At 33.6% G+C, this 57,671-nt stretch carries 50 protein-coding genes (1 of these 50 cut by a window edge); 20 read left to right on the top strand and 30 right to left on the bottom strand.

Annotated features, from left to right (window positions below; translation table 11 throughout):
- Positions 1-670 carry the 5' portion of a methyltransferase domain-containing protein gene (locus KAOT1_RS05785; protein WP_040559344.1) on the bottom strand. The gene continues 209 nt to the left of window position 1, outside the view, so only the first 670 of its 879 coding nucleotides appear in the window; its start codon is at positions 668-670; the stop codon falls past the left edge of the window.
- A gap of 148 nt (positions 671-818) precedes the next feature.
- Between KAOT1_RS05785 and KAOT1_RS05780 the strand changes: the two genes are divergently transcribed.
- Both KAOT1_RS05780 and KAOT1_RS05775 read left to right on the top strand, forming a co-directional pair.
- On the top strand, positions 819-2,096 hold the full coding sequence (locus KAOT1_RS05780) for a phenylacetate--CoA ligase family protein (RefSeq protein ID WP_007093802.1): 1,278 nt from the start codon (positions 819-821) through the stop codon (positions 2,094-2,096).
- Between the two features lie 5 nt (positions 2,097-2,101).
- Positions 2,102-3,499 carry a sugar transferase gene (locus KAOT1_RS05775; protein ID WP_007093801.1) on the top strand — a complete coding sequence of 466 codons (1,398 nt, stop codon included), beginning with the start codon at positions 2,102-2,104 and terminating at the stop codon, positions 3,497-3,499.
- Positions 3,500-4,113: 614 nt separating this feature from the next.
- Here the strand turns inward: KAOT1_RS05775 and KAOT1_RS05770 are convergent.
- Both KAOT1_RS05770 and KAOT1_RS05765 read right to left on the bottom strand, forming a co-directional pair.
- Positions 4,114-5,301, bottom strand: a complete 1,188-nt coding sequence (locus KAOT1_RS05770; protein WP_007093800.1) for an Lnb N-terminal periplasmic domain-containing protein — start codon at positions 5,299-5,301, stop codon at positions 4,114-4,116.
- Between the two features lie 95 nt (positions 5,302-5,396).
- Positions 5,397-6,455, bottom strand: coding sequence for a putative type IX sorting system protein PorV2 (locus KAOT1_RS05765; RefSeq protein WP_083777290.1), 1,059 nt, complete (start codon positions 6,453-6,455; stop codon positions 5,397-5,399).
- Between the two features lie 142 nt (positions 6,456-6,597).
- On the opposite strand from KAOT1_RS05765, the gene KAOT1_RS05760 reads away from it, so the two are divergent.
- A complete protein-coding gene (locus KAOT1_RS05760; protein ID WP_007093798.1) occupies positions 6,598-7,350 on the top strand; it encodes a CDP-alcohol phosphatidyltransferase family protein in 753 nt (250 codons plus the stop codon).
- Positions 7,351-7,368: 18 nt separating this feature from the next.
- On the opposite strand, the gene lptB is transcribed toward KAOT1_RS05760, so the two are convergent.
- The 4 genes from lptB to KAOT1_RS05740 form a co-directional block, all read right to left on the bottom strand.
- Complete coding sequence (gene lptB, locus KAOT1_RS05755; protein WP_007093797.1) at positions 7,369-8,127, bottom strand: LPS export ABC transporter ATP-binding protein; 759 nt, start codon at positions 8,125-8,127, stop codon at positions 7,369-7,371.
- 251 nt (positions 8,128-8,378) lie between these two features.
- The gene (locus KAOT1_RS05750; protein ID WP_007093796.1) at positions 8,379-8,726 is read right to left on the bottom strand and encodes a carboxymuconolactone decarboxylase family protein; all 348 of its coding nucleotides are present in this window, start codon (positions 8,724-8,726) and stop codon (positions 8,379-8,381) included.
- The gene (gene tatC, locus KAOT1_RS05745) at positions 8,719-9,537 is read right to left on the bottom strand and encodes a twin-arginine translocase subunit TatC (protein WP_007093795.1); all 819 of its coding nucleotides are present in this window, start codon (positions 9,535-9,537) and stop codon (positions 8,719-8,721) included. The genes KAOT1_RS05750 and tatC overlap by 8 nt, the downstream gene beginning before the upstream one ends.
- Positions 9,537-10,505 (bottom strand): KpsF/GutQ family sugar-phosphate isomerase, encoded by a 969-nt coding sequence (locus KAOT1_RS05740; RefSeq protein WP_007093794.1) that lies wholly within the window; start codon positions 10,503-10,505, stop codon positions 9,537-9,539. Before KAOT1_RS05740 ends, tatC begins: the two co-directional genes overlap by 1 nt.
- A gap of 85 nt (positions 10,506-10,590) precedes the next feature.
- Here KAOT1_RS05740 and recQ point away from each other — a divergent pair, with 85 nt between their 5' ends.
- A complete protein-coding gene (gene recQ / locus KAOT1_RS05735) occupies positions 10,591-12,789 on the top strand; it encodes a DNA helicase RecQ (protein ID WP_007093793.1) in 2,199 nt (732 codons plus the stop codon).
- Positions 12,790-12,898: 109 nt separating this feature from the next.
- Here recQ and KAOT1_RS05730 read toward each other — a convergent pair whose 3' ends face one another.
- The 3 genes from KAOT1_RS05730 to KAOT1_RS22765 all read right to left on the bottom strand — a co-directional run bounded on the left by KAOT1_RS05730 (position 12,899) and on the right by KAOT1_RS22765 (position 15,874).
- Entirely contained in the window at positions 12,899-13,570 is a 672-nt protein-coding gene (locus KAOT1_RS05730) for a response regulator (protein ID WP_007093792.1), read from the bottom strand.
- Between the two features lie 19 nt (positions 13,571-13,589).
- Positions 13,590-15,587 carry a tetratricopeptide repeat-containing sensor histidine kinase gene (locus KAOT1_RS05725; protein WP_007093791.1) on the bottom strand — a complete coding sequence of 666 codons (1,998 nt, stop codon included), beginning with the start codon at positions 15,585-15,587 and terminating at the stop codon, positions 13,590-13,592.
- 116 nt (positions 15,588-15,703) lie between these two features.
- Positions 15,704-15,874, bottom strand: a complete 171-nt coding sequence (locus tag KAOT1_RS22765; RefSeq protein ID WP_007093790.1) for a hypothetical protein — start codon at positions 15,872-15,874, stop codon at positions 15,704-15,706.
- Positions 15,875-16,331: 457 nt separating this feature from the next.
- On the opposite strand from KAOT1_RS22765, the gene KAOT1_RS05720 reads away from it, so the two are divergent.
- Positions 16,332-17,264, top strand: coding sequence for a peptidylprolyl isomerase (locus tag KAOT1_RS05720; RefSeq protein ID WP_007093789.1), 933 nt, complete (start codon positions 16,332-16,334; stop codon positions 17,262-17,264).
- A 52-nt stretch (positions 17,265-17,316) separates the two neighbouring features.
- Positions 17,317-17,853 carry a YfiT family bacillithiol transferase gene (locus tag KAOT1_RS05715; protein WP_007093788.1) on the top strand — a complete coding sequence of 179 codons (537 nt, stop codon included), beginning with the start codon at positions 17,317-17,319 and terminating at the stop codon, positions 17,851-17,853.
- A gap of 288 nt (positions 17,854-18,141) precedes the next feature.
- Here KAOT1_RS05715 and KAOT1_RS05710 read toward each other — a convergent pair whose 3' ends face one another.
- A complete protein-coding gene (locus KAOT1_RS05710; protein ID WP_007093786.1) occupies positions 18,142-18,699 on the bottom strand; it encodes a thioredoxin family protein in 558 nt (185 codons plus the stop codon).
- A gap of 44 nt (positions 18,700-18,743) precedes the next feature.
- On the opposite strand from KAOT1_RS05710, the gene KAOT1_RS05705 reads away from it, so the two are divergent.
- Entirely contained in the window at positions 18,744-19,079 is a 336-nt protein-coding gene (locus KAOT1_RS05705; RefSeq protein ID WP_007093785.1) for a tRNA-binding protein, read from the top strand.
- 151 nt (positions 19,080-19,230) lie between these two features.
- Here the strand turns inward: KAOT1_RS05705 and KAOT1_RS05700 are convergent, their stop codons facing one another.
- A complete protein-coding gene (locus KAOT1_RS05700) occupies positions 19,231-21,756 on the bottom strand; it encodes a M14 family metallopeptidase (protein ID WP_007093784.1) in 2,526 nt (841 codons plus the stop codon).
- 373 nt (positions 21,757-22,129) lie between these two features.
- Between KAOT1_RS05700 and ychF the strand changes: the two genes are divergently transcribed.
- From ychF to KAOT1_RS22760, 6 genes are all read left to right on the top strand, one after another.
- Positions 22,130-23,221, top strand: coding sequence for a redox-regulated ATPase YchF (gene ychF / locus KAOT1_RS05695; RefSeq protein ID WP_007093783.1), 1,092 nt, complete (start codon positions 22,130-22,132; stop codon positions 23,219-23,221).
- 698 nt (positions 23,222-23,919) lie between these two features.
- On the top strand, positions 23,920-24,720 hold the full coding sequence (locus tag KAOT1_RS05690; protein WP_007093782.1) for a hypothetical protein: 801 nt from the start codon (positions 23,920-23,922) through the stop codon (positions 24,718-24,720).
- A gap of 141 nt (positions 24,721-24,861) precedes the next feature.
- On the top strand, positions 24,862-26,718 hold the full coding sequence (locus KAOT1_RS05685; RefSeq protein WP_007093781.1) for a DNA topoisomerase IV subunit B: 1,857 nt from the start codon (positions 24,862-24,864) through the stop codon (positions 26,716-26,718).
- An 8-nt stretch (positions 26,719-26,726) separates the two neighbouring features.
- A complete protein-coding gene (locus tag KAOT1_RS05680) occupies positions 26,727-27,203 on the top strand; it encodes a hypothetical protein (RefSeq protein ID WP_007093780.1) in 477 nt (158 codons plus the stop codon).
- Positions 27,203-29,845 (top strand): DNA gyrase/topoisomerase IV subunit A, encoded by a 2,643-nt coding sequence (locus tag KAOT1_RS05675; protein WP_007093779.1) that lies wholly within the window; start codon positions 27,203-27,205, stop codon positions 29,843-29,845. Before KAOT1_RS05680 ends, KAOT1_RS05675 begins: the two co-directional genes overlap by 1 nt.
- 1,067 nt (positions 29,846-30,912) lie before the next feature.
- Positions 30,913-31,074: a hypothetical protein gene (locus KAOT1_RS22760; protein ID WP_007093778.1), complete on the top strand. Its 162-nt coding sequence runs from the start codon at positions 30,913-30,915 to the stop codon at positions 31,072-31,074.
- Positions 31,075-31,147: 73 nt separating this feature from the next.
- Here KAOT1_RS22760 and KAOT1_RS05670 read toward each other — a convergent pair whose 3' ends face one another.
- The 3 genes from KAOT1_RS05670 to KAOT1_RS05660 form a co-directional block, all read right to left on the bottom strand.
- Positions 31,148-31,444, bottom strand: a complete 297-nt coding sequence (locus KAOT1_RS05670; RefSeq protein ID WP_007093777.1) for a hypothetical protein — start codon at positions 31,442-31,444, stop codon at positions 31,148-31,150.
- Between the two features lie 39 nt (positions 31,445-31,483).
- Positions 31,484-32,257, bottom strand: coding sequence for a hypothetical protein (locus tag KAOT1_RS05665; RefSeq protein WP_007093776.1), 774 nt, complete (start codon positions 32,255-32,257; stop codon positions 31,484-31,486).
- 132 nt (positions 32,258-32,389) lie between these two features.
- The gene (locus tag KAOT1_RS05660) at positions 32,390-33,253 is read right to left on the bottom strand and encodes a GIN domain-containing protein (RefSeq protein WP_162014336.1); all 864 of its coding nucleotides are present in this window, start codon (positions 33,251-33,253) and stop codon (positions 32,390-32,392) included.
- Between the two features lie 228 nt (positions 33,254-33,481).
- Between KAOT1_RS05660 and KAOT1_RS05655 the strand changes: the two genes are divergently transcribed.
- Positions 33,482-34,804, top strand: coding sequence for a hypothetical protein (locus KAOT1_RS05655; protein WP_007093773.1), 1,323 nt, complete (start codon positions 33,482-33,484; stop codon positions 34,802-34,804).
- A gap of 1 nt (position 34,805) precedes the next feature.
- Here the strand turns inward: KAOT1_RS05655 and KAOT1_RS05650 are convergent, their stop codons facing one another.
- The 3 genes from KAOT1_RS05650 to KAOT1_RS05640 form a co-directional block, all read right to left on the bottom strand.
- On the bottom strand, positions 34,806-35,225 hold the full coding sequence (locus KAOT1_RS05650) for a thiol-disulfide oxidoreductase DCC family protein (RefSeq protein WP_007093772.1): 420 nt from the start codon (positions 35,223-35,225) through the stop codon (positions 34,806-34,808).
- A gap of 269 nt (positions 35,226-35,494) precedes the next feature.
- Positions 35,495-36,010 carry a M23 family metallopeptidase gene (locus KAOT1_RS05645; RefSeq protein ID WP_007093771.1) on the bottom strand — a complete coding sequence of 172 codons (516 nt, stop codon included), beginning with the start codon at positions 36,008-36,010 and terminating at the stop codon, positions 35,495-35,497.
- A gap of 167 nt (positions 36,011-36,177) precedes the next feature.
- Positions 36,178-38,349 (bottom strand): endonuclease MutS2, encoded by a 2,172-nt coding sequence (locus KAOT1_RS05640; protein WP_007093770.1) that lies wholly within the window; start codon positions 38,347-38,349, stop codon positions 36,178-36,180.
- 117 nt (positions 38,350-38,466) lie between these two features.
- Between KAOT1_RS05640 and KAOT1_RS05635 the strand changes: the two genes are divergently transcribed.
- Positions 38,467-39,132: a uracil-DNA glycosylase gene (locus KAOT1_RS05635; RefSeq protein WP_007093769.1), complete on the top strand. Its 666-nt coding sequence runs from the start codon at positions 38,467-38,469 to the stop codon at positions 39,130-39,132.
- A gap of 336 nt (positions 39,133-39,468) precedes the next feature.
- Here KAOT1_RS05635 and KAOT1_RS22755 read toward each other — a convergent pair whose 3' ends face one another.
- From KAOT1_RS22755 to KAOT1_RS05610, 6 genes are all read right to left on the bottom strand, one after another.
- Complete coding sequence (locus KAOT1_RS22755) at positions 39,469-39,633, bottom strand: hypothetical protein (protein WP_007093768.1); 165 nt, start codon at positions 39,631-39,633, stop codon at positions 39,469-39,471.
- Between the two features lie 341 nt (positions 39,634-39,974).
- Positions 39,975-40,829, bottom strand: coding sequence for a substrate-binding domain-containing protein (locus KAOT1_RS05630; protein WP_007093767.1), 855 nt, complete (start codon positions 40,827-40,829; stop codon positions 39,975-39,977).
- A 10-nt stretch (positions 40,830-40,839) separates the two neighbouring features.
- The gene (locus KAOT1_RS05625) at positions 40,840-41,709 is read right to left on the bottom strand and encodes a nucleoside phosphorylase (RefSeq protein WP_007093766.1); all 870 of its coding nucleotides are present in this window, start codon (positions 41,707-41,709) and stop codon (positions 40,840-40,842) included.
- Positions 41,702-42,631, bottom strand: coding sequence for a hypothetical protein (locus tag KAOT1_RS05620; RefSeq protein WP_007093765.1), 930 nt, complete (start codon positions 42,629-42,631; stop codon positions 41,702-41,704). Before KAOT1_RS05620 ends, KAOT1_RS05625 begins: the two co-directional genes overlap by 8 nt.
- A complete protein-coding gene (locus KAOT1_RS05615; protein ID WP_007093764.1) occupies positions 42,631-42,978 on the bottom strand; it encodes a translation initiation factor in 348 nt (115 codons plus the stop codon). The genes KAOT1_RS05620 and KAOT1_RS05615 overlap by 1 nt, the downstream gene beginning before the upstream one ends.
- Before the next feature lie 171 nt (positions 42,979-43,149).
- Entirely contained in the window at positions 43,150-44,100 is a 951-nt protein-coding gene (locus KAOT1_RS05610; protein ID WP_007093763.1) for an isopenicillin N synthase family dioxygenase, read from the bottom strand.
- Between the two features lie 234 nt (positions 44,101-44,334).
- Here KAOT1_RS05610 and KAOT1_RS05605 point away from each other — a divergent pair, with 234 nt between their 5' ends.
- The gene (locus KAOT1_RS05605; protein WP_157560286.1) at positions 44,335-46,332 is read left to right on the top strand and encodes an alpha-ketoacid dehydrogenase subunit alpha/beta; all 1,998 of its coding nucleotides are present in this window, start codon (positions 44,335-44,337) and stop codon (positions 46,330-46,332) included.
- A 370-nt stretch (positions 46,333-46,702) separates the two neighbouring features.
- Positions 46,703-48,016: an alpha/beta fold hydrolase gene (locus KAOT1_RS05600; RefSeq protein WP_040559343.1), complete on the top strand. Its 1,314-nt coding sequence runs from the start codon at positions 46,703-46,705 to the stop codon at positions 48,014-48,016.
- 397 nt (positions 48,017-48,413) lie between these two features.
- Here KAOT1_RS05600 and KAOT1_RS05595 read toward each other — a convergent pair whose 3' ends face one another.
- Together KAOT1_RS05595 and KAOT1_RS05590 are read right to left on the bottom strand one after the other, a co-directional pair.
- Complete coding sequence (locus tag KAOT1_RS05595; RefSeq protein ID WP_007093760.1) at positions 48,414-48,779, bottom strand: hypothetical protein; 366 nt, start codon at positions 48,777-48,779, stop codon at positions 48,414-48,416.
- A gap of 50 nt (positions 48,780-48,829) precedes the next feature.
- Entirely contained in the window at positions 48,830-51,337 is a 2,508-nt protein-coding gene (locus KAOT1_RS05590; protein WP_007093759.1) for a T9SS type A sorting domain-containing protein, read from the bottom strand.
- Between the two features lie 206 nt (positions 51,338-51,543).
- Between KAOT1_RS05590 and KAOT1_RS05585 the strand changes: the two genes are divergently transcribed.
- The gene (locus tag KAOT1_RS05585) at positions 51,544-52,179 is read left to right on the top strand and encodes a peroxiredoxin-like family protein (RefSeq protein WP_007093758.1); all 636 of its coding nucleotides are present in this window, start codon (positions 51,544-51,546) and stop codon (positions 52,177-52,179) included.
- 100 nt (positions 52,180-52,279) lie between these two features.
- Here KAOT1_RS05585 and KAOT1_RS05580 read toward each other — a convergent pair whose 3' ends face one another.
- The 3 genes from KAOT1_RS05580 to KAOT1_RS05570 form a co-directional block, all read right to left on the bottom strand.
- The gene (locus KAOT1_RS05580; protein WP_007093757.1) at positions 52,280-53,236 is read right to left on the bottom strand and encodes a M23 family metallopeptidase; all 957 of its coding nucleotides are present in this window, start codon (positions 53,234-53,236) and stop codon (positions 52,280-52,282) included.
- A gap of 94 nt (positions 53,237-53,330) precedes the next feature.
- Positions 53,331-54,653, bottom strand: a complete 1,323-nt coding sequence (locus KAOT1_RS21910) for a M23/M56 family metallopeptidase (protein WP_007093756.1) — start codon at positions 54,651-54,653, stop codon at positions 53,331-53,333.
- The gene (locus KAOT1_RS05570; protein WP_007093755.1) at positions 54,646-55,029 is read right to left on the bottom strand and encodes a BlaI/MecI/CopY family transcriptional regulator; all 384 of its coding nucleotides are present in this window, start codon (positions 55,027-55,029) and stop codon (positions 54,646-54,648) included. Before KAOT1_RS05570 ends, KAOT1_RS21910 begins: the two co-directional genes overlap by 8 nt.
- A 155-nt stretch (positions 55,030-55,184) precedes the next feature.
- Between KAOT1_RS05570 and KAOT1_RS05565 the strand changes: the two genes are divergently transcribed.
- Complete coding sequence (locus KAOT1_RS05565) at positions 55,185-55,433, top strand: hypothetical protein (RefSeq protein ID WP_007093754.1); 249 nt, start codon at positions 55,185-55,187, stop codon at positions 55,431-55,433.
- Positions 55,434-55,485: 52 nt separating this feature from the next.
- Here the strand turns inward: KAOT1_RS05565 and KAOT1_RS21905 are convergent, their stop codons facing one another.
- Entirely contained in the window at positions 55,486-56,655 is a 1,170-nt protein-coding gene (locus KAOT1_RS21905) for a M50 family metallopeptidase (protein WP_007093753.1), read from the bottom strand.
- A gap of 170 nt (positions 56,656-56,825) precedes the next feature.
- Here KAOT1_RS21905 and KAOT1_RS23180 point away from each other — a divergent pair.
- On the top strand, positions 56,826-57,671 hold an 846-nt coding region (locus KAOT1_RS23180), incomplete at its 3' end, for a hypothetical protein (RefSeq protein WP_007093752.1).

Here is a 57,671-nt window from a genome sequence, read left to right as displayed (position 1 = left end):
CGAATTTTGTATGCTGTTTTTGCCATTCTTCTTTGCTGTACTTCAAAAAGTCATAATACGAAAGCAATTTGTCATCATATGCTCTGTGATCGCTTGGCGAAATCATGTGTAGAATATAGAATGGTTTTGGAAGGTTCTTCGCAAAATTACGATGAATTTCAGCTAATTCTTTCGGAGGAATATGTTCTAAGACAAATCTCGAAAAAATCAAATCGACAGGTTCGTGAGAAATTGAACCAACTTCTGCTAAATTTTTGTTGGGATAATAGCTGATATTGCTGGGCAAATCGTATGTGTCTTTTTCCGTGGCGACATCAATCTTAAATTCTGTTTTAAAATATTGATTCAGTTTTGCAATCGTTTTTGAGTCGTAATGTTCGTTAATATCATACGTTACAACCTTTTTTACATGTTTAAAATACATGAAAAAATACGGAATAATTGGTGCCCAACCTGAACCTAATTCGAAAATGGTCTTGTCTTTTAGTTCAATATTGGCTTCCGCCAGAATTTTCAATGCATCGTTAAATGATCTGTCATTCGTTTTTATCTTATGATTGATACTGTTTCTATTGAGAAATTTCTGCAATTGATGGTACACACCATAACCCATTTTGTTGGGTAAGATGTCTAACGACTTAAAAATTAACGACTTGACTTTGTGATTCATAAATGTAGATTCGATTGCAAAATAACAAATAAAAAATGATTATTTTGATCTGTTAAATTTTATTAGGTTAATTTTATCGCACAAAATTTACAAGCAATTTACAGTAAATCGAAATTGCTCATTTTTCAATAGATTCGTTTTAAAAATCATGCTTCATAAATTTATTTTTAATCTCGGTGAACGCTTACGAAATCCTTCTCTACGGAAGTGGTTTGACTTTTTGAAAGCTTCTGAAAAATGGACGATCGACGATTTGGAAGCGTATCAATTGAAGCAACTTAAAGAACTGATTTCATTCGCGAAAACACATTCTCCTTATTATAAAGAAAAGTTTGCGAACATTGATGAAACTTCTTTTTCTTCCTTAGAAGACATTCAACAATTGCCTTTGTTGTCTAAAAAAGACGTACTAGAGCATACAACAGCTATTCATACAAGTTACGATTTTAAAAAAGTATTTACAGCGACAACTTCTGGTTCTTCGGGTGATCCGTTGGTGTACAAACGTGAAGAATCGGCAGATTCCTTTAACAGAGCTTCTATTTTTAGAGGATATTCTTGGCACAATGTGCAACCTTGGGAACGTAACGGTTATTTTTGGGGATTTGATTTTTCAACTATAAAACGCTTAAAAGTCAATATTTTAGATGCGTTACAGAATCGTTTTCGTGTGTTTGATTATAAAGAAAAAGCCTTTAAAAAATTTGTAAAAAAATTGCAACGCGCTCGCTATATTCATGGGTATTCTTCCATGATTTATCAGTCTGCGAAACTTATTAACGATCAAAAGTTACCGAAACCAACGCGTCTTAAAATGGTAAAAGGTACTTCTGAGAAGATTTACGAGAGTTATAAAGCAGCAATTGAAAAAGCGTTTGGAGTGCCAATTATTAGCGAATATGGTGCGGCAGAAACTGGAATTATTGCTTTTGAATGTACTGAAGGAAATATGCACATTAACATGGAAGGTGTTATTGTAGAAGCGATTGATAATCAGATTGTTGTGACCAATTTGCAGATGAAAACATTTCCTATTATTCGGTATCAGTTGGGCGATTATATTGAATTGGCTTCCAAAGAAACCAAGTGTGCTTGCGGAAAAGCACATTATATTTTAAATGAAGTTACAGGAAGAATAGGAGAGAACGTATACGGAAAGAAAGAAATTTACCCTAGTTTGTATTTTTATTACATTTTTAAAAACTTAGGGAAGAAATATAATGTAAAACTTACCTACCAAATTATTCAAAAAGAAAAAGGAATTCTTATATTTAACATCAAAGAACACTTAACCGACAAACAAAAAGATCAATTAAAAGGAGAGATTGAAAACTACTTTGCTGACGACATGACCTACTCAATTCACGATGCTGTGAATGAAGAAGTTAGCAGTGGAAAGACGAAAAGTTTTATCTCTTATATATAAAAAATATGGCCTCAACCTCAAATATGCATTTCGAAATATCGGAACGTAAACTCTTGCTTAGAGTTTTTGATGTATTGGCGATGCTTTTTGGGTTGTATGTTGTTTCCAATATTTTTGACTTCGATTATTTTAAGTTTACAGAACAGCGCTGGCTCTGGAGTTTGGTGCTGATTGTATATTTTGTATTATTTTCCACGATTTTAGAATTGTATAATTTACAGAAGTCAAGTCGCTATGACACTACGTTTCAAGGAATTGTACTCACAGTTTCTATTACGGTTTTGTGTTATTTATTGACGCCTTTCTTTACGCCAGAATTACCCGAAAATCGTTTGCAGATTTTATACTTTTTCTTAGCGATTTCGGTTGCAATTTTCTTATGGCGTTGCGCGTATATTTTCTTTATTTCGTCTCCGAGATTTTTTAAAAATATTTTGATTATTGGGAATACTGAGGAGATTAAAGTAATGTCGGATGCCATTAAACGCAATACAAATTATTTTGAAATTGTAGGGTATATCAATTCGAGTTCGCTTGAAAAAACAAAAGATCCTGAGTTGGACGATTTAGAAGAAATTACAAGTTCAAATTTGAAAGAAGTTGCTGAAAAAAAAGCAGTTTCTGAGATTATCATTGCGAGCAATCAACAAGAAGAATTAAGCAAACCCATTTTTGACAGTTTGATTGGTTTGCTGGAAACTGGTTTGCCGATTAAAGAATACATTCAAGTATATGAAGAATTAACGTATCGTGTTCCTGTTCAGTATATTGGAAAGGATTTTTATAAATATTTTCCGTTCAGTCGAAGCAATCAGAATAAGTTGTATTTGTTTTTTCATCGCTTTTTTGATGTCATTTTTTCCGTGATCGGATTGTTGGTAAGCTTGTTATTTTTACCATTAGTTTTGATAGGAAATTTGATAGGAAATCGCGGTCCATTATTCTACACACAAGAACGTGTTGGGAAAAACGGCGTTCCTTTTAAAATTTACAAATTGCGCAGTATGATTGTAGATGCTGAGAAAAACGGAGCGGTTTGGGCAACACAGAATGATTCACGAATTACCAAATTTGGAAGTTTTTTGCGAAAATCTCGTTTGGATGAAGTGCCACAGTTTATCAATGTTTTAAAGGGAGAAATGAGCATGATTGGTCCGCGACCAGAACGTCCTGCGTTTGTAAAACAACTTTCTGAAAGCCTGACTTTTTATGAAATTAGACATGTAATTAAACCAGGAGTAACAGGTTGGGCACAGGTAAAAACAGATTACGGAGCTTCTGAAGAAGATAGTTTGCGTAAACTTCAATACGACTTGTATTATATAAAACACCGAAGCTTCTTTTTGGATTTAAATATTATTGTAAAGACATTGAGTACGGTATTGTTTTATCGTGGAAGATAATTTTCATTATTAGACCGCTTTCGCTATAAGATGTTAGATCGCTTTGCTTTTAGACTCGGCTTTCACCTTTTGGTATGTTTCACTTAATTCAAGGATTTAAAAATTTAATGATTCAAGGTTGTTTCCGAGATCATTTATATATAAAAATAGCTCCTTTTTATCTTCAATTAAAAAGTTCGACTTTAGAAATTATGCTTTTATATTTTTTGATGACTTGCATTCAAGTTATACACGTAACTTTTTGATTTCACAGCACTTCTCGATACAAATTTGCTGCACAAATTCACTCTAAGTGACGTTTTGAGTGGTAAAAAAACTATAAAAATCTAAACCGTCAGTTCGAGTGATTTTCTTTCATATGAACAAAGTGAATTGAACGAAAATAATATCGAGAACAGGTTAGATTTCGAAATGGTTTAATAAGTATTCTTTTGTGTTTTACAGTACTTCTCGATACAAATTTGTTACACAAATTCACTCGAAGTGATGTTTGTAAAATTAAGAGTTTGAAACGTCTTTGCGAGCGTTTTGGAAAAACGCATTGCAACCTGTGTCTAAGTAAAATTAAATTTCATTTTAAGTAATTCTCAATAATCACATCTAAACTCCCAATACTACTTATCCAGTTTCCCAAAATAATACGTCAAATACAGATAACGTACTAAAAATAAAGCCATCAGCGGAATTGCAGCCAATGCAAATTGTTGGAAGTCAATTATCCATAAAAAGAAAACGACAAGCATCAACAGGATACAAAAGGCAGTATGTTTTGCCAATGATTTACATTCTTTACTTTTGAGAAAGAACTTTCTAACGAAGAAAATATTAATTGGCAGCAGCCATAAAACGTTCATATTCATTGCGGTTGCGGTATGATCGGTTGCAAACCAAAGCAATAATAGTATAATTCCTGTAAGTCCATTCACAAGTAATAAAATTGCATCTAACCAGCGTGTACGTTTGTTGTTCTTGAAATCTAGAAATGTGATGATAAGTACAATTAGTAGAAAAATTGTAAAAATCACATATGGACTGAAAATGATATTGCCTTTTTCTATAGTTGTTTCTGGCGCATCCAAAACTAAGTTTGTTTCGGTAACAAACGGCGTTACAGAATCTTGCATAGTAGCATTTTCAAACGCTTTAAAGACATATTCTGGTAAAAATTGATATTCTTCTGCATACGCAGGTTTGTCAATGACAGCACCAAGCGCAATATCGATTCCGAAACTAGACCAAGAATTGGCTTCAAGATTGTCGTGAATTAAATCGCGAAATGTTTTGTCTTTCGGAAGATGATCTTCATGGAAAATGATGTTATCACCAAAATTTTCTTTGATAACATCTCTAATTTTCGTTGCGCAATTGTTGTAAAAGAAATCATATTTATAATCTCTATTTTCTTCTTTGTAATTGTTTTCTAAGTAGGCGAGAAGTGTTTTGTTTTGCTCAGGTGTAAGATTGAGTACTTGTTCTTTTATCCACCGTTTTTCGTATTGGTAGATGCGAACGAAGTTTTTAAAACTGCTTCTTCCGAGTTGATATGGTAGTTTTCCTTGTGCAAATTTTATGTAAAAAAATGGTGTGTTAAAATCAAAAGTTCCGTAGTTGTACACCACATCATAACCATATACAGGATCTTTTAGGCGAAAAGCGCTGTGTCCAAAAGAAGAATATAATTCTGAACCTGCACCGCAAGTGACTACGGAAAAGGTAGCTTCTGACGAAAGCTTTATTTGTGGTGTTTTTTGCCCAAAGACAATTCCAACAAAAAGAAAAAGAAGAAATACGAGTTTTTTCATCTGCTAAAAATATCACTTTTTATCTTTGAGATGAAATAACAAGTTCGTTATTTTTATGTTAAAGCTAGATTTTAAATGCTAGAAAGAAATGTTTTTTATCTGAATAAACTCCAGTCAATTTTTAATGAGAATACATTAGAATATACTGCCGCGCTTTGATCGCCAATGTCCGTTAGTGCGTAATCAACTTGAATTCCTTTGTATTTAAAACCAATTCCAATATTTGGTTGAAACGTTAAAGATTCAGACCCGAAGTTGTTTTCGTTTTGAAAGTTTCCAACACCAGCACGCAAAAACACCAAATCTGTATAGGCAAATTGCAATCCGACCGCAGGTGTAATACTTGCAAACGATGTAGAAATAACATCATTTGTTTCTGCAAAACGCATGTTTAAATCCACTTCCGCTGTAAGCGAATAATCGTAATTAAAAGTAAATGTTCGCGCCACTCCAAGTTGTAGTTTTGGAATGGTAATTTCTGTAGTTTCAGGCAAATCCTGCTCTGGAATTTGATCGCTTACATCATTGAATAAATCTTCATCAATGCTCCATGTGTTGAAAGTTGTGGTGATATCACGCGCCATCAATCCGAATTTCCAGTCTTTATGTCTGAATTGCAATCCGAAGTCAAAACCAAATCCCCAAGAAGAAGCGAAATCGCCAATAACTCTACGAATTACTTTGGCATTTACTCCATAATTTAGTCCTTGTACGGGCATTCTACGCGCGTATGAAAAGGTGATTCCGTAATCGGCAGCAGAGAAAAGACTGACTCTATTGAAATCAATATTTCCTTGACTGTCAATTAATTGTGTTGTGTTTAAAATATCGTCAACACCAAAACGGATTAGTGAAATTCCCCAAGCACTTCTATCGTCAATTGGCATTGCAAACGCAGCATAGTCATACAGCGCAATATTTGCAAAATAACTAGAGTGCATTAAGGCAATTTGTTTGTCTTCTAGTTGCACCAATCCCGCAGGATTCCAGTAACCAGAGTTTACATCACCAATGTTTGCTACAACAGCATTTCCCATACCAAAAGCGCCAGCATCGACACCAATATTCATAAATTCATTGGAATATTTAGCAACAGATTGACCGTTTGCTAGGTGGGCAAATATTATAAAGAGGAATACAAATAACTTTTTCAAGAGTGTAATTTTTATACAAATATGCGATTTTCTACCCTAATAAACTCAAAAAATACGTAGATATTGTCTTGATTTGATTAACATTTGCACTTTTCTCTATAGAGTTTGCAAAGTTTAATTATTTTTACAAAAAATCGTTTTTATGAATATCAAAAAACACATTCCTAATTTTATCACGTTATTGAATTTATTTTGTGGTTGTTTGGCCGTTATATTTGCAGTGAAAAATCAGTTGGAAATTGCTGCATTTTTTGTGTTTTTAGGAATTTTCTTTGATTTTTTTGATGGCTTGGCAGCCAGATTGTTAAAGGTGCAAAGTGAATTGGGTTTACAGTTAGATTCTTTAGCGGATATGGTAACCAGTGGTGTTGTTCCTGGAATTGTCATGTATCAGTTATTCAATAAAGCTTTAGGAATACATGAGAAAGTACACGACGGGCATTCTTGGTCAGATTCGTGGCATTGGTTTCAGAATGAAGTGCATGTATTGCCTTTGTTTGGCTTATTGATTGCGTTGGCTTCTGCGTATCGTTTGGCAAAATTTAATATTGATGAAAATCAAACTTCTTCTTTTATAGGTTTGCCAACACCTGCCAACACCTTGTTAATTATGTCGTTTCCATTAATTTTAGCATATCAAGGAAGTAATTTGATTCATCCAGATGTTATCATTTTAAACAAATGGTTTTTAATTGGAATGACCCTTTTAAGTTGTTATTTATTGAATGCTAAAATTCCGTTATTCGCTTTAAAATTTAAGGATTGGAGTTTTAAAAATAACATGATAAAGTATCTTTTTATCATAACTTGTATTTTGCTGTTGATCTTTTTACACTTTTTAGCAATTCCAATCATTATTTTATTGTATGTATTGCTTTCTTTGGTAAAAAAGTAGTCTTTAGACAGTCACTTTTTACTGATCTATTTTTTTCTCGAAATCCAGTTTCTTTTCGCGCAATTCGAAGTTTTGACCTAAATACACTTTTCGAACCATTTCGTCTTCTGCCAATTCTTTTGGTTTTCCTGCTTTTAGAATGTTTCCTTCAAACATTAAGTAGGTTCTATCAGTAATCGCTAACGTTTCTTGTACGTTGTGATCTGTGATAAGGATTCCAATATTTTTGTTTTTTAAATGTGCTATGATTCGTTGAATGTCTTCTACGGCAACCGGATCGACTCCTGCAAAAGGTTCATCCAACAATACAAATTTAGGATCTGTTGCCAAAGCACGAGCAATTTCGGTACGTCTTCGTTCTCCACCAGAAAGTAAATCGCCTCGGTTTTTGCGAATGTGTCCCAAGCCAAATTCTTCAATCAAAGATTCCATTTTCATATGTTGTTCTTTCTTTGACAATTTGGTAAGTTGTAATACACTTAGAATATTTTCTTCAATGCTCAATTTGCGAAAAACAGAAGCTTCTTGCGCCAAATATCCAATTCCGTTTTGCGCACGTTTGTACATGGGAAACTTGGTGATTTCCATATCATCCAAAAAGATTTTTCCGCCATTGGGTTTAATCAATCCTACAATCATATAGAAAGAAGTTGTTTTTCCAGCTCCGTTTGGACCTAACAATCCAACGATTTCTCCTTGATTTACCTCAAGAGAAATACCTTTTACAACTTTTCGCCCTTTGTAGGACTTCATGATACTATCGGCTCTTAAAATCATATAATTTGGTCATTATGAATGGTAAAAATACTAATTTCAACAAAATGCTGATACTTTTTAATACGAAATTAACTTTGGTAGTTATTTAGTTGTTTGCAAAAATCTATAACCTGACAAAGTTTAATGTTTTAAACTATTAATCGACAGAGAATAAACAACTAAGTTCATAGCCTAAAAACGTCTCAAAATAGCAAAGTGACAAGTCTAAAAGCGCAGCGATCTAACATCAAATAGCGCAGCGGTCTAAATATCTAATTTTGTGCTTCCAACGCATCCCAATATTCATAAGCTCTACGCAAATGTGGAATTACGATTGTTCCGCCAATTAGTGTTGCAATACTTAAGGTTTCTACCACTTTTTCTTTGCTCAAACCTTCGTTGTAGCAAGATTCTAGGTGATATTTGATACAATCGTCACAACGCAATACGGTAGAAGCTACCAAACCTAGTAACTCTTTCGTTTGCACATCCAAGGCGCCAGCAGTAAATGCATTGGTATCTAAATTAAAGATACGTTTAATAATTTTGTTGTTATCTGCTAAAATTTTATCGTTCATTTTAGCTCTGTAAGCGTTAAATTCTTCTACTTGATTAGCCATTTTTTAGTTTCTTTTTTAAATTTTTCTCAACTCTTTTAGATATTACAATTCCTATTTCATATAAAATTAAGATTGGAATTGCTACTACAATTTGACTCGCAACATCTGGCGGTGTAATGATGGCAGCAAGAATCAATACAATTACCAACGCATGTTTTCTGTATTTGCGCAAGAATGTTGGCGTGATTAATCCTAATTTTGATAAGAAATAGATGATTAGTGGTAATTCGAAAACGAGCGAAACTCCCAATAATGTGTTTGTTAGTAAGCTGATGTGCGATTGTACTTTGATCGTATTTTTAATTCCTTCTGAAATTTGAAAATTATAAAAGAAGTAGGAAGACATTGGCATAATTACGTAGTAACTAAATAGCAAACCTACAAAGAATAGGAGTGAAGCAAAAAAGATGAACCACCTCGATTTTTTGCGTTCTTTTGGACTCAATCCTGGTGCGACAAAACGCCATAATTCGAATATAATATAAGGAAATGCAAAAATGAATCCTAATATTAATGCTGACCAAATTGCCATGGTAAATTGACCTGTTACGTCTGTGTTAATCAGTTCATCATCAAATGTTAATCCGCAAAAGTCACTATCAACTCCAATTAGTTGAAACGTATCACAGAAAAAATGATAGGTTACAAAATCTCCATCTAAATGAACAATGAGTAAGTTTTTGTAAATGGGTTGAATAAATACAAATACAACACACGCAATGATAAATATCGCAGCAAAGCTTCGAATTAAGTGCCATCTCAGTTCTTCTAAGTGATCTAAGAATGACATTTCGTTTTTATTTTTCCCCATTATAGTATTCCTTCTTTTACTAAATCATGCAAATGTACGATTCCTGCGTATTTTCCTTGCGCTTCTACCATTAATTGTGAAATTCCGTTGTCTTCCATCACTTCCAAAGCTTCCACAGCCATGGCGTCATTTTCTATTCGTTTTGGATTGGATGACATGATGTCTTTTGCTGTGAGGTTTCCGATGAAATCATTATTGGACAACATACGTCGAATATCTCCATCAGTAATGACTCCAATAATTTCTTCCGCATCGTTGATAACTGCCGTTGCGCCCAACATTCCTTTAGAAATTTCCACAATTACATCTTTTACAGAACTATCGGCAAAAACTTTTGGCTTCTGATTTACGGAAGACATATCATTGACACGCAAGTATAATTTTTTACCCAACGCGCCACCAGGATGATATTTTGCAAAATCTTTGCTTGAAAATCCGCGTAATTCTAACAAACAGATCGCTAGTGCATCACCTAAAACCAATTGTGCTGTTGTGCTGGTGGTTGGTGCCAATCCGTTTGGACAAGCTTCTTTTTCAACATAGGCATGCAACACATAATCGGCTTGTGTTCCCAGAAATGATTCTCTGTTGGAAGTAATGGCGATTAATTTATTTTCACTGTTCTTAATTAACGGAACTAACACTTTAATTTCTGGCGTATTACCACTTTTTGAAATACAAATTACGGTATCGTGCTCCTGAATGATTCCTAAATCACCATGAATTGCATCTGCGGCATGCATAAAAATGGCTGGTGTTCCTGTAGAATTTAGCGTTGCTACAATTTTTGTGGCAATATTTGCGCTTTTTCCAATTCCAGTTACAACGACTCTACCGTTTGAGTTGTAGATATAAGACACTGCTTCGGCAAACTCATCATCAATTAAAGAGATTAAATTTTTTATTGCATTATATTCTGTTTCAATGGTTTGCTTGGCAGCACTAATAATACTATCTTTATATTTCAAAATGAATAAATTTAAAAATTGTTGTTACTAAAGAAAATAGTATCTTTAGTGTATGCAAATGTATGTAAAATAGTAAAAAGATAGAATGAGTTTAGTAGAAATTGACTTATACAAGGAACTAAAGAAGCACTTCGGGTTCGGTCAATTCAAAGGACTACAGGAAGAAGTTATTAAAAGCATTATCAGCAATAAGAACACCTTTGTTATTATGCCAACTGGTGGAGGTAAATCATTATGTTACCAATTGCCAGCCTTAATGAAAGAAGGTACTGCTATTGTTGTTTCTCCCCTAATCGCCTTAATGAAGAACCAAGTAGACGCTTTACGTGGAATTTCATCACAAGATGGAATTGCCCATGTATTAAATTCTTCGCTTACAAAAGCGGAAACAAGACAAGTAAAGGAAGATATTACTAATGGAATTACAAAATTATTGTATGTAGCACCAGAATCACTAACGAAAGAAGAAAATGTAGCGTTTTTACGAACGGTACAGATTTCCTTTATGGCAGTTGATGAAGCCCATTGTATTTCAGAATGGGGACACGATTTTCGTCCTGAATACAGAAATTTAAAAAATATCATCGGTAAAATAGGAGATAATATTCCTATAATTGGCTTGACTGCAACTGCAACGCCAAAAGTGCAAGAAGACATTCTTAAAAATTTAGGAATGACAGATGCTAACACTTTCAAGGCTTCGTTTAACAGACCTAATTTATACTACGAGGTACGACCAAAAACGAAAGATGTTGATGCCGATATTATTCGCTTCATCAAACAAAATCAAGGAAAAAGTGGTATTGTATATTGTTTGAGTAGGAAACGTGTAGAAGAATTGGCGCAAGTACTTCAGGTAAACGGAATTAACGCAGTTCCGTATCATGCAGGTTTAGATCCAAAAAAACGGGCAAAACATCAAGATATGTTTTTAATGGAAGATTGCGATGTTGTGGTGGCTACGATTGCTTTTGGGATGGGAATTGACAAACCAGACGTTCGTTTTGTGATTCATCATGATATTCCAAAAAGTATTGAAAGTTACTATCAAGAAACAGGTAGAGCAGGGCGTGATGGTGGTGAAGGTCATTGTTTGGCTTTTTATGCTTATAAAGATATTGAGAAGCTAGAAAAATTTATGTCTGGAAAACCTGTGGCAGAACAGGAAATTGGGCATGCGTTATTGCAAGAAGTTGTCGCTTACGCGGAAACGTCTATTTCTAGAAGAAAATTTATATTACATTATTTCGGAGAAGAATTCCCTGAAAATGGAGAAGGAGCAGATATGGATGATAATGTCCGTAATCCGAAAAAGAAAGTAGAAGCACAAGACCAAGTTGTGGAGCTTTTACAAACGATTAAAAACACGAAACAAACGTACAAATCTCGTAATGTGGTTAATGTGTTAGTCGGAACAGAAAATGCTTTGATAAAATCGCACAAAACACATTTACAGCCATTTTTTGGTAGTGGGAAATCACATGATGATAAATATTGGATGGCATTAATTCGTCAAGTATTAGTCGCTGGTTTGTTGCGAAAAGATATTGAAACTTATGGTGTCATTAAATTGACAGATGCTGGTTTGGCATTTTTAGAAAATCCTGAATCTTTTATGATGACGGAAGATCATGATTTTGCGCAAGCAGCAGATAGTAGTATTATTACTGCCTCTAAAGGAAATGGTGCTGTAGCCGATCAGAAATTGATGGGCATGTTGAAGGATTTACGTAAAAAAGTTGCCAAACGTTTAGGTGTGCCGCCATTTGTTGTTTTTCAAGATCCTTCTTTGGAAGATATGGCGTTAAAGTACCCAATTTCGCTTGAGGAAATGAAGAATATTCATGGTGTTGGTGATGGAAAAGCGAAAAAGTATGGTAAAGATTTTATCGAATTTATCAAGAAATACGTTGATGAAAATGATATTGTTCGTCCTGATGATTTAGTAGTGAAAAGTACTGGAATGAATTCTGGACTTAAATTATATATCATTCAGAGTGTTGATAGAAAACTTCCTTTGGATGATATTGCCGCAGCAAAAGGGCTTGCAATGCCTGATTTCATTAAGGAAATGGAACAAATTGTTTACAGCGGAACGAAATTAAACATTAGTTATTGGATTGATGAAGTATTGGATGAAGATCAACAAGAGGAAATTCATGAATATTTTTTAGAATCTGAAAATGATAAGATTTCTGCCGCTTTGGAAGAATTTGATGGAGATTACGACGATGAAGAATTGCGTTTGTATCGCATCAAGTTTATTAGTGAAGTAGCGAATTAAGTTACAACATTATATAGTTAATAAAAGCTGTCTGAAAATTAAGAAACGTTAGTCTGAACTTGATTCGGTTTGACGAAATTCAAAATTTTCAGGCAGCTTTTATTATATGCTATAAAAATCCGGTGTTTCTTGCTTGTTCAAGTAGCGATTCGTCACCTTTCTTTTCAACATCAAATACTTCTTTTAAGTGTCTTTTACGCTTTTCTATGGCTGCCAACGACAATGGAATGTATTCGGTTAAATTTTTGGTTTTAATTCCTTTAGAAAGATGGAAAAGAATATTTCTGTCAATATCGTCTAAAACTACTTCGTTAATAATTCGCGTACGCAACAACTTTGTTACTGTGTGACTATAATATGGCGGATCTGTTAAGACAACTTGAAAAGCACGCATTAATTCATCGGAAGTGACGTCACTTTTCACTAGAAATCCATCGGGATTGATGTTTTTTAGAATATTGTGAATTCTGAAGTTGTTATTAAACATTGTAAGAATGACAACTTTAGTATCAGGAAGTAATTCTTTTACTTTAATTCCTAAATCTTCTCCTGAAATAATCTTTCCATCGCTTGATGGTGGAAGTTTTATATCTAAAAAAACAACATCATACGGAGTTCCTGTAGATGCGTTTTTAATTTTTGTATAAGCACCGTCGCAACTATCGGAAGTATCAATTCGCAATGTCATTTCATCAGAATTAATACCCAATAAGGCATTCTTATAGCCTTCGATAATCATTGGATGATCGTCTACAATTAATACTTTAATATCTTTATTCATATGATAAGGTTAAGTTCTTTTACGTCATTGGAACGTCAACACTAATTGAAGTTCCTTTACCAGGGATTGAATTGATTGTAAATTGCCCGTGAAGCAGTGTAACTCTCGATTTCATATTTTTAAGTCCAATACCACTACTTCTTTTCTCTTGGTCAAAACCAACGCCATCATCTTTAATGGTAAGTATAATATGATTGTCATTCTTTTTAAAATCAAGAACTACATTTTCTGCTTGCGCATACTTATTTATATTTTGGATAGACTCTTGAATAATACGGTAAATATTAATTTTTATATGCCCAGGAATGTCTGTCCAAATAATTTGATCGTCATCATCAATCTGATATTTAAAATTAGTTATTTTTGATTGTTCTTCCAAAAGATTTGCAATCATTGTACTGTAACTCGTTGTTTTATCGAAATTATCAAGACCTAATTCGTGAGAAATATTTCTTACTTCTTCCTCAATACTCTGCAACTCATTAATGTATTGTTCTCTTACTTTTTTAGAATTAGCATCATCTTTTGCGTTCAAACTACCTAAGCTGAGTCGTGTTCCAAACAATCTTCCCAAAACTCCATCGTGCAGTTCGAGAGAAATCCGTTCTTTTTCACGTTTTCTACCTTCTTCAATCTTGTCTTGTTGATCGATCATCAAGTTATAAATTTCTTCATTAGCAATCTGTTGTTGCTGTTCCATTTCTAGCTCTTTATTACGCGTACGCTGTTGAGTAATCACATAAATAAGGAATCCGAAAAAGATGAGCGCTGTTGAAATAGCTACAATCCATGTGTTTTGAAGGCTTAGTTTTTCATTTTGAGTTTTAACAGCGTCGGTTTCATAACGGATTCTTGTAAACTTATTTCTTATTGATCGTTCTTGTTTAACTAAACTATCATATAAAGAAATATGTCTTTCTAAATAAAAAGTATCTTTTTCAGGTTCGATTTTTGATAGCAGTTTATAAATATCTAAGAGATGATCGTATGATTTAATTTTTTTTGCTAATTCTTTTGCTTCATTAGCATATTTAGAACTCTGTACAGTGTCGTTTTTATGTAAATAAAACTCTGAAAGATGAAGTTTATTGATAACAATACCTGGAGATATATTTAGGCTGTCTCTAATTCTTAACGATTTGAGAAAAAGATTAGGTAACTCTGAAAAATCATTTAGTTTAAATTTTGAATAGGCAAGATTATCGGTCAATGTTGCATACAATCTTGGGTTTTTATGATACAGACTATCAAAACCTAAAGCATTAATATATTTTTCTATTGCTCTTTTATATTTTTTTTGATTCTCAAAAACGACTCCTATATTATTTAATGTAGTAGCTTCAAGAATATTTTTCCCTTTATCCTTTCTTAAATATTCCAAAGCAATATTGTGGTAGTTTATTGCCTGATCATATTCTTCAAGATTATTAAAAATGATCCCCAAATTATTATAACATAAGTATAGTTTATCATATTTCTTTAGAGGTTTAAATATTTCAATTGCTTTAATTGTTGTAACATCACTACCAACATAATCTTTTATGTTTCTTTGAATAATTCCCATGTTATACAACATTCTTCCTGAATAGTAGAAATTATCAATTTCTTCATAAATTTTTTGAGCATCATAATAATAATGATATGCACTATCATATATATTATTAGTCATGTACATGTATGCTAATCTGTTATAGGATTTAGCTATATTAGAAGAATCATTTAGTTTCCTAGATAAGTTTAGAGCTTCCTCATTAAAGAACCTAAAATTTATAGAATCATTAATTTGTCTGTATTCTAGGGAAATTTTTAAGAGGTATTTGTTTCTAATCGAATCTTCTTCAATCAGGTCAATAAAATTAGAAACCTTTAAGAGTAATTGTTTTTTTGTATGAATAGGAGTGAGTTTATCATCGACTTTGTCAAACAAAATGTCAATACTATCATTTATACCATTTTGTCCTATAGTTTTGTTTAAAGCTATAGTTAAAAATATTATAATACATAAATACTTTCTCATTATATGAAGCTAAAATTTCCTTATTCTTGCAATTTACAAAACTAGGTTGATTTTAAATAAAAAAAGTATACTCTGTCAACAGAGTATACTTATAAAATATGCTATCTAAAGTAAATTTATTCTCCTTCTTCTTCTCCATTATCAACCTCTCCTTCTTCATTTCCTGTCCCTGTCACATTTTCAAATACATTATCATCTCCAGCATCTGATGTGCTATTTGGCTCACATGCTATAAATCCTAAATTTACTACTAATAATAATGCGAATAATCCGAATACTTTTCTCATTTTGTTTAAATTTTAATTAAGTTACTAGTTTTTGTTATTATGGTTAAATCATTTTTTCCGAATGTTAAAAAAAAGTTCTTTCTAGATTAATTTTAGGTTTTTACCGTAATAATATTCCTATTTAAAACCATACTTTCGCCATGTATACACTTAATACTTTTTTTAGTATTTGTAGTTTTTTGGTTTCTTCTAGAATATAAAAGTCAATCCCTCATTTTTAAAACTTTCTTTGAACGTAAAATCAAGCTAATCAATTGATAATCAATAATTGTAACAAGACAGTTTTTTAACTTGATTTCAAAAATCAAGTTAAAATCAAAATTTTAAATCTCGCTACGGTTTTTCAGTAAAAGAAATACGGCTTTCCATTACTATTTGAGAGTAGAATATTTTTCGCTGTGTATTTCTTAATTGTATTTTGATGCGTATCTTCGCAACGTAAATTAAAATTATACAAATGGAAGACGGATTATACGCAAAATTTCATACCAGCAAAGGAGAAATCCTAGTAAGCCTAACTTATAAGAAAACCCCTGGAACTGTAGGTAACTTTGTTGCCCTTTCAGAAGGTCAATTGGAAAATAAAGCAAAACCTCAAGGAACACCATATTACGATGGACTTAAATTTCATAGAGTTATTCCAGATTTTATGATTCAAGGAGGTTGTCCCTTAGGAACTGGAACAGGTAGTCCAGGATATAATTTTGATGATGAAATTCATCCAGAGTTAACACACAGCGAACCTGGAGTTCTTTCTATGGCAAATGCCGGACCTGGAACGAATGGAAGTCAATTTTTTATTACACATGTTCCAACGCCTTGGTTAGATGGAAAACATACTGTTTTTGGTCATGTGGCTAGCGGACAAGAAGTGGTAGATACAATCGCACAAGGCGATACGATTGAAAAAGTAGAAATTATCAGACAAGGAGCAGATGCAGAAGCATTCAACGCGGTAGAAGCATTCAGATTGTTCAACGGAGCAAAAGCTGAAAGAGAAAAAGCAGCGAAAGAAAAAGCTGAAAAAGAATTGGATGAAATCGCAACTGGTTTTGATAAAACTGAAAGTGGATTACGTTATAAAATTATCCAAGAAGGCAACGGAACAAAAGCAGAAGCAGGGAAAACTGTTTTTGTACACTACAAAGGAATGTTTCCTGACGGTGGCGTTTTCGATTCTTCATACAGAACCAATACGCCAATCGATTTTCCATTAGGAGAAGGTAGAGTAATTCCTGGTTGGGATGAAGGAATCGCTTTGTTGAAAGTAGGAGATAAGGCACGATTTGTAGTTCCACCACATTTAGCATACGGAGCAAGAGGCGCTGGCGGTGTTATTCCACCAAATGCAACTTTAATGTTCGATGTCGAATTGATGGATGTAAAATAAAATTATATAAACGCTCTGAAAATCTCAGGGCGTTTTTTTAGCACCTAATATTATGAATTTAGAAGAATTAAAATATCCTATCGGGAAACCGCAAATTCCTGCACAAATTACCGAAGTATATATTTCAGAATGGATTCATGTATTAGAGAAGTTTCCGCAGAAGTTAGAAAACTTAGTAAAACAGCTCTCAGAAGCACAATTAGATACACAGTACCGACCTGATGGCTGGACAATTCGTCAAGTAATTCATCATGTGGCAGACAGTCATCATAATAGTTACACACGATTCAAATGGACTTTAACAGAAAATACACCAATAATCAAAGCCTATTATGAAGATCGTTGGGCTGAATTATTTGACAGCAAAAAAGCACCGATTGCACTTTCATTAGCTATGATAAAAGCATTGCATGCAAAATGGGTATACTTTCTAAAAGGTTTATCTATTTCCAATTTGGAACAAGTTTTTATCCATCCGGAAGGAAATGAAAAAGTTTCTCTCAAAGAAAACATCGGAATTTACGCTTGGCACTGCAAACATCATTATGCACATATTGAACAATTAATGATTCGAAAAGGCTGGAAGTAAACTTCGACTCCGCTCAGTTTACGTATTTCAATCTAACAGTCTAAAAACTAAGCGAGTCTAATTAATGTGGCAATTTGAAAATTTGAAAATGTATCAATTAGTTTCAAATAACATTCAAATTTATCTTATAAACGTATTTAAAATTAAAGACTTAGCATTTTAGATAAAAATCAAATAATAATCTCAGAAATAACCTTGAATCATTAAATTTTCAATCTTTGAATTGAGCGAAGCGAACCTAAAAACTAAGCAAGTCTAAAAAAGTAAAGTAGCTGAGCGAAGTCGAAGCTACGAAATCCACTTTATTCCACAACCAATACTCGGTTTCTGATCTGCTGTAATTTCCTCACCCTTCAATAGTGCATCCAATGCTTCTCGCATGTCTTTTCCTGTGATAGGAACTCCATTGTTTGGGCGTGAATCGTCTAATTGTCCACGATACACCAAAGAAAGTTTATCGTCAAAAATATAAAAATCGGGAGTACAAGCTGCTTTGTAAGCTCTGGCAACATTCTGACTTTCATCATATAAATAAACAAAAGGAAACTTTTCCTTCTTTGCATTTTTTTTCATCAAATCGGGCGCGTCATCAGGATAATTTTCTACATCATTACTAGAAATTGCAATAAAACCAATTCCTTTTCTCTTGTAATCATTTGCCAACTGAACCAATCCTTGATTCACATGTTTTACAAACGGACAATGATTACAAATAAACATAATTACAGTTCCTTTTTTTCCTTTTTCTTGATTGAGAAAAACATTTTCTTCAGAAATGGTGTCGTATAACATAAAATCGGGAGCTTTCGTACCTAGCGGAAGCATATTAGAAGGAGTAAGTGCCATTTGATATTTCGTTTTTATAGTATAAATTTACTCAAAAAAATATAATGGGAGATTTAACTTGGAATGAATTTGAAAAAGTAGATATGCGAATTGGGACGATTATCGAAGTGAACGATTTCCCAAAAGCCAGAAAACCAGCGTATCAACTTACGATTGATTTTGGTTCAGCAATCGGAATCAGAAAATCATCTGCACAAATTACCAAACGCTACACAAAGGAAGAATTACTAGGAAAGCAAATCATGGCAGTTATAAACTTTCCTAAAAAACAAATTGCTAATTTTTTCTCAGAATGTCTTGTACTGGGCGCAGTTGATGGTGATGATGTCATTTTAATGCAACCTTCTGCAAAAATTCCGAATGGATTGAAGATTTCGTAAAATACTCTTGCTTGTTTTTCATTTTTAGATATTGAAGTGATTTAAACTTTTAGAATTTAAGCGAAAATTAGAAGCTTAAATCACTTCACTGAATATTTATAAATTTCAAAATAAACCCAAAAGCAAAGCAACCCAAGACCCAAGACCCAAATCACATCATCCCTGAAAAGAAAATCGCGTTCATCAACAACTTATTTGTTCCGTACCAAAAAGCTCTAAAGTTAGTATTATCGGTAAAAACAATTACGCGTCCGCTTCCCATTCGTGAGGTTTGAAAAGGAACACTATTCTTCAAATGCTCTAAATTTTCTTCGGAAACATAACCACTCAACAACGGCTTGTTGGTATACTGAATCGGATTGTTATAACTTTTTTCATTCGGATTGATAAAAACAGTTGTATTTCGAAACATTGGCAATTCATCATGCAAATAGCCAAAGTTTATAGGATGTGAACGATCGATTTTGGTATTAAAAATTGCACCACCAATAACCTGTGCGCCATTATGATCGCGGCGTTGTTCAAAAGAAACATTCTTTGCGTCAATACCAGTCTTTTTAATATCTAACGAAATAAACTTGTTGCGACTTACATAATTTACAGCATTGCGATAGGCAATCAAAGTTCCACCGTTTTTTACCCAAGTTTTCAATTTTTGCGTAATATCATTCGGAAGTGAATATGTATTTGGTAAAATAAGATGTGTGTATTTCTCTAAATTCATTCGTCCAAATCGACGTGTATCAAGCTTGGTTAACGGAATTTCATAACGTTGATCGAACAAATGCCAAATTTCTCCAGCATCGTACGACGTAATTCCATCACCAACAAGCATCGCAATTTTTGGCTCGTTGATTGCTTCGAAATTGTTACTTCCCAAGTCAATTCCCTCGGTCAAACCAGAAGAAACTGCAGTAATATCCAAATGACTTTCTTTGGCTACATAGCTTAAAAACTGCTTCATCTCTTGCGCGCTTAATCGTTGATTTTGCACAGGAATCATAATCGTGCCATAATCGTAACGTGTACCTTCTAATGTAAACGGTTTCATGGCAACTTTTGCACGCAGTTTTTTCGCTTTAATTAATGCCAAGGCTTTTGGTGAGTAATACTCATTCCACTCAAAAACATACGCATAATTTCCACTTCCTTTTAGTGTTCCTGTTGGCATTTTTAACTCGTTAATTTCATTGCCAGCATTTGAAAGTGAACTCAAATTATCGTACGACAAATTAAACGCTAAAGGCAATGTCCATGCGGAAATATCATAAAATAAACTATCTTGAAACTGTGTACGTTTCTCAAAAATCGCATTAATCAATCGGCTTTGTCGTTGATTTCTAGGCACAACATAACTTGCACCTTTCTTATACGTTTTTCCATTCTGTGTAAAATCATTTTTTACCTCATGCACCGTAATTTTATGTCGTTTCAGCATTTCTGCCAAATGATATGCTTTTGCCGCATCTTTCTCATCACCAAACACATACGCGCGCGATTTAATTTCTGATGCTTCTTTTCTTGCATTTACATAAAATTGTTGTTGATATCGAAGAATAGAAGTGCGCATATTTTTGGCAGCTTCTAATGTAGACAATGCCGCGGTGAATTGATTTCGAATCGCAAACGGAAATGTCAACAAACCATTTTCACTCTCCTGAAGGTGTCCGCGTGCACTTCCTTGTTCAAACAAAATTCCAATACTTCCATTAATGTCAGGAAATGTAGAACCTTTTCCATAATAAAAATCGTCAAAACTTTCTTCAGTATAATACAACGAACCAATTTTATCAAAAGCTTTTGCGTGATACGTTGCAATTTCTTTCGTCAAATCTTGATTCATTTGCGGTGTTAATGGATGTGTTCTTGACGGAATTCCCGGTTGAAAGAAAAACGAAGAATTTGTTCCCATTTCATGATGATCTGTCAAAATATTAGGCATCCAACGATGAAATGTTTTAATTCTTGCTCTTGATTCTGGCAATTGTACAGGCAACCAATCTCTATTCATGTCAAACCAATAGTGATTTGTACGTCCGCGTGGCCAAGCTTCATCGTATTCTCTATCTTGCGGATCGCTAATTAAATGTTCGCTTTTGTGCATGTTTACCCAACCTGCAAAGCGTTGCAAACCATCAGGATTAAACGAAGGATCTAATAAAATTACAGTATTATTTAACAAATCATACACTTCAGTTCCTTCGGCAGCAGCCAAATAATAGGCGAGAAGCAAAGCAGCATTACTACCACTAGCTTCATTTCCGTGAATTGAAAATCCTTGGTATACCACAATTGGCATATTGGAAACAGCTGCGTTTTGTCCGCTACTTTCCGTCAAAGCAACATGCTCTTTACGAATATTCTCGATATTTTGATGATTTCTAGGCGAAGTAATAGTTAACAATAACAATGGACGATCTTCAAAAGTTTTCCCGCGATCTTCCAATATAATTCTATCGGAACTTTCCGCCAGTGCTTTCATATACATCACCAGCTTGTCGTGTGTTACATGCCATTTTCCAACAGGATGACCAATTACACTTTCGGGAGTTGGTATGCTTTTATTGTACGTAACATCTTGTGGTAAATAATAAGTAAGTAAATCTTTCTTTTGGGCATTCAGTATAAAAACACTTAAAAAGCACACAGAAAATACAAATTTCGATAATCGGGACATAAAATTGATTTGATTAGTTTATAACACAAAAATCAACTATTTACAATCGATTTCAAAACGGGAAAACCGTATTTAACAAAATTGAAGCAAAACAATACGTCAAAGAACGTGACAATTATTGAAGTCAATTACAAAGAATACAAGCTAAAAATGACTTTAAATTCTTTTTATAATCTATAATTTTAAGATTATATCATACAGTACAAGAAGCTTGAAGTTGTTACCCAAGAGAAATTAGGTTTTGGGTTTTGGATGTTTTGGTATTAAAATATTAAATATCCAAAACCTAATAGCAAAGCAACTAAAACCCAAATAAAATTACAATATCACCGCATAAATAGTATATTTGCACCACTAAATTTTTATCTATCACATGAAAGCTGGAATTGTAGGATTACCGAACGTTGGAAAATCAACCTTATTTAACTGTTTATCAAGCGCAAAGGCGCAAAGTGCAAACTTTCCTTTTTGTACAATTGAACCGAATCTAGGAGTTGTAAATGTACCAGATCCGAGATTGGAAAAACTAGAAGAATTGGTAAATCCGCAACGCGTTTTGCCTGCAACAGTAGAAATTGTTGATATCGCTGGTTTGGTTCGTGGTGCAAGTAAAGGTGAAGGTTTAGGGAATCAATTTCTTGGAAACATTCGCGAGTGCAACGCAATCATGCACGTTTTACGTTGTTTTGACAATGATAATATTGTGCATGTTGATGGAAGTGTAGATCCAATTCGTGACAAAGAAACGATTGATATTGAATTGCAATTAAAAGACCTTGAAACCGTTGAAAAGCGTTTAGAAAAGGTAAAACGAGCTGCAAAAACAGGAAACAAAGAAGCGCAAAAAGAACAAGCTACACTAGAAAAATTTAAAAATGCACTAGAGCAAGGAATCTCTGCAAGAGCTGTAGAAGTAACAGAAGATGAAGCAGAACTAATGAAAGGTTTTCAATTGCTCACAGCAAAACCAATACTATATGTATGTAATGTAGATGAAGCTTCGGCAAAATCTGGAAATGCATACGTAGAAAAAGTACGTGAAGCCGTAAAAGATGAAGACGCTGAAATCATTGTATTGGCAGTTGGAACAGAAGCAGACATTGCAGAATTGGAAGATTACGATGAGCGTCAAATGTTTTTAGAAGACATCGGATTGGAAGAACCAGGCGTTTCTCGCTTAATTCGTGCTGCATACAAACTCTTAGACTTACAAACCTATTTCACAGCAGGAGAAAAAGAAGTTCGCGCATGGACGATTAAAGTCGGTTCTACAGCTCCACAAGCAGCAGGCGTTATTCACACAGATTTTGAAAAAGGATTCATTCGTGCAGAAGTTATCAAATATGACGATTATGTAACCTATGAAACAGAAGCAAAAGTAAAAGAAGCTGGGAAGTTGGCAATAGAAGGGAAAACATATGTCGTCAATGATGGAGACGTAATGCATTTCCTTTTTAATGTATAAACACACATTTACATACGAAATATCAAAAACCTTCAAATTTAACTAGAAGGTTTTTTTGTTTTCCAAATCTATCATAAAAAACGATGTATTAACGAGAGTTCAACGTAAGAATTTTAGTTTGAAACTTTTCTTTTCCGCAGTATAGCAGGAGTTTTTCGTTAAAAATTTTCGAAACCTTGGAGAAATGTTAATTCATGAACTCCATAACTGAAAATAGAGCATGGTGAACTAAAATTTAGAAAAACTCATGCGGTTTTAGTTTTTCTCTAAAAGAAAAACTAAAAATACCTCTGGAAAAGTTCCCTTTCTTTTGTTTCTTTTCTTTGGGTAAGCAAAGAAAACGAAAATAAAACCCTAAAAATGAATTATATAGCAGAATTATTTCTAAAATTACTATAAATATAAATTGATTGATTTATATCGAACTGACGTATGTATTAAGATTAATTTTTGCTTACTCAAGGTATAAAATCAAAGAATAGCCAATCTGTTTGTAAATACACGAATTCGGGAAAAATATTCTATGTAAACCTTAGTAATTAGTACGATTGGTAATTTTAGTATTAATTGTAATGTCGAATTTTCGCTAGTAATCATTTCAAAAATAACAGAAAACAGTAATCTTTTTATAATATAACTGTAACGATTTAGATACATTCTGGTTGTACTTTTACGCTATAACCAAAAATTAGTATCTCATGAAAAAAATTACATTCGTATTAAGTGCATTACTCATGTTTTTTGCCGTTAATACACAAGCGCAACAATCTGTAATCGATGATTTAGATGAAACGTTCGATTCGGCAGAAGTTATCCGAATTGAAGCCAAAAGAGTCAAAGCAGCTTTAAAAACGCTAACGGTCGATTATTTAGTAAACAACAATCCAAATGCCGATGTGGCAACCTATCTACAAATTATGGATGGAAGCATGGAAGTTGTAGAAGAATTCAGTGATGAAGTAATCTATTACATCGGGCAAGCGGCGCAAGGAAACAGCAACATTGATCCTTCTAGCATTCAAAGTAAAGCCTCTACAATAGAAGGAAACGAAGATTTCGTACGAAACAAAAGTACTCTATTAGAAACTGCTATTCAGCAAAACGACAGAGGTACAGCAAGACAACTTATTCGTGAAATCAGAGGTTTCTTAAACACGCAAATTACATTAGCAAAAGAAATCAAAACTGAGGCAACTGATCTTAAATCGTTAGCAGTAACATACAATGTTCGTATTGAATTAGTAGACGAACGCTCAGGTGCTTCAGTTCCTGCGGGAACATTGCCAGGTTACGCTGCAACAAACCAAGACACAGGCGAAATTTTCTACACAGATCGTTACAACTATGACAGTTTTTTAAACTTACCAGCAGGAACGTATCGTTTTGATGCGTATGATGGTTATTTTGATGGTGCATCTAGCGCAATTGTAACGCTCGATCAAAGCTTGGTAGGAAGCGACGGATTCATCGTAGTAACACTCAGATATTGGTCTGAATAAAGACAATATTTAAAATACCTATTAAAAAAGCGCAATATTCACAAAATATTGCGCTTTTTGTTGATTAATTTAGTCCGTTCGGGTTTTATTTTTTGATAGTAAATAGTATATTAGCGACGAACCCTAATACTACTTCAATACATGTCGCAAAACTCACAATATTCAGAAGAAAACATACGTACACTTGACTGGCGCGAACATATCCGCACACGTCCAGGAATGTATATCGGAAAATTGGGAGATGGTTCTTCGGCAGATGATGGAATTTATATTTTAGTAAAAGAAGTTTTAGACAACTCTATTGATGAGTTTGTCATGGGTGTTGGAAAAACTATTGAAGTCTCCATTCAAGGAACTAAAGTAATTGTACGCGATTATGGTCGTGGAATTCCACTAGGAAAAGTAGTAGATGTTGTGTCTAAAATGAACACAGGAGCAAAATATGATTCCAAAGCCTTCAAAAAATCTGTAGGTTTAAACGGAGTTGGTACAAAAGCGGTTAATGCACTTTCTACATATTTTAGGGTTGAATCTACGCGTGACGGAAAATCAAGTGCAGCCGAATTTGCTACAGGTGTTTTAAAAGACAAAGAATTTCTAGAAGAAACATCGCGCAGACGCGGAACAAAAGTAACGTTCGTTCCAGATGAAACGATCTTTAAAAACTTTAAATTCCGTATGGAATACGTGGCAAAAATGCTGCGTAACTATGTCTATCTAAACCCTGGATTGACCATCATTTTTAATGGAGAAAAATTCTTCTCAGAAAATGGTTTAAAGGATCTTTTAGAAGACAACAACAATCAAGAAGACATGCTATATCCAATCATTCACTTAAAAGGTGATGACATTGAAGTAGCAATGACACATAGCAAAACACAGTACAGCGAAGAATATCATTCGTTTGTAAATGGTCAGCATACTACGCAAGGAGGAACGCATCAATCAGCATTTCGTGAAGCTATTGTAAAAACAATTCGCGATTTTTATGGAAAAAACTATGAAGCGTCTGACATTCGAAAATCAATCATTTCTGCCATTAGTATCAAAGTAATGGAACCCGTTTTTGAGTCGCAAACTAAAACAAAATTAGGTTCTACCGATATGGGAGGCGATTTGCCTACGGTTCGTACGTATGTGAATGATTTTATAGGTAAATATTTAGACAATTATTTACACAAAAATCCAGAAACAGCAGAAAAATTACAACGTAAAATTCTGCAAGCAGAACGCGAACGTAAAGAACTTTCTGGAATTCGAAAACTCGCTAAAGAACGTGCTAAAAAAGCGAGCTTGCACAACAAAAAACTGCGTGATTGCAGAATTCACTTAGGTGATGTAAAAAAAGACAGAAGACTCGAATCGACACTATTCATTACTGAGGGAGATTCTGCTTCGGGTTCTATCACAAAATCACGTGATGTAAATACACAAGCGGTTTTTAGCTTGCGCGGAAAACCCTTAAACTCATATGCAATGTCCAAAAAAATTGTATATGAAAATGAAGAATTCAATCTGTTACAAGCGGCATTAAACATAGAAGAATCTATGGAAGACTTGCGTTATAACAACATCGTAATCGCTACTGATGCCGATGTAGATGGAATGCATATACGTTTGTTACTCATTACATTCTTCTTACAATTTTTCCCAGAATTAATTAAAGAAGGACATTTGTATATCTTACAAACACCTTTGTTCAGAGTTCGAAATAAAAAAGAAACCATATACTGCTACAGTGAAGCAGAAAAACTAACCGCCATAGAAAAACTGTCCGGGAAACCAGAAATCACACGATTCAAAGGTTTGGGAGAAATCTCACCTGATGAATTCAAACATTTCATCGGAGACGACATTCGTCTCGATCCCGTAATGTTAGACAGAGAAACTTCCATTGAAGAATTATTGCAATTCTACATGGGAAAAAATACTCCAAATAGACAAGAATTTATTATTAACAATCTTAAGGTCGAACTAGATCTTATTGAAGAAAAATAATTGGGAGCATGCGGTTTAGCAACGCAAAATCAAAAAAGTGGGTTCCGTTTCTCTACTTTTTTCTAGGAATTGGTAGCATTTTAATCATGCTTTACCTCTTTCTTTTTCGTGAAGATTTTAAAACAGTAGGAGTGTGGTATAGCATTCCTGTCATGCTATTGCTTGTTTTTCTAATCTTTTACAGTACAGCTAAATATTTTGAATTTGACAGCGATGGTAATGTACTCACATTTGTAAATAAAGGATTATTTATTTCAAATTTTATCAACTATCGGGAACATAGAGCAGAATTTCCAAAGGAAAAACTAAAGCGTTATCGTTTGCAAAACTATATATTATTTAGCTTTTTGTATATCTATGTAAAATCGAAAACAAACCAAATAAAGCGTGTTCGTTTCAACATTTCATTGCTGAGCGGAACTAAGAAACGAGCCTTAAAAAAATCATTAGATAAAGTTATAAAGCATAACAACCAAATTTCTTAATGGAAGAACATAACGAAGAATTACATGCTGAAAATCAGCAACATAACAACAATTCGCAAGATACCATTACCAAAGTTACAGGAATGTACAAAGATTGGTTTTTGGACTATGCATCTTATGTAATCTTAGAAAGAGCTGTGCCTGCCATCGAAGATGGTTTCAAGCCTGTACAACGCCGTATCATGCATTCAATGAAAGATTTGGATGATGGACGTTATAACAAAGTTGCCAACATAGTTGGTCACACCATGCAGTATCATCCACACGGTGACGCGAGTATTGCTGATGCCATGGTACAAATTGGTCAAAAAGACTTGCTCATCGATACGCAAGGAAACTGGGGAAACATTCTCACTGGCGATCGTGCTGCAGCATCTCGTTATATTGAAGCACGTTTATCAAAATTTGCTTTAGATGTTGTATACAGTCCAAAAATTACAGATTGGCAATTGTCATATGATGGTCGTAAAAACGAACCTGTCAATCTTCCTGTCAAATTCCCTTTGCTATTAGCGCAAGGAGCAGAAGGAATTGCCGTTGGTTTATCCACAAAAATATTACCACACAATTTTATCGAACTGATTGATGCTTCAATTAAGCATTTACAGGGAAAACGCTTCCAGATTTATCCCGACTTCCCAACATCAGGAATCATGGACGTAAGCAACTATAATGATGGTTTGCGTGGTGGAAAAGTACGTGTTCGTGCCAAAATTTCACAATTAGACAAAAATACCTTAGTCATTACAGAAATTCCTTTTGGAACCAATACAACGTCGCTCATAGAATCGATCTTAAAGGCAAATGACAAAGGAAAAATCAAAATAAAGAAGATAGAAGATAATACGGCTGCCGATGTTGAAATCTTAGTGCATTTGCCAAATAACATTTCTCCTGATAAAACCATTGATGCATTATATGCTTTTACAAACTGTGAAAGTTCTATTTCGCCATTAGGTTGTATCATTTACGATAACAAACCGTTATTTATTGGTGTTTCTGAAATGTTGCGTCGCTCAACAGATCATACGGTAGAATTGTTGAAATCGGAATTAGAAATTCAATTAGGTGAATTGCAAGAACAATGGCATTTTGCATCGTTAGAAAGAATCTTCATTGAAAACAGAATATACCGTGAAATTGAAGAAGAAGAAACGTGGGAAGGAGTTATCAATGCGATTGATGAAGGACTAAAACCGCATATTACTCATTTAAAACGAGCAGTAACCGTAGAAGATATCACGCGTTTAACGGAAATTCGAATCAAGCGTATTTCAAAATTTGATATTGACAAAGCACAACAAAAAATTGATGCTTTAGAAGAAACTATTGCAGAAGTTCGTCATCATTTAGCAAACTTAATTGATTATGCAGTTTCTTATTTTACACGCTTAAAAAAGCAATACGGAGAAGGAAAAGAGCGCAAAACTGAAATCAGAATTTTTGACGATGTAGACGCACGAAAAGTTGTGATTCGTAATACAAAACTCTATGTAAATAGAGAAGAAGGTTTTATAGGAACATCACTCAAAAAAGATGAATATGTTGCTGATTGTGCTGATATTGATGACATTATAGCATTTACGCGTGATGGTAAAATGCAAGTCACCAAAGTAGATTCCAAAACATTTATCGGAAAAAACATCATTCATGTTGCCATCTTTAAGAAAAAAGACAAACGCACGATTTACAATATGATTTATCGTGATGGTAAAGGCGGACCGAGCTACATAAAACGTTTTGCCGTAACAAGTGTGACGCGTGGAAAAGAATACGATCTTACGCGCGGAACAAAAGGATCAATGGTTACGTATTTTTCAGCGAATCCAAACGGAGAAGCGGAAATTGTAACGATCTTGTTGCGTCAAGCTGGAAGTATCAAAAAGCTGAAATGGGATATTGATTTTGCTGATTTAAGCATCAAAGGTCGTGGTGTAAAAGGAAATCTCGTTACAAAATATGCTATCAAACGTATTGAACTCAAAGAAAAAGGAGTTTCCACCTTAAAACCGCGTAAAATATGGTTTGACGAAACCGTTCAACGTCTCAATGTAGATGGTAGAGGTGAACTTATTGGTGAATTTAGAGGAGAAGATCGCTTACTTATCATCAATCAAAAAGGAGAATTAAAAACGATTCTTCCAGAACTCACAGCACATTTTGACAGTGATATGATTGTGTTAGAAAAGTGGAATCCAGAAAAACCAATTTCAGCAATTTATTACGATGGCGAAAAAGAGCGTTATTTTGTAAAACGTTTCTTGGTAGAAAATACATCGAAAGTAGAAACTTTTATTACCGATCATCCTAAATCGCAATTGGAGTTGGTGATGACCGATTGGCGACCGATGGCAGAAGTGGTTTTTTATAAACAACGCGGAAAAGATCAAAAGCCGAATCTTGAAGTAAATTTGGAAGAATTTATTGCGGTAAAAGGAATTAAAGCACTTGGAAATCAATTGACAACCGATAAAGTAAGACAAATTAATTCACTAGAATCGTTGCCATATGAGGAAGAAGTTTCTACCGAAGACATGGAAGTTGTAGATGAAGAAACTGTTGATGCAAAAACTGACACTAAAAAAACTTCTGATGGAGAAGAACCACCAGTTGCTGGTGATGGACAAATTGGGTTGTTTTAGAATTGCTTCGCTTATTAAAATGTTGAATGTTAAATTTTAAATGTTAAATGTGTTTCTAAGACAAATTTGAATTTTGTTTGAAACTAATTGATACATTTTCAAATTTTCAAATTGCTACATTAATAATACTTTTTGAACTTGGCTAATACCTAATACCCAAAAGCCAATACCTGAATTTTTTTAAATGTTAAATGTGTTTCTAAGACAAATTTGAGTTTTGTTTGAAACTAATTGATACATTTTCAAATTTTCAAATTGCCACATTAATAATACTTTTTGAACTTGACTAATACCTAATACCCAAAAGCCAATACCTGAATTTTTTTAAATGTTAAATGTGTTTCTAAGACAAATTTGAGTTTTGTTTGAAACTAATTGATACATTTTCAAATTTTCAAATTGCCACATTAATAATACTTTTTGAACTTGACTAATACCTAATACCTAATACCTAATACCTAATACCCAAAAGCCAATACCTGAATTTTTTTAAATGTTAAATGTGTTTCTAAGACAAATTTGAATTTTGTTTGAAACTAATTGATACATTTTCAAATTTTCAAATTGCTACATTAATAATACTTTTTGAACTTGACTAATACCTAATCCCCAAAAGCCAATACCTGAATTTTTTTAAATGTTAAATGTGTTTCTAAGACAAATTTGAGTTTTGTTTGAAACTAATTGATACATTTTCAAATTTTCAAATTGCCACATTAATAATACTTTTTGAACTTGACTAATACCTAATACCTAATACCCAAAAGCCAATACCTGAATTTTTTTAAATGTTAAATGTGTTTCTAAGACAAATTTGAGTTTTGTTTGAAACTAATTGATACATTTTCAAATTTTCAAATTGCCACATTAATAAAGCTCTCAGAACTTGGCTAATGTCTAATTTTTCAATTCCTCCAATCTCAAAAAAAACGTCAACCTTTACTTCAATACGTCAATATTTATCGGGATGTACAAATAGCACGCTGTTTATTCTTACATTAATCCTATCAAACAGGCGTAATTCTGAAAAGCCTCAATAGAGTAGGAGTCATCAAAAAACAAACATCATGTTACAAAAAATTAAAAATGTACAAAATGCAACGACATTAAGTAAGGAAACACAATCAAAAATTAACGGAGGCGTACAAATTTACTGCGATAGAGATTCTGATTGTCCACCAAATTGGGCATGTAGTGCAAATGGTTTCTGTTGCCCAAATCACTATTAAATGTTAATCTTCAATCAGTTTTAGGAGCATAAAACGTCAGTTCAGATATTGAATTGGCGTTTTTATGTAAAAGCTATTTCAAATCCATAAAAACTTTTCCACTGTATGGAATATTTTTTCCGTTGTGACGCGCTGGAATTACTTTTAAAGGAAAATTAGTAATCAATGTCGTTAAAGTTTCAAGTTCTTTTTCTGAAATTTGATATGGGAACACAGATATGTTTTTTACATCACCACTCGCTTCTAATTGCACGTAAAAAAAGATCTTCTCTAATAGTTTTTTGATGTTCAATTCATTTATCGCTTCAATCAATACAGGAAGATTTTTAAAAACGGGTTTTTCATCAGGATTTAAATATACTCCATCCACGAAAGTGAAAATTTATAAAGCATGAACGTCTCGTTTTCGTTATGGAATGAGCCAATTTCCATGAAAAGCAGTTTCAAAAATTGCAAAAGCCAACAACCATTTTTCTTCTTCCTGAGTTGGTATATCTGTAAGTGTGATGATTGGCGTACCGAAACCTAATTCTTCAAAAACACTGGTGACAGAAGAAACCAAACCAATGTCATCATAATTTGGCGCAACATTGATAGTTGCCAATTGTCTACCATGCAGCTGTAGCGGAAACAATCCTTCGCCCAAACGATGATGTGTTGTTTTGAAAAGGTGTAGATCAAAAGAAGCTTTTATAGGATGCTTTGCACGACCAATAGGCTGATTGTTTGCATTATAAATTGTTCCTGCTTTATCAAATCGTCCCAAGAGAACATCATCTACATAAAATGTGGCTTCCAGACCTGTAAACTCGTAGAAAAATTCTTGTTTTTTGGTCATAGCAACCAAATGTCCTTTCGTGTGCATGCCGCGTTCTATACGCTCAAAAGCAACAATGGCTTTACGATTCTCATTAAAAATTAATCCAGAAAGTTTGGCGTATGTAACAGCTTTTGTGTAGTTAAAAACCATTGCATCTGTTACATAACGGTACATTTCTGCTTTGTGCGGATCTAACTTTTTACGATCTTTCAGCACATTTTGACGCATGGTTTCCTTTTCATTTTCTATAAATTCTTTGGTTTTAGGAGTTGTTGCTTTTTTTATGACAAACGCAATTAAAACGGCAAATCCGCCTAAAATAAGAAGTCCAAAAATGATAAAAAGAATAAAAATTGTACCCATGAAGTTTGTGAGTTTGTTAATTCCTGCTGTGTTTAGCAGGAATCCAAAAATACAAAAAGTATCTGTTTCATACTCACTCTTAAAATACTATTTAAATGCTATAAAACTATTAATTTACTGTAAAGAAAGTGCTTAAAAAATACGTTTTAGAAAGCCTTTTTTACTTGCGTCAACTTTACGTAAAACGGCTTCTTCTTCAAACTTAAGCATAATAATTGACGTAGGATTTCCGAGTAAGTCAATTTCAGATCGGTCGTGTGCGTCAATTGTAATTTTTTCAGAAGTATTAACTGCGATTTTCGCTTGTTCTGTCGCTGTCACGTGAATTTCCTTAGAAATGAATTCAGCAGCGTAAAACGCTCCTTTTTCTTTCACTTCTAGATATAAAACATCTGTTTTCCCTTGAAGCTGTACGTCTGCAAATTCTACTTGCGACGTCACTTTTTCCGCAGTCACATTTGCTTTCACTTCTGCATCTTCAAAAGCAGTCAGAATCAATTCACGTGTATCAATCTGGTATTTTTGCGTTGTTTTTCCGTAACCATTAATTGCCAGAGAATCTGATTTAATTCTCAAATCAATCTCCGCTTTGTCCATTACATTAATCTCCGTTTTCTTAAGATTTATGGTGGTTAATGATTTTAATTCGGCTTTGTTTTCTACATGAATCCGTTCTAAATCCTCAGAAACTGTGACAAAAATTTCAAGTTTCTTGCTGCTACGAATTTCTTTTGAAGTGGAAATATTGAGTGTTCCGTTAACGACATCAATATTAAAAACCTCATGAAGATTCTCGTCTGCAATCACTTCTACTTGCGGTGTTGTTCCACTTAGCAAAGTGATTTCGAGTTCTTCTTTTACTTTCAGCGTTGTAAACGGATCAATTTCGTAAATCACGGTAGTTACTTCACGATTTCCTTTGATTTTTTCTTTCTTCTGAGCGAAAGTAGAAAATGTTGCTACTAAAAATAATGTGAGTATACTATATTTTTTCATGTTATTGCTAATTTGGTATTGTAAAAATACTGTTTTCAGAATTGTACTACGCAAGGAGTTTGCCATTTTTTAGCGGAAAGTATATAAAGTGTTATTTTTTTTAGTTGAAAATTATCTTTTCTGATTAAATGATTTATAATTTTTAACAATAATGAGGTTTCCCGTAAGGAAAATTATTGTATGGTTTTTAATTTTAATTACTAAAAATATAAATTATACATTCATTACATGAAAAATACAATACTTATAGTTCTTTGTTTCTTTGCAATATTATCGTGTGTTAATTTAAAAGCCATAACTGAAAATTCTGTTTTTTCAGTTAATGCAATTCAAGCAGATAAGAGATATTATAATAAAGCTGTGTTAGAATATAATTTGGTTAATCAGGTAATAAAAAAATTTAGATTAAATGAATACGATGACTCAATAATGAATATTTCTGCAAGAGATTCAAAAAAAATTGAAAATAGAATTTATGATTGTAAGTATAAAATTCCTAGGAATCTAGAAGATCTCACATCTGGATTTCAATATAGATATTATTTATTTAATTCAGACAATATTGCGGCGTTACAAGCGTTTGGTATTGCTGATATAAAATCACAGAGAAAGGCACAGTATTTAGTTATTGATTATATTCAATATTCGGATTTTAAATGCTCAAACCTTCCTACAATTAGATATGCTGTTGGTTTAAGGTCTGAATTAAAATTCATAAAAACAAAGGATAGTATTGGAATAAATGGAAAGGGTTCGCTTGCAAAATTAGCAGCACAGGTTGAATTAGGAAGAGCAGAAGTTAATTTTTCCCTAAAAACTATTGGGCTGACAGGTGTTTTAGCAAGGCAGAATATTCCCCAAGGAGTAAGTTTTGATGTGTCAACATACAAAGATTTTCAAAATTCGATCGAGTTTTTAAAAACCAGACTTGAGAACGAACAAAAGGACTCTTCTTTGATAGTCAAGCCTGAAATAATACCAGTATTGGATGAATATAGACCAAATACTAAAACTTCTTTGGATATATTTGCAAATGATATTATCGAAATTAGCCTAGCAAAAGATAAACTAAAGAAAATAAGTGAAAATAAATTATCAATAGAGTCAAGAAAAAGAATCGATAGTTTATATGATTTAGAAATAGATCGAGCTTTTGAAAGTAGAAAAAATCTAGATAAATTACATGCTTATGTATATTCTTCTAAGACTTATATAGATGCATTGATTACTGCAAGTCCTAACTTCTATGATTTGAAGAAAAAAGATTCAGCAAATAGTAAACCCAATTTAATACTAGGGAAAAATGAGGGCTTATTTAATTCTTTTTTAGGATATCCATCACTAAATAAGTTGAATTCAAATAAATTGGATGAATTAGAAAGAATTTATTATAATTCTAATATTAGCTTATATGAGTTTAATAAGTTTTTAAATATCATTAATCGAAATGAAATTAGTGATAGTCAATTAAATAGAATTTTAGAAGTACTAAAAAAGAATCCAACTATTGATGGTTTAATTAAAGCGGCAGATGAAGTTGAGGAAGAATAGGCTACCCCAAAAACTTAGTACGTTCTTCAGGAGTAGGCATTCGGCATGTTTCTTTTTTACCGAAAAGCTTGTAACGATATTTTCCTATCAAATCATATACTGCATCACGAATAAATTTAGGCATAATTAAAAAACCTTTCATCAGTTTCCATGCGCCGCCAAATTCTTTCATAATATGCAATGCTGCGGTTGATTTTTTATAATAAGTAGTGTCAGGTTCAAACAAAATCACAGAATCTAGTTTGGAAGTATCTAATTTCAGATGTTCACGAATGGCGATTCCGATATCTGATTGAAGCGAAGCAAAGAGAAACACATTATTTTTATCACGTTTTACAATTTGGTCAATAAAACTATTACACAAATTACAAACGCCATCAAATAATACAATTTTCTTATCTTTTGGTAACGAATCTATCATAATCACTTCAATTAAACAGTTATACAAAGATACGAGAATGAAATGATATGTGTTAGTTGTGGGTTATGTATCTTCGACTACGCTTGATATGGCTAGTTGTGTATCTCGACTACGCTCGATATGACAAGTTGTGAAGAAACAAACAAATTGACAAATCTACAAAAAAGTCAGTTATCTAGTTTTGATTAAAAATTATCACGTTAGAAACTTTCCAAAATCCAAAAGCAAAGCAATCAAAAAACCAAGACCCAAGACCAAAAAAACAAAACCTATTTCCTTGCTTCTTCCAAATACTCGATTGGATTTAGATAAAACATTTTTTTCCAACCTTGTCGATCGCTATCAATTTTCCAAGGATATGGAATGATAGTAGCAATCGCATAATGTACATGAGGAGATTTGCCTCGAGCGTTTCCAGAATCACCAATTGTCCCGATTTGTTCGTTGGGACTTACATACGATAGATTAGAAGTAGTAATTGAATCTAAATGAGCATAATAATGTAGTTTCCATTTCGGACCTAACACAATAACAACATTTCCTCCAACATCAATAGTTCCTGCATATAAAACGATACCAGCTGTTGCTGTATTCAATTGTGTTCCTTTTTTTGCAAAAATATCAACTCCTTTGTGTGTTACCGATTTTCCCCAAGGATAATACCAAAATGATTCTTTATTGTAGTCTTTAGAAGTCGCATTCTGAACTGGCATGCTAAAATTTTCAGGAATCAAATATCCTATGATGATGATAATGAGAATCGTTATGCCAATTTTTCTTTTCATTTCAGTGAGTTGTGTATCTCGACTACGCTCGATATGACAAGTTGTGAAGAAACAAACAAATTGACAAATCTACAAAAAAGTCAGGTATCTAGTTTTGATTAAAATTATCACGTTAGAAACTTTCCAAAACCCAAAAGTAAAGCGACCAAAAACCCAAGACCCAAAACCTATTTCCCCGCTTGCACCAATTCCAATTGATCTACAGAGATACTCGTGGTAAATAATCCGTAATTCACGGTTGCTTTTCCTTTTTCGATACTGTCAATTGTTCCAACCGCTTTTCCATCTGGCATGCGGACACGATCGCCCACTTTTAAAACTACCTTTGGCTTCTGAGCTTCTTTTTTTGCTGCTTTTTTCTTCGCAACTTTCTTTTCTTCACGAATAACTGCTACTTTTTGAATGACTTCTTTTTTCGCTTCTTTTTGCTTGGCTTTCTGTGCTTTTTTCTCTTTGGCTGATTGCTTTTTTCGTTTGGAATTTTCTGTTTCTACAATACGTAAAAACTCAGAAATTAATGGACGTTTCTTTTTGTTTTCAAAATAACGTTCTGAGATGTCATTGATTTTATTTCCCAAATGAATCATGCGTTTGTCATGATCGTACAACTGTTGATAGCTTTCCAATTTGGACTTCATTTTGGTATTCAATGTCTCCAATCGATCGTTTTCCTCACGCGCTTTGATTTCTTCTTCTTTTAGTAATTTAGAAGTTTTCTCCATTGCGCTGCGTTCTTTTTGAAGCTTTGCAATCGTAGCATCAAAACGAACTTTTCCACGTTCAATTTTTTTCTTTGCTTTGTTGATTAAACTATACGGAATTCCATTTTTTTGCGCAACTTCAAAGGTAAACGAACTTCCTGCTTGCCCAAGTGCGAGTTGATATATTGGTTGCAAGGTCTTGCGATCAAACATCATGTTAGCATTTGTCGCGTGTGGCAATTCGTTTGCTAATAATTTTAAGTTGGAATAATGCGTAGTAATTATTCCAAATGCTTCACGTTCATAAAACACTTCCAGGAACGTTTCCGCCAAAGCGCCACCTAATTCTGGATCACTTCCTGTACCAAATTCATCAATCAAAAACAGTGTTTTGTTATTACATTTTTTTAAGAAGTAATTCATTTGTTTTAAACGATAACTATATGTACTTAAATGATTTTCAATAGATTGACCATCGCCAATATCTGTCAAAATTCGGTCAAATAAACACATTTTACTGCGTTCATGTACAGGAACTAACATACCGCTTTGCAACATTAATTGCAATAATCCGATGGTTTTTAGTGTGATACTTTTTCCTCCAGCATTTGGTCCAGAAATGACAATAATTCTATTGTTCTGACTAAGTTCAATAGTTTGCGGATATGTTTTTTCGTTTCGTTCTTTATTGGTTAAATAGAGTAGTGGATGATAGGCTTCTTTAAGGAATAATTCACGCTTTTCTGAAATTTCAGGCAAAATCGCATTCATAGAATCCGCATATTTTGCTTTGGCATAACTCACGTCCAAATCACTTAAAAAGTCTTGATATTCCTGTAAAAGTGGTGCAAACGGACGTGTAAAATCGGTCAATTCTTTTAAAATACGCGTAACTTCTTCCTTTTCTTCATATTCTAAATTGGATAGTTCTCGCGAATATTGTAGCGTTGTTTCTGGTTCAATATACACAATGCTTCCAGTTTTAGAATTTCCCATAATTGCACCTTTTACCTTACGGCGATGCATGGCTTTTACGGCTAAAACTCTACGGTTATCAACAACCGTTTCTCGAATTTCGTCTAAATAATCTGCTTGATTATATCTGCTTAAAGCGGAAGAAAAACTCTGATTTATTTTTCCTCGAATGCTTAAAATTCCACGACGAATACGTGCCAATTCAGGAGAAGCGGTATCTTTTATTTCTCCAAAACGATTGATTACTTTGTCAATTTCTGTAATGAGAACTTTGGTAAATTCAATACGTTCTGATCGTGATTGTAATGTTGGGTAATATTCTTGAAACTTTTTGAAAAATTTAATCAATAGATTGACAGCGCTAGATATTGCTGAAATTTTACGAAAACCGAGAATTTCTATAAAACTATTTTCTATTGCCAACATTTTGATTTCCAATGATATTCCTTCAAAACCATGATTCGGAATCACGTTTTCATTTTCAAAAGATGCCAAGTATTCATTTACGTACGCAAGATTTGTAAGCAGTATTTCTCTGTCTTGAAAAGGTTGCGTATCGTTAATTTTTTGCTTGCCATAGGTTGTGACAGCATGCTCTGAAACCTGTTGCAAAACGGTTTCAAACTCTAAATCATCTAATGTTTTGGAATGTATTTTAATCATTGTAAATTTGGGCTAATTTTGATCTGCATAAGTTGCGCAGACTTTTAACCGATTGCAAAGGTACTTATTTATATGTTGAATGTGAAATGAATTTCAACATGGCTAAAAACTGAAAATATGAATGTAAAAATAGAGGAAAGCTGGAAATTTCATTTACAAGAAGAATTTGAGAAACCATATTTTAAAGAACTATCAACTTTTGTGAAGTCGGAATATCAACAATTTCAATGTTTCCCAAAAGGAAAGGATATTTTTGCAGCTTTTGACCATTGTCCGTTTCATCGATTGAAAGTTGTGATTATCGGGCAAGATCCGTATCATGGAGTAGGACAGGCGAATGGTTTGTGTTTTTCAGTAAATGATGGTGTTGCACATCCGCCATCGTTAGTGAATATTTTTAAGGAAATTAAACGCGATATTGGAATTGATCCACCAGTAAGTGGAAATTTAGAACGTTGGGCAAAACAAGGCGTTTTGTTACTCAATGCAACTTTAACCGTAAGAGCACATCAAGCTGGAAGTCATCAAGGAAAAGGCTGGGAAACGTTTACAGATGCTGTAATTAAAACGGTTTCTGAGAAGAAGGAAAATGTTGTTTTTTTACTTTGGGGCGGATTTGCGAAGAAAAAAGGAGCAAAAGTTGATAAAAATAAGCATTGTGTTCTGACTTCAGGACATCCATCACCATTGAGTGCGAATCGCGGATATTGGTTTGATAATAAGCATTTTAGTCGTTGTAATGATTATTTAGTAAGTCAGCGTATTGAAGGAATTAGATGGTAGCTCGCTTTGCTTGCAGCTCGCTGTTGCTTTTAGATCGCTTCGCTTTTAGATATTAGATCGGCTTCGCCTTTTAGATCGCTTTCGCTCTTAGATTTTTGTTTACTGTTATTCTTTTGTAGGTAGGAATCTATTTTTGTTTGAAGTTCTTTTTTTTAGAAACGACTTTGCGAGTGTTTTTTAAAACACGTGGCAATCTGTTTCTTTTCTTTTGCTATATTTTTTCAGAAACCAATGATTCAATCCTTTAATCATTGAATCTTTCAATATACATACAAACAAAAAAGGTTGCAACATTTAAGTTACAACCTTTCGTATATATAATTGGATAGTTTTTCCTTAGTATACTTCTACACAAGAAACTTCTTCTGCATTAGCAGTCATAATGTAGTTTTCTTTTGCATCATCTGCGTCAGCAAAGTTAACTCCTTTACCCATACAGTTAGATCCACAAGATGCTAATAATAAACCTGCTGCTGCTAATAATAAAATTGATTTTTTCATAATGATAGTAGTTGTAATGTTAATAATCTGATAAATTAATTTGTAAATTTCGAAAACAACGTTTTGCCCTTATTGCTTTCTGATACCAAATATACTTAGCCGACTGTTAATCAAAACATTTTATCGTTTACCTGTTTAAATTTTCGTTAAATGACACAAAAACGCTCTTTTTTGTCGATTCGCAGGGTGAAAAACACCATTCGTCGACACAAAACCCCTTTTTGAAAGGGGAAAATTCCCCTAAGAAAACAGGTGTTTATACGTGTCCTTTATTTTGTAGAATGTTACCAATATGAATTTTATCCAGAAAAAAAGCGAACTTTTTCAGTCCGCTTCAGTTTTTATAATACTTTGTGTGTGAGTTCTTCGTACTCCCATTTTTCAGGAATAATTTCTAGACTCAACAGTTTGTCTTGCACTTTATGAATGGTTTTTTCGTCAATGATTTCTTGGCTCCATTCAGTTAATGATAACCATTTTTGTACATCTTCGAGTTGTTGTTCGTAGCGTGTGGCAATTTCTTCGTCGATATTAGGAATGTCTTTGAATTGTGCCGTCATTTCATTGATGATTTCTAATATGGTTTTTACTGTTTCTTCATCTTCTTCTAGTAATTCTGAACGAACAGCAATCACAAAACATGGCCAAGGCGTAGGACAATCGGCAACACGCTTAAAAATCCCTTGATCGACCAACGGTTTTGTGGTAAAATGTTCCCACATGAAATAATCACCTTTTCCTTTGTTTAAACCATCAATAGCACCTTCTAGATTGTTGATGACTTCAAAGTTTAGTTTGTCAGTGTCCCAATCGTTGTTTTCTGCATTGATATACGCCATTAAATGCGAACCAGAACCATAACGACTGATTGCGGCTTTTGTGCCTTCTAAGTCTTCAATGGTATTGTAAGAAGCATCTGCCGCAACGTGAATTCCCCAAATTAAAGGAGATTTTACATAGGTTTGTACAATTTTAGCAGGATTTCCCGCTATGATATCTTTAATGATTCCTTCCGTAAGGATCACAGCCAAGTCAATTTTTTTATTGCGAAGCGCTTTACACATTGCGCCAGTTCCGCCAGGATAGTCTTTCCAGCGCAGATTGATTCCTTTTTTTTCGTAAGAACGCTCTTTGAGTGTGAGATACCAAGCTAAGTTAAAGTGCTCAGGAACACCGCCAATATTTATTTTTTTCATTTGGGACATTTTATGTTAGTTTACCTAAAGTATACTGTATTAGTTGGTCTACAGTTTGCTTTGGTGTGTTGCTAAACTCGCCAAGTGGTCGGTTGGCAATGATTGCATTCATAGAAACGGAACGATGTCCTAATAGGTTTGCTAATCCGTAAATTCCAGCAGTTTCCATTTCTAGATTTGTTATTTTTTTATTGTTGTGATTGAAGGTAGCAAGTTTTTCATTGAGTTGTTCATCTTGTACATTTAATCGTATTTTTCGACTTTGCGGACCGTAAAAGCCAACATTTGTCGCGGTAAATCCTGAAACTGTTTTTTCAGATGCTAATTGGTCGATTAATTGTTGATTGCCTTTTACTACATACGGTTCCGATTTTTTGGGAGACCAATTCGTTTGTTTTATGAAAGCTTCTGCAAGTTCCATATCTAATACATGATCGCTTTCGTAGAAGTGTAATAAACTGTCAAAACCAATGGCGTATTCGCTGATTAAAAAGCTGTCTACAGGAATGTTTGCCTGAATTGAACCCGAAGTTCCAATACGAATGATATCTAACTGTGTGAAGCTTTGTTTTACTTCGCGCGTAGCAAAATCAACATTGAAAAGCGCGTCTAGTTCGTTAAAAACAATGTCAATGTTATCTGTTCCGATTCCCGTAGAAATGACAGAAATGCGTTTGCCGTTTAGTGTTCCCGTATGTGTGACAAATTCACGTTTTGCTTTTTGCACTTCTATAGTATCAAAGTATTTGCTTACGGAACTTACACGATCAGGATCGCCCACAGTAATGATAGTTGTGGCAATATCTTCCGGAAGAATGTTTAAGTGATAGATACTTCCATCAGGATTTATGATTAATTCAGATGCTGCTATTTTACTCATGTTTTGTCAATATTAATTTTGATGGATGATAACAGTATTCATATTTGGAACAGTTTCCAAAGATAGTATCATCCGAAAGCTCGTCGTAGAAGCTTTTTATGTGATCTTTTGCTAATAATCCTTTTCTGTTTAAGACAAATCGACCATTTTTTGTCTCGAAAAAGATAGCTAATTTATGAATTATATTTTGTATCTGTAAATCACCAAAGCCATAATAACCTTGATATTGTAAGACATAACCAACTAATTGGCGTTCATTTTTTATTTCTTGTTTGTGAATGATTTTTAGGATGTTGGTTTCTAGTACATTTAATCCACTATCAACAGCAGGAAAACGTTTTAAATGCGCGCTGATACAGTTGGAAAGATAGGGAAAGGATGATTTGAGCGTAATGTATTTTTTGAATAAGCTGTGATCGTTTTTACAGTAGAGTTTCCACAATTGATCGGCAAGTCGTATGTCATCATTATTTAACTCAATTTTTTGTTCGTAATGATTTTTGAGTTCTTTTTCAGAGAGTTCTCCCAAACCTTTTAATTGCGTATCATTTTCAATCCAACCACTACAAACTAAGTAGATTTTTGCCGTAGTTTTTTGTTGTTTTAAGTAGCTTAAAACTGCAATCATGTTGATATGGCAGAACAAATCGTATTCAAACCACAATACTATAGTTGTATAGTTTTCGTAATTTGTAGTTAGTAAAGGATTGAGAAAGGATTTTACATAAGTTTCTTCAGTGGCTTTGAATTGGTTTAAATAGGCAATGCGTTCATTTTTAAACGCTTCCGATGTTAAATCGTAATTCGTTTTACCTTCGCAGAGCATTTCGCGCCATACCAATTGATCTTCTTGGATTCCAATTTTAGGAAGTCGATCCACTAAAGTATCACCATTAAGAATATGTAAAGTCTTGTCGTTCATTATCCGCCAACTCGTTTTACGTTATATCCTTCTTTTTGAAGAATTTCGATAATTTTATCTCTAAATTTCCCTTGTATGATGATTTCATTGTCTTTTACGCTTCCGCCAACACCACATTTTACTTTTAGGAGTTTCCCTAAAGCTTTTAAGTCTTCTTCTGTGCCTACAAAACCTTTGACAACTGTAACTACTTTTCCGCCACGACCTTTGTTGCTAAAGTGTGCTTCAAGGTGTTGTTCTTTTGGAGAAAGTGTTTCTTCGACAGTTTCGTTTTCCAATTCAAAATCATCGTTGGTAGAGAATACAAATCCTCCTAAATCTTCCAAACCGAGTTTTTTCTTTGCCATGTACTGTGTCTTTTTTTGTTTAGAATGTTCTTTGAAACGTGTTTTTATTGTTTAAATATATTGAATATACTTCCGATAGAAGGTAGAATTGCTTTCTTTTCTTCAAAAAATAACACTAATAGCGATTGCCATTAGTGTTATTTGAAAATATTCGGAAAATACTTGATCGTACTATTTTTTTATCAATCCGAGTTCAATTAATCGCTGATTTAAAAACTCACCTGCGGTAATGTCTTCAAATTTCTTCGGATTGTCTTCATCAATACAATTTTCTAAGCAATCCAACGGCATTTCACTAATTGGATGCATAAAGAAAGGAATAGAGTAGCGTGAAGTTCCCCAAAGTTCTTTTGGTGGATTTACGACTCTGTGTATCGTAGATTTTAATTTGTTGTTACTATGACGTGATAACATATCACCAACATTAATGACTAATTCGTCTGGCTCTGCAATTGCGTCTAACCATTCGCCATCATGACGTTGTACTTGCAATCCTTTTCCATGCGCGCCCATTAATAGAGTAATTAAATTAATGTCTCCATGTGCTGCGGCACGTACGGCATCTTTTGGTTCACTTGTAATTGGCGGATAGTGAATTGGACGTAAAATACTGTTACCATTTTTAATGAAATTATCAAAATAGAATTCATCCAATCCTAAATACAAAGCTAATGCACGAAGTACGTAAACGCCTGTTTTTTCAAGCATTTTATAAGTTTCTTTTCCAACTTTATTAAAGTTTTCCAATTCTTTTACTTCAACATTATCTGGATATTCTGCTTTTAGTTTGTCATTATCTTCTACATATTGTCCAAAATGCCAGAATTCTTTCAGATCGCCAACTTTTCTTCCTTTAGCACTTTCTTTTCCAAAAGAGACATATCCGCGTTGTCCGCCAATACCGGGAATTTCATATTTGCTTTTTGTTTCTACAGGTAATGCAAAGAATTGCTTGATTTCTTCGTATAAATTATCGACTAAAGTAGTACTTAGAAAATGACCTTTTAAAGCTACAAAACCAATATCTTCATAGGCTTTTCCTATTTCATCAATAAACTTTTGCTTTCTTTTTGGGTCGTCAGATAAGAAATCAGCAAGATCTACGCTTGGAATATTTTTCATGTAATTCAAGTTTAAATTTTTAAGAAACAATGAAGATGAGTAATTTTCACAGTTGTGACTCAAAACCAATTGTTAATAACTTTATAACCGTTGAAGGCTTGTTTTTACAAATGTAGCTAAAAATATACGGTTGAAAAAAGAGAGTTATTAACAATTTTAAAAATTATGGCATTGTGTTTTGATGAACCGTTTTTTTTCTTGATTTTTGAATATAGTTTTAAAGTAAACCAATCAATGCCAACTACAGAAGAATCCATGTTATATAAAAAAGGAAATTTGACCAACGATACGTTGATCTCGCTATATAAGAAAATGCTGAAACCTAGAATGATAGAGGAGAAGATGCTGATACTTCTACGTCAGGGAAAAATTTCAAAATGGTTTGGCGGAATTGGGCAAGAAGCCATCGCCGTTGGTGTGACTTCTGCACTTACGAAGGATGAATATGTGCTTCCAATGCATCGTAATTTGGGAGTTTTTACAACGCGTGAAATTCCATTATATCGCTTGTTTTCGCAATGGCAAGGAAAAGCGAATGGTTTTACAAACGGACGTGATCGTAGTTTTCACTTTGGGACACAAGAATTTAATATTGTTGGAATGATTTCGCATTTAGGTCCGCAACTTGGTGTGGCAAGCGGAATTGCTTTGGCAAATAAATTAAAAGAAAATAAACATGCATGTGCAGTATTTACAGGTGAAGGCGGAACAAGTGAAGGAGATTTTCATGAAGCTTTAAATGTGGCTTCTGTATGGAGTTTACCTGTGTTGTTCTGTATTGAAAATAATGGCTACGGATTGTCTACACCAACTTCAGAACAATATAATTGCGAACATTTGGCTGATAGAGGCAAAGGTTACGGAATGGAATCGCATGTAATTGATGGAAATAATATTTTGGAAGTGTATACGAAAGTATCTGAATTGGCAGATAGTATTCGTGAAAATCCAAGACCAATTTTACTAGAGTTCAAAACATTTCGCATGCGCGGACATGAAGAAGCTAGTGGAACAAAGTATGTTCCGAAAGAGTTAATGGATCGTTGGGCAGCAAAAGATCCGATTGATATGTATCGTAATTTTTTAATGTTTGAAGGTTTGTTAACGACTCAAATTGATGAAGTTTTTAGAAAAGAAATTTCTACTGAAATCAACGAAAACTTACAACGCGCTTTTGATGAAGATAAAATAACTTCGACTAAAAGTAAAGAATTAAATGATGTGTATCAAGATTCAGTATATAAAGAAGTTAACCCAAATGAAAAAAAAGAAAATATTCGTTTTGTAGATGCCGTTTCGGAAGGATTGAAACAGTCGATGGAGAAACATGATGACTTGATAATCATGGGACAAGATGTTGCAGAATATGGTGGTGTTTTTAAGATTACGAACGAATTTATAAATCATTTTGGAAAAGAACGTGTTCGCAATACGCCAATTTGTGAATCAGCAATTGTTTCTGCGGCATACGGACTTTCTGTAAACGGAATGAAAGCAGTGATGGAAATGCAGTTTGCTGATTTTGTATCAAGCGGATTCAATCCGATTGTAAATTTATTAGCAAAATCTCACTATCGCTGGAATCAAAATGCAGATGTTGTAGTTAGAATGCCTTGTGGTGCAGGTGTTGGCGCTGGTCCTTTTCATTCACAAACAAATGAAGCTTGGTTTACCAAAACACCTGGGTTAAAAGTAGTGTATCCTGCTTTTCCGTATGATGCGAAAGGTTTGTTGACTTCTGCAATTAATGATCCGAATCCTGTATTATTTTTTGAACACAAAGCGTTGTATAGAAGCATTTATCAAGATGTTCCTACAGATTATTACACGTTGCCATTAGGGAAAGCTTCTTTGCTAAAAGAAGGAACTGATATTACAATTATTACGTATGGTTCAGCTGTACATTGGGCATTGGATACGTTAGCTAAAAATCCTGAGATTACTGCAGATTTGATTGATTTACGTTCGTTGCAACCGTTAGACACAGAAGCAATTTATACTTCTGTAAAGAAAACAGGAAAAGCGATTATTTTACAAGAAGATTCACTCTTTGGGAGTATTTCAAGTGATATTTCTGCCATGATTATGGAGAATTGTTTTGAGTATTTGGATGGACCTGTAAAACGTGTGGCAAGTATGGAAACGCCAATTCCGTTCGATCAAGGTTTGGAACAACAGTATTTACCGAAAAATGAGTTTGAAGCAGCTTTAAAAGAGGTTTTGGAGTATTAACTCGCTTCGCTCTTAGAATGTTGGAGCGCTTCGCTGTTAGTATTTTAGTAGAGCTTTACTCTTGGATTCGCTTCGCTCAATTCAAGGATTTAAAAATTTAATGATTCAAGGCTGTTTCGATTTTAAGTTTTGATACAAAAGAATAATGTTCTTTTATGAATACACTTCAATCTTCAACTATAAAATTAGACTTTGAAAACTTTGGGTTTAGAATGTTAAAGTGTTTCGCTGTTAGCACTTTAGTAACGTCTTACTTTCAGATTCGCTTCATAACGTCATTCTGAACGTGACTTAGAATCACACATAAAGCCTGCTATTTTCTGGAATTAGACTTTTTTTAAAATATAAATAATCAACTTAAATATACCTAATGAAAAATTTTCTCATTAAGCTTTTCATGCTATTGTGTTGCAGTTTTTATGTACATGCTCAAGAATTAAAATCAGAATACTACACGTATATTACACAAGGTACAGATGTTTCTGCTCACATAAATAAACCTTATAAATTATCCGCCAATATTAGAAAAGAAGTTTTCAATGGAAATGAAAAGGTGTATTTATTCATGAATTTAATAGATGCTTCAAAGGAAGGTGGAATATTACACTCCAAAAACAGTCATAATCAACTCGTAAGTGAAGAATGGCAAACTATTACGATTGAAGGCATGATAGAGCCTACTGCAAAAACGCTTGCATTCGGATTGATGTGTATAAATAATGGGAAATTTTTCTTTGATGATTTTAAATTAGAAGTTCAAAATAAAGATGGAACATGGGAAAAACTACAACTTCAAAATCCTGATTTTGAAGAAAATCGCGATAATAGTAATGCTATTTGGGAAAATCAATCGTATCAATCAAATAGAAACTTTACAGCAGTTATAACCAAAGAAAAATCTAATAATGATAACTATTGTCTTTTAGTAGAAGGTAAAGACGTTTACGGACAAAATGATGATAAAGGAGGTTTTGTAAATGTTAATGGCGTAAAACTCTATTATGAAATTTATGGTAAAGGCAAACCATTGTTGCTATTGCACGGAGCAGGACAGTCGATAAGTGCATTTCGAAGTCAAATAGATTTCTTTTCAAAACATTATAAAGTAATTGCGCTTGATAGTAGAGGTAGAGGAAGATCAACGGATAATGATGATGAACTAACGTATGTAAACCAAGCAAAAGATGTACACGACTTTTTAGAGAAATTAAAGTTAGATACTGTATCGATTATTGGTTGGAGTGACGGCGGTATTATCGGATTGATTGTAGCTATGAAATATCCTGAAAAGGTAGAAAAATTAATTGCCATGGCGGCAAATATTCATCCAAATGGCTTATTGCCTGAACGATTACAATTACATAAGAAAAATATAGAAAGGCTTGAAAAAGATGAAAAAGAGAAAGACACTTTTGACTATAAACTTTTGAAACAGCTCGTATATTATCCACAATTAAAATTTGATGATCTTAGAAGTATTACTTCACCAACATTAATAATGGCAGGAGATCATGATCTTATACAAGATATGCACACCATAAAAATTTTTCAAGCCATTCCTAATGCAAACCTAGCTATATTTCCAGGTGAAACTCACTGGTTTCCTGAAGATAACTCAAAATTATTCAATACGACAGTATTTGATTTTTTACAGAAAGAATTCAAAAAGCCAAATAGATATTAAGCTATCTTAAGTTACTTAAATAACGTGAGTTCGACGTAAGAATTTTAGTTTGAAGCTTTTCTTTTCCGCAGTATAGCAGGAGTTTTTCGTTAAAAATTTTCGAAACCTTGGAGAAAATTTAGAAAAACTCATGCGGTTTTAGTTTTTCCATAAAAGGAAAACTAAAAATACCTCTGGAAAAGTTCCCTTTCTTTTGTTTCTTTTCTTTGGGTAAGCAAAGAAAACGAAAATAAAACCCTAAAAATGAATCATATAGCAGAATTATTTCTAAAATTACTAATAAATATAAATTGATTGATTTATATCGAACTGACGTTAAATAGTTATAAACACAAAAAATCCTGACGTGCCCTTACGTCAGGATTTTGCATATTTAGTAGTAAATAGTGCGAACGAATCATCTTCGTGTCACTGTTTCTTCTTCAAAAGAGGAAATTTTTATTTTTCTACTTTTAGTATTGATTTTGTAATGCACCATTACTTTTTCTGCAGAAGCATTACAATTATCTAATAAAGTATAATTGCCTTCTTTTATTGCAGCATGTAAAGCTACTTTGTTTGCTGTTGTCTTTTTTGAGAGATAATGATTGACCTTCATACAACGATTGGAATCGTAAACAATAACACTGTCAATCGTTAAATTGACAGTGTCATCTAGTGTTATCTCAAAAAGATAGTTAGTGTACGGCGTTGCTGATTTGATACCTTGTACAATGGTTTGTTTTTTAGAAGCTATCAGCTTAATACCTTCATTACAAGCCATTATATTGAGTGTTAGTATGCACAATATCAATAATATCAAAAACCGTTTCATTAATTAACAACAATTTTCTTTGTAAGTGTTTTTCCGTCATTTGAGATTTTTACTAAGTATAAACCTTTGGAAAAACCTGTTAGATTTATTTTTTCTTCAATAGAAGTTGTGTTTATTTCTTTTACTACAGAACCGATCAAGTTGTACACCAAGATATTTGTATCGCCAGATAAGTTGTTGAGTGTGATTGTAAAGCTTTTGTTTACTGTTGGATTCGGATAGATGCTTACTGCATTGGAAGCTAATTGATTGTCTTCTACAGATAGTGCAGCCTCATCTACAGGAACTTCCCAAACACCACGACCATAGGTAGCCGCTCTTAACATGTTTGTCGCATAGTGAATTTCAATATCATTCACGATTACATTTGGTAATCCTTGTCCTAATTTGAGCCAATCACCAATGGTATCATTTCTATAATATACACCTAAATCTGTTGCTAAAAACAATTCGTTTGTCATACTTCCTGTTCTGTATAATATTTTGTGTGTTGGAATATTTGGTAAACTTCCTGTGATATCTGTCCAAGAAAAACCACTATTGGTAGATCGGTAAACTTTCCCAGCCAAATATCCTGAATAAGCAATGTAAACTTCTGCAGGATTTGTAGGATGTACTTCAATACTTTTTACGTTTCCAGCTTGTGGTAAATTGATTGGTGTCCATGAAGTTCCACCATTATTTGTTCTACGCATTGTGCCACTTTGTCCCGAAACGTAAATAACATCTGCATCAGAAGGCGAGATTGAGATAAATTCAATAGTTCCTGCACCAGAGTTTAGATTAGTCCAACTTGTACCACGATTTGTGGATCTGTAAATATCATTAAAACCTCCAAAAATTGTTGTTGGTACTGTTGGATGAATTTCCAATTCCCAAACAAATGGTGCGCCAAAAGGCGTATTTACAAATTGAGAACTTGCAAAACCATTGGTGGTTCTAAACATCGCTCCAGCTTGACTACATGTCCAAGCAATATCACTGTTAGAGTAATCCCATAAACCTTCAACACCATCGCTTCCAGGGTTTCTTCCAATCCAGTCGTTTCCATCATATTGTCCAATATCGTTGTCTTGCGCACCTGCAATTAGTAAATTTGCATTTTGTGGCGTTCCTGAAACATTATAGTATTGTGTAATGGCAATTCCTGAAGATAAATCTGCCCAAGCATTGTCTAATTGTGCATTTCCCATAAAAATTCCTCCATCATTTACAGAAATAGCTGTGTTTGTTCCAGGGACAAATTTCATATCGTGATGATCGGAATGTACGTAGAAATAAGGGTTTCCAGCAGTCCAATATCCATCAAGGTATTTTTCCCAAGTTTGTCCGCCATCTGTTGAACGCCATCCATCAACGCCGCCAGCCAAGACTAAGTTTTCATTTATAGGAGAAATTGCTAACGTAATGTTGTATCCGCCTTGTGAACTAAATCCGCCAATACTTGAAATTTGTGTCCAAGTTGATCCATCATCTGTTGATCTACGGATTCTTCCGCCAGAATCGATACTTAAAATCATATTAGCATTTGCATCAGTAAGTGCTATGTCCATACGATTGAATGTCGGACTTGACACTTGTGCCCAAGTTGTGCCATTGTCCGTTGATCTGTAAAAACGTCCTGTTCTCGAAGTTGCGAAAAGAATCGTATTGCTTCCAGATTTGTATTCAATATCATTAAAAATAGCTCCATTTTGTGTAAAAACATCTACCCAAGTTGTTCCGCCATCTGTTGTTCTTTTGATGTTGTTTCGTGTGGTAGCAAAAACTGTATCAGGATTGTTAGGGTCAATTAAAAGTTTGCTGATGATGTCGTTTTGACCTAAGTTAAATACAAGTCCAGTTGTGTTCCAAGTTGTACCGCCATCTGTTGTTTTTAAAACACCAACAGATCTATTTTGCAATCCATCTGCATCACCTGTAGCGGCATATACAGTATTTGTATTTGTAGGATTTATAACGATGTCAGAAACGCCCATGTTTGGGAATTCATCTCCTTGGGCTGTCCAATTTGCCCCGCCATCAGTCGTTTTCCAAACGCCTCCGCCTGGCGCACCAACGTACATTGTATTGGTATCATTTCCAACAAAAGCAACTGCGTTTAAACGTCCCATTCCTGGGTAAAACCCAATGTTTGATACTGGAAATGTTGTCGGTCCTAATAAAGACCAGTTTACCGAAGCAACACTTTCACCATTTGCAATTGCATCTGCATGTCGTGCGCGTTCTGAAGTCCAAAGATTTGCGGTATGTGCAGCCGACATAAAACGTCCGTTTGGCAACACACGATCTCTCCAGAAAGCTGCCCAACGCTCAAACTGTTTAACTTTCTTTTTACTTCTTCGATCTGTATTTTCTCGGATTGGAGCTAAAACTTGATTTTCCTGTTCAACAATTTCAAAATAGTTGCTGTTTTCGTCAAGAGTCGCTGTTCGCCAGTTTTGTGCTTGCGCGGAAAATCCAAGTAATAAGACTCCAGCAAGCGTTAAACGTAGTTTCTTTTTCATGCGAATTTTTTAGTTTACGGTTGGTTAACGATTTCTTTCGATTAAAACAAGCTAATTATAAAACACCCTACTTTTTAACACCAAATAGTTAGAACATCTCTTTTTTCACAGAATATATACTATTGATTTTTAGTTATTTGTGAATTATTTTAGGAATTTTGTAATTTTTCTACTTTTTCTCTGTCTAAAGCATAAAAATATACATAATGAGTTTAACAACAGAGTTAAAAGAATTTGCAGACGCAAGTGCAAAAAGACATCCTAAAGAAGTACAAATAATTATGAAGAAAGCAATTGATGATTTGGTTGCTTCTCAAATGATCGCACAAGCTTTTAAAACAGGCGATTCAATTCCTGAGATTACACTAAAAAATGCTTTAGGAAATAACGTAAGCATTCAAGATATTTTAAAAGAACATAAAGTAATTATTGCATTTTATCGCGGAAATTGGTGTCCGTATTGTAATATTCAGTTGCGTGCTTTACAACAAGCAGTTCCAGCGTTTGAAGCCAAAGGAGCAAAGCTAGTTGTAATTAGTCCAGAAACGCCAGATAATTCGTTGTCAACAAAAGAAAAGAATGAACTAACTTTTGAAGTATTGTCTGATATAGACATGAACATCGCACGCAGTATGAATTTGGTCTACAAATTACCGCCAGATTTACAGGAATTATATAAGAAATTCGGAATTGATTTAGATGCAAGTCAGGGAAATGAACATCAGGAATTACCAATTGCCGCTACGTATATTGTAGAACAAGATGGAACAATTTCGTATCACTTTTTAGAAGAAGATTATAAATTAAGAGCAGATCCGAAAGAGATTTTGGAAGCGTTGTAAATATTATAAATTAGCCAAAATAGCGCTGTTTGAAAACAAAATTTTAGTCAAATTAAAACGACATTTTTTTATTTTCAGACATCGCTATTTTTTATGTTTTTTATTGATTCACAATAATTTTTTGTCCAATTCGCAACGTAGACGTTCTCCTGAGCGCATTGTCTTTACACAAAGTTGCGATGGAAACATTGTATTTATTGGAAATTCTCGACAACGTATCTCCACGACGAACTGTATATATCTTTTTTTCATTGGCTTTGCTTGCAATGGCTTCTTCTTCCGTAGTGCACAATTCTACTTTTGATTTACGTTTCGAGTTGTGTCTGTAAGCTGCTGTCCATCTTTTAGTTACCCAAATTTCGTCGTTTCGCACTAGATTGTTTTCATCAGAAAAATCAAATAAATATTCTGGATGAATTGGAATTCCTTGAAATCTAATTTCTAAATGTAAATGACTTCCGCGTGCGTTTCCTGTAGTGCCGCCACGACCAATTACTTGTCCTTTTTTTACCGTATCGTTTACTTTTACCGATTGACGCGATAAGTGTGCATACACAGTTTCCAATCCATTAAAATGGCGAACAACGACCGTTTTTCCATGTCCGGAATGTCTATTTACATAGCGAACTACACCATCAAACATAGACATGACTTTATCGCCTGTAATCAAATCAATATCAATTCCGTTGTGCGCTCTGCGGTTTCTCCAACCATAACGCGAAGTCACCACTTTTTTTCGTGGAATTGGTGATGCGTACGTACTGTCGTCAAACTTAATTTGTAGCGGATATTGTTTCTTTACTTTTTTATACGGATTAAATACTTTGGTATTCCAATGTTCGGCAATCCAATCTTTTTTAAGACTTTTTTCTGTCGTTTTTAACGTTTTTATAATTTGCAATGCATTTGAAACAATCGGAAGATTTGTGTTAATGTCGTATGTTTCAATTTGAATTTTAGCTCCAATTTCCTTTTCAATGGCTAAACTGTCTTTCGTCTGACTGTGCGCATAACTGCTTAAAAAGCATGCGAAAACGATCAAATAAAATGATTTCATGTGGTAGTACTTCAATTTTAGTTTTATGTAATAATGTTTAGGGTTGCCTTAATAACGCAATCTTTGGCAAATAATTGTATCTATATTTTTTGGTTTATTCTGTAATGTATTTTACTGGATTTAAGCGCTTTCCGTGTTGATGCACTTCGTAATGTAAATGTGGCGCGGTAGATAATCCTGTGTTGCCAACATAGCCAATAATGTCACCTTTTTTGACAGTTTTACGATATACCGTGTTGAATCCTTTTAAATGTGCATACCAAGTTTCAAAACCGTTTGCGTGTGAAATAACGATTAAATTTCCCCAATTTCCTTCGTTTTTTGCTTTAACGATTACGCCATCTGCCGTAGCGACCACAGGTGTTCCAAGTTTGGCTTTAATGTCAATTCCGTTATGTGCCGTTTTATTTTTTAACTTCGGATGTTTTCTCACAACACCAAATTTGGAAGAAATATTTTTTAAGGTTCCGTTTTGCACGGGAAATAACGAAGGTGTTCCATTTGTTGAAATTGCAATCGGCAACATTTCTTTCGGAACAAAGGTCGTTTCTGGAGTCCTGAATGCCATAAATGCAAGTGCAATTGCTGGAATTAATAATAAATATAGGAGTTTTGAGTGTTTCTTTGATGGTAATTTGGTCATCATTTCTATTCGTTTTTTGAGTGTTGGATGAGAAAAATAATTGTAAATAGGATTGGTGTTTTTTGGTTCAAGACTCCTTAAGAGTAACTCTAAATAAGCTGATTTCTTTACTTTTTGCTGTAAAACAAACGCATCTGCTTGAAATTCATGGATTGCTTTTAACGATTTTCGATAGGAATAGGCGAGTGGATGAAACCAACAAATAGCAATGAATAGTTCTGCGAAAACAACATCTATAGAATGTAGTTTTTTGATATGCGCTTTTTCGTGCGTGATGATTAATTCGTCAATTGAAGTATGCGATTTCGGAATGAAAATCCATTGAAAATAAGAGAATATCTCTGAAACATCCGTTTTATAAAGCGTTGTATTGTTTGATGAAAATTTTTCTGAATGTTTTTTGAGTTGAAATAATTTATAGGTCGTTCGGACAAATCTTGATAGAAATACGAGAACACCAATTACATAAAGGGAAAAGACCAAGGAAACGTAATTTATGTTCGCTTCCGCAGAAACGGTTAGTTTTTCAGAGAAGCTTTCTATTTTTGTAAATTCTGAAAGATTTTCAATCAACGGAATTTTATAGGAAAAATGGGCTATCTGCGGAAACAACACGTTGCTAAATGGCAATAGGAACGACAATGGAACAATAAGCAACAGCAAACCACGATTGAAGTTATGAAAGGTAAATCTGCTGAAAAGCCAATTATATAAAAGATAAAATCCGCCAAAAATCAAACTGACTTGTAATAAGTAAAAAAGAAAACTATTCATCTTTCGCTTTTAGCATTTTAATTTTTTCTTCTAATAAGGTTTTCATTTGCTCCATTTCGGTCAAATTGAGCGTATCACTTTCCGCAAAAAAAGAAGCAAACGTACTGGTAGAACCGTTAAAAAAGCTTCCGATAACTTGTTTCATATGCTGTGAAAAATAACGTTCTTTAGAAACCGCAGGTTCATACTGACGAATCTTGCCGTAGGTTTCAAAATTCAAGAACTTTTTTTTGACCAACACGCGCACAACTGTAGAAATAGTTGTGTATGCGGGTTTTGGTTCAGGAAATTGTGCTACAATATCTTTTAGAAATGCTTTGTTGAGTTTCCATACATATTGCATGACTTGTTCTTCTGCTTTTGTCAATTCATTCATGTTGCAAATATAGCAGAATATTTTAATTATGACTATAAAAATAGTCGTAAAACTATTTTTATAGTCAATAAATGTAAAAATACTTACAAATAGGTATGTTTTACAAAAGCATAACTATCTACATTTGAATCAGTTATTAATATAAAAATAAAATTATGGTAGAATTAACATTTGAATCGGTAAATGCAGAAATTGAAGCATTAGACTTAGATCAACTTGAAAATAACATGCAAGTTGAAGCTAAGGGTGACATGGCAAGAGCAAAAGCAATACCTAATGTTTGTGTAATTTGGAATAGTATAGGTGTCATTATTAAGCTTATTGCTAAAATTCCATTCCTTCCTTCAAAATGGCGTAGAGCTTTAAAATTATTGATTACGACGATGGATGGTATTTGTGGATAATACTACTACTTTGTTCTTTATATAGTTCGTGTCAAGTTGATGCGAACTATACTTATATATGAAGATTAACTTCCTCAATATATTCCTGAATTTTATGTGTTTCAGGATCTAATTTAAATGCTTTTTCATAGAATTGAAGTGCTTTTAAGTAGTCTTTTTTGTAGAAATGATACAAACCAAGATTCCGATATGCGTAGCCATTTTCAGGATCTAATTCGAGTGACTTTTCAATATCTTTTAAACCTTCTTCCAATTGACCTAACTTTAGTTTGGAAAACCCACGATTGTTCCAACCAAAAGCATATTTTTTGTCTAAAGCAATTACTTTATCTAAATCTTCAATAGCTTCCGTGTGTTTGTCTATCAAACCATAATAGTACCCGCGATTATTCAGAATTGTTACATCATTTTCAAAACTTTTAAGTGCCTTGGTACACAAGTCAATCGATTTTTCATATGCTGTAAAATGACCATAAATTATTCCTGCATTTATATAATCAGCAACTTCAAACGAATCAAGAAATTTTTCAGTAAATTCTTCTTGATATTTTTTTGCTTTATCATATTTTTTAATCATCAAATTTGAATAAATAATCAATCGATAAAAAACCTCATGATCGTTTCTACTAGCAAGCACTTCTTCTAGGGTTTCTGCGGCTTTTTCATATTCTTTATTGTTGAAATAATGTACACTTTCTTCGTATTTTTTGTGTGCATTTCGGTATTTAAACATGTTCACTAATTGCATTCCATCGTTGTTGGTAATTGTGCCATCATGCAGCTCAATTGCATCTCTGTTTGGGAAAATATTATTTAAAAAATCGAGGATACAGGAAAAAGTCAGTGCGAAAAGAATCAAGGTTGTCACATCATTAAAATCTCCGTAATGCATTATTAAAATGGTGATTCCCGCAACAATTAAAGAAAGTAGTGGTCCAGAAATTGTAACAATAAAGTTTGTCGTTAAAGAAATTTCTTTTGTATGCATGACACACAATCCACCACGCCAATAAAACAAATTGAATTTGAAATAGCATTCCAAACGCCCAATTTTAAAGTGTATGGATTTTTCAGGGTTTCCATGCGACCCCATGTATACAGAAACTTTGTCTTTTGTGAGTAATAATGCAGGAATCGCATGTCCCAACTCATGAATTACGGTCGTCAGCAACCGAAACGTCAATAAAGACAGCATAAAAATAAGCGCAACAGTAGGTGGCATGTAGTGGATTTCTGTTTTTGTAAAGTTATGGGAAATTTTGGAATAGTATTTCCCTCTACAGAATACATGTTGATAAATCACTAATAAACTTATCTAGCCTGTAGTAAAATACATTTTTTAATTAAATATATTTAATCACTTATAATAAAAATTTACTTAAAACTTAATGAATGGCAATAACAATAAATATTAGTGACGAATATAAAATTAAAAAAGAAAATGTTGGAGTCTTTGAAACTTCTCTTTTTAAAGAAGTTTATACTAAAGCCACCAAAGCGGTTGTAGAAATCATCAGTTATTCAAATACAGAAGATTCTAAAAGTATTAGTGCGAATGATTATAATAATGTAATTGCATTCGCAGGAGAGCGTGGAACTGGGAAAAGTTCATCTATGATATCTTTTGTAGATGCACTAGTAAATGAAAAAAACAAGTCATTTTTCAATAATTACAAAGAACTTAAATTAATAAATTGTGCCTCTTTGGATATTGTTGATCCGTCATTATTTAGAGATAAAGATACTTTATTGGAAATTGTGATTTCCAAAATGTTTGCAAAATTTCAGTATGAACTAAAACAGAAAGATTCTAATTTAAGTGAAGATGATAAAAGGGAATTAATTAAGAGGTTTCAAAAAGTATTTGATAATCTAAAAACATTAAATAGCGAGAAGTCATCTGTGTACAGTGGTGAAACTATTGAATTATTGAGTGCTCTAGCTTATGGTACAAATCTAAAAATCACATTTAACAAATTAGTAAAGAAATATTTAGAATGTATTTATGGCTTTTCAAAAACAAAAGAGACCAAAAACTTTCTTATTGTACCCATAGATGATTTTGACTTAAATATATCTAATGCTTACGAAATGCTAGAGGATTTACGTCAGTTTTTAATTCAAGATAATATAATAGTATGTGTTGCTTGTAAGGTTGAGCAATTAAATGATGCTGTGGAACAAAAAATTAGAAAAGAATTTAAGGTGATGATTCATAAAGATATGAAGTTGCTTTCT

The sequence above is a fragment of the Kordia algicida OT-1 genome, from assembly GCF_000154725.1.
GTDB lineage: Bacteria > Bacteroidota > Bacteroidia > Flavobacteriales > Flavobacteriaceae > Kordia > Kordia algicida.
This window is presented reverse-complemented; position numbering and strand designations above follow the sequence as displayed.

Coding starts and splice junctions, on each gene's coding strand:
- KAOT1_RS05775 (WP_007093801.1), top strand. CDS start 2,102: ATGGCCTCAACCTCAAATATGCATTTCGAAATATCGGAACGTAAACTC.
- KAOT1_RS05730 (WP_007093792.1), bottom strand. CDS start 13,570: ATGAATAAAGATATTAAAGTATTAATTGTAGACGATCATCCAATGATT.
- ychF (WP_007093783.1), top strand. CDS start 22,130: ATGAAAGCTGGAATTGTAGGATTACCGAACGTTGGAAAATCAACCTTA.
- KAOT1_RS22755 (WP_007093768.1), bottom strand. CDS start 39,633: ATGAAAAAATCAATTTTATTATTAGCAGCAGCAGGTTTATTATTAGCA.
- KAOT1_RS05680 (WP_007093780.1), top strand. CDS start 26,727: ATGCGGTTTAGCAACGCAAAATCAAAAAAGTGGGTTCCGTTTCTCTAC.
- KAOT1_RS05690 (WP_007093782.1), top strand. CDS start 23,920: ATGAAAAAAATTACATTCGTATTAAGTGCATTACTCATGTTTTTTGCC.
- KAOT1_RS05665 (WP_007093776.1), bottom strand. CDS start 32,257: ATGGGTACAATTTTTATTCTTTTTATCATTTTTGGACTTCTTATTTTA.
- lptB (WP_007093797.1), bottom strand. CDS start 8,127: ATGATTTTAAGAGCCGATAGTATCATGAAGTCCTACAAAGGGCGAAAA.
- KAOT1_RS05610 (WP_007093763.1), bottom strand. CDS start 44,100: ATGAAAAATATTCCAAGCGTAGATCTTGCTGATTTCTTATCTGACGAC.
- KAOT1_RS05640 (WP_007093770.1), bottom strand. CDS start 38,349: ATGATTAAAATACATTCCAAAACATTAGATGATTTAGAGTTTGAAACC.
- KAOT1_RS05580 (WP_007093757.1), bottom strand. CDS start 53,236: ATGAAATCATTTTATTTGATCGTTTTCGCATGCTTTTTAAGCAGTTAT.
- KAOT1_RS05655 (WP_007093773.1), top strand. CDS start 33,482: ATGAAAAATACAATACTTATAGTTCTTTGTTTCTTTGCAATATTATCG.
- KAOT1_RS21905 (WP_007093753.1), bottom strand. CDS start 56,655: ATGCCACCTACTGTTGCGCTTATTTTTATGCTGTCTTTATTGACGTTT.
- KAOT1_RS05590 (WP_007093759.1), bottom strand. CDS start 51,337: ATGAAAAAGAAACTACGTTTAACGCTTGCTGGAGTCTTATTACTTGGA.
- KAOT1_RS05600 (WP_040559343.1), top strand. CDS start 46,703: ATGAAAAATTTTCTCATTAAGCTTTTCATGCTATTGTGTTGCAGTTTT.
- KAOT1_RS05630 (WP_007093767.1), bottom strand. CDS start 40,829: ATGAAAAAAATAAATATTGGCGGTGTTCCTGAGCACTTTAACTTAGCT.
- KAOT1_RS05705 (WP_007093785.1), top strand. CDS start 18,744: ATGGGAGATTTAACTTGGAATGAATTTGAAAAAGTAGATATGCGAATT.
- KAOT1_RS05685 (WP_007093781.1), top strand. CDS start 24,862: ATGTCGCAAAACTCACAATATTCAGAAGAAAACATACGTACACTTGAC.
- KAOT1_RS05635 (WP_007093769.1), top strand. CDS start 38,467: ATGAATGTAAAAATAGAGGAAAGCTGGAAATTTCATTTACAAGAAGAA.
- KAOT1_RS05645 (WP_007093771.1), bottom strand. CDS start 36,010: ATGAAAAGAAAAATTGGCATAACGATTCTCATTATCATCATCATAGGA.
- KAOT1_RS05770 (WP_007093800.1), bottom strand. CDS start 5,301: ATGAAAAAACTCGTATTTCTTCTTTTTCTTTTTGTTGGAATTGTCTTT.
- KAOT1_RS05715 (WP_007093788.1), top strand. CDS start 17,317: ATGAATTTAGAAGAATTAAAATATCCTATCGGGAAACCGCAAATTCCT.
- KAOT1_RS22760 (WP_007093778.1), top strand. CDS start 30,913: ATGTTACAAAAAATTAAAAATGTACAAAATGCAACGACATTAAGTAAG.
- recQ (WP_007093793.1), top strand. CDS start 10,591: ATGAGTTTAGTAGAAATTGACTTATACAAGGAACTAAAGAAGCACTTC.
- KAOT1_RS05595 (WP_007093760.1), bottom strand. CDS start 48,779: ATGGCTTGTAATGAAGGTATTAAGCTGATAGCTTCTAAAAAACAAACC.
- tatC (WP_007093795.1), bottom strand. CDS start 9,537: ATGGGGAAAAATAAAAACGAAATGTCATTCTTAGATCACTTAGAAGAA.
- KAOT1_RS05750 (WP_007093796.1), bottom strand. CDS start 8,726: ATGGCTAATCAAGTAGAAGAATTTAACGCTTACAGAGCTAAAATGAAC.
- KAOT1_RS05625 (WP_007093766.1), bottom strand. CDS start 41,709: ATGAGTAAAATAGCAGCATCTGAATTAATCATAAATCCTGATGGAAGT.
- KAOT1_RS05565 (WP_007093754.1), top strand. CDS start 55,185: ATGGTAGAATTAACATTTGAATCGGTAAATGCAGAAATTGAAGCATTA.
- KAOT1_RS05710 (WP_007093786.1), bottom strand. CDS start 18,699: ATGGCACTTACTCCTTCTAATATGCTTCCGCTAGGTACGAAAGCTCCC.
- KAOT1_RS05720 (WP_007093789.1), top strand. CDS start 16,332: ATGGAAGACGGATTATACGCAAAATTTCATACCAGCAAAGGAGAAATC.
- KAOT1_RS22765 (WP_007093790.1), bottom strand. CDS start 15,874: ATGAGAAAAGTATTCGGATTATTCGCATTATTATTAGTAGTAAATTTA.
- KAOT1_RS05605 (WP_157560286.1), top strand. CDS start 44,335: ATGCCAACTACAGAAGAATCCATGTTATATAAAAAAGGAAATTTGACC.
- KAOT1_RS05660 (WP_162014336.1), bottom strand. CDS start 33,253: ATGAAAAAATATAGTATACTCACATTATTTTTAGTAGCAACATTTTCT.
- KAOT1_RS05570 (WP_007093755.1), bottom strand. CDS start 55,029: ATGAATGAATTGACAAAAGCAGAAGAACAAGTCATGCAATATGTATGG.
- KAOT1_RS05615 (WP_007093764.1), bottom strand. CDS start 42,978: ATGGCAAAGAAAAAACTCGGTTTGGAAGATTTAGGAGGATTTGTATTC.
- KAOT1_RS05650 (WP_007093772.1), bottom strand. CDS start 35,225: ATGATAGATTCGTTACCAAAAGATAAGAAAATTGTATTATTTGATGGC.
- KAOT1_RS21910 (WP_007093756.1), bottom strand. CDS start 54,653: ATGAATAGTTTTCTTTTTTACTTATTACAAGTCAGTTTGATTTTTGGC.
- KAOT1_RS05585 (WP_007093758.1), top strand. CDS start 51,544: ATGAGTTTAACAACAGAGTTAAAAGAATTTGCAGACGCAAGTGCAAAA.
- KAOT1_RS05780 (WP_007093802.1), top strand. CDS start 819: ATGCTTCATAAATTTATTTTTAATCTCGGTGAACGCTTACGAAATCCT.
- KAOT1_RS05725 (WP_007093791.1), bottom strand. CDS start 15,587: ATGAGAAAGTATTTATGTATTATAATATTTTTAACTATAGCTTTAAAC.
- KAOT1_RS05620 (WP_007093765.1), bottom strand. CDS start 42,631: ATGAACGACAAGACTTTACATATTCTTAATGGTGATACTTTAGTGGAT.
- KAOT1_RS05700 (WP_007093784.1), bottom strand. CDS start 21,756: ATGTCCCGATTATCGAAATTTGTATTTTCTGTGTGCTTTTTAAGTGTT.
- KAOT1_RS05675 (WP_007093779.1), top strand. CDS start 27,203: ATGGAAGAACATAACGAAGAATTACATGCTGAAAATCAGCAACATAAC.
- KAOT1_RS05760 (WP_007093798.1), top strand. CDS start 6,598: ATGAATATCAAAAAACACATTCCTAATTTTATCACGTTATTGAATTTA.